Below are 52,597 nucleotides of genomic sequence, written 5' to 3' on the forward strand. Positions count from 1 at the left end.
CCGCCGGCTGCCGGGGCCCATGCGCACGCGCCCGCCCATCGGGCCACTGGGGTGCGCGCGGCGTCCGGAACCTCGGGCGCGACGGCCTCCGCCGACACCGCCGAGCGGCCCGCGCTACCCCGCCTCGTGGCGATCGCCACGCCGGAAAACGACGACGGCATTCCGCGTTTCGCCCTGTTTGCCGCGCGCGATATCGAACAGTTGGGTTTGCAGTTTCCGGCACAAGACGGCGTCGCCCCCGCAGATGTCGAGGTTGTCATCACGATGAGCCTGCGCGACAGCGCCACCGAACGAATGCGTGATTTCTCGCGCCAGCATATGAACGAACCGATGACGCTGATCGTCGACGGCGTGGAAATGCTTACCGCCACGATCCGCTCGGAGCTGGGCGGCAAGTTCCAACTGCAGATGCCAAAAGAAAAAGCCCGGCTTCTGTTCCAGCGTGTGCTGGCAAAAGCCGGGCCTGCGACCTGAGCGTCGTGTGCCTGCGAGCGGTTTGCCTCGCCGGCGCCACGCCGCCCCAGCCGGGCAGCAAGCCATGCGGGACAAACCCGGCATGGCCGTGATACGGGTGTTTACTTCACGATCTGCGAGAGATCGCCGCTCTTGTACTTCTCGGCCATCTTCTCGAGCGCGACCGGCTTGATCTTGCCGGCCTGACCTTCGCAACCGAACGACAGATAGCGCGCCTTGCACACCAGCTTGGCGGCTTCGCGAGCCGGCTTGAGGTAGTCGCGCGGGTCGAACTTGCTCGGGTTTTCGAACAGATAGCGGCGGATCGCGCCGGTCATCGCCAAACGGATGTCGGTATCGATGTTGATCTTGCGCACGCCGTGCTTGATACCTTCGACGATCTCTTCGACCGGCACGCCGTACGTTTCCTTCATGTCGCCACCGAATTCACGGATCTCGGCGAGCAGTTCCTGCGGCACCGACGACGAGCCGTGCATCACGAGGTGGGTGTTCGGAATGCGGCGATGGATTTCCTTGATGCGGTCGATGGCGAGAATGTCGCCCGTCGGCTTGCGGCTGAACTTGTAGGCGCCGTGCGAGGTGCCGATGGCGATGGCCAACGCGTCGCATTGCGTCTGGTTCACGAAGTCGGCGGCCTGATCGGGGTCGGTCAGCAGTTGCTCGCGGGTCATCGTGCCGTCGGCGCCGTGGCCGTCTTCCTTGTCGCCCTTCATCGTTTCGAGCGAACCCAGCACGCCCAGCTCGGCTTCCACCGTCACGCCGATGTAGTGCGAGAACTCGACCACCTTCTTCGACACTTCGACGTTGTACTCGTAGCTGGCAACCGATTTGCCGTCGGCTTCGAGCGAGCCGTCCATCATCACGCTCGAGAAGCCGCTCTTGATTGCGGCCATACACACGGCCGGCGACTGGCCGTGATCCTGGTGCATCACCACCGGGATGTGCGGATACGCTTCCACGGCCGCCGAGATCAGGTGACGCAGGAACGCTTCGCCAGCGTACTTGCGAGCACCTGCGGAGGCCTGCATGATGACCGGCGCACCGACTTCGTCGGCGGCGGCCATGATGGCGGAAACCTGCTCAAGGTTGTTGACGTTGAAGGCCGGCAGACCGTAGCCGTTTTCGGCGGCATGGTCGAGCAGCTGTCGCATAGAGACTAGGGGCATGATGTTCTCCTTGGAATCACAAAACTAAGCAAATCTTTCCTCGATCCAGAGGTGCCCCTCATGACGACGGCTCGCGGGCGGCGCGGCGTTGGCGCCTCGCCGCACTCGCGCGGCCCCCTTCGTCATGCCTGGCCCACCTGGACGATCTTCAACGTATTGGTACCGCCGGGTTGTCCCATCGGCTCACCCACGGTCAACACGATCGTGTCGCCGCGCTTGACCACGCCGCGCGAGAGCAGCAGTTGCTCGGCTTGCTTGAGCGCGTGATCGCGGTCGAGCGTGGCGTCGGCACGCATCGCGTAGACGTTGCGGTACAGCGCCAACTTGCGATGGCTGGCAAGCTGCGAAGTCAGCGCAAAAATCGGCACATGGATTTTGTGGCGAGACAGCCACAACGCGGTCGCGCCCGACTCGGTCAGCGCCACGATGGCTTTCGCGCCAAGATGATACGCGGTAAACAAGGCGCCGGCCGCAATCGTTTGGTCGATGCGCGTAAAAGTCTGATCGAGCCAGTCGCGATCGAGTTCCACCATCTCCGAGCGCTCCGCTTCAACGCAGATCGCCGCCATCGTCTCGATGGTCTCGACCGGATACTTGCCCGCGGCGCTCTCGGCCGAAAGCATCACGGCGTCGGTCCCATCGAGCACGGCGTTGGCGACGTCCGAGACTTCGGCACGGGTCGGCACCGGGTTGTGGATCATCGACTCCATCATCTGCGTGGCCGTGATGGTGGTCTTGTTCATCTCGCGCGCAAGCTTGATCATGCGCTTTTGCAACCCCGGCACTGCGGCGTTGCCCACTTCGATGGCCAGATCGCCGCGTGCAACCATGATGCAGTCCGACGCCGCGAGAATCTCTTCGAGCGCCGGAATGGCTTCTGCGCGCTCGATCTTGGCGATCATCAGCGGCTTGATGCCGTACGGCTCACCCGCCACGTTGGCCAGACGGCGCGCCATCTCCATGTCGGTAGCGTTCTTCGGGAAGGAGACCGCGACGTAATCGGCGCCCAGCGCCATCGCGGTCTTGATGTCTTCCATGTCCTTGGCCGTGAGCGCCGGCGCCGTCAGCCCGCCGCCCTGACGATTGATGCCCTTGTTGTTCGACAGGTCGCCACCGACCTTCACGGTCGTGTGGATCTCGTTGCCGAGCACGCGATCGACGATCAGCACGATCAGGCCGTCGTTGAGCAGCAGCACGTCGCCCGTGCGCACGTCGCGCGGCAGTTCCTTGTAGTCGAGCCCGACGCGCTCTTCGTTACCGACTTCGCAGTCGGCGTCCAGGATGAACTTCGCGCCCGCCTCAAGCATGGCCTTGCCGTTCTCGAACTTGCCGACGCGAATCTTCGGACCCTGGAGGTCGGCCATGATGGCCACTTCGCGGCCAGCCGCCTTGGCGGCCGCGCGCACCATCTCGGCACGCTCGATGTGGTCCTGCGCCTTGCCGTGCGAGAAATTCAGGCGAACGACATCGACGCCGGCGGCGATCATGCGCGAGAGCACTTCCGGCGTGCTCGATGCCGGACCGATGGTGGCGACGATCTTGGTGGAGCGGTTCATTACATCCATCTCTTCATCCTCTTTGGGTAGCAGCGCATTCGACATGTCTGGCGCTTAGCGATTTGTAGCGCATTTAGGCCGCCACAGGTTAACCAAAAAGTTCGTATTGTCCGTACGAAATCGTTTGATTCGATCTTAGATGTTCGCAATAAACCGATCAAAACCGCCCCATTCGTGCCCGTCTTCGACCGATGAACCGGCCTGCGAGCCCCGCCCCACCTGGCGCCGCGCGATCAGTTGACCTCGCTGGCGCGCTGTTGCAGCACGTCGACGGCCGGCAGCGTCTTGCCTTCGAGGAATTCGAGGAAAGCGCCGCCACCGGTCGAGATATAGCTGACCTGGTCGGCAATGCCGTACTTGGCGATGGCGGCAAGCGTGTCGCCGCCCCCGGCGATCGAGAAGCCCTTGGCGGCAGCAATCGCGCGCGCGAGCGTCTCGGTGCCGTGACCGAACTGATCGAATTCGAACACGCCCACCGGGCCGTTCCACACGATCGTGCCCGCGCCCGCCAGTTGCTCGGCCAGCGTGGCAGCCGTTTGCGGGCCGATGTCGAGAATCATGTCGTCGGCGGCCACGTCGCTGGCGGCCTTCACCGTCGCCTCAGCCGTCGCACTGAATTCCTTGGCGCATACGACGTCCGTCGGAATCGGCACCGAGGCGCCGCGCGCGGCCATCGCGTCGATGATCGAGCGGGCCTGGCCGACCAGATCGGCTTCGGCGAGCGACTTGCCGATCGGCAGGCCGGCGGCCAGCATGAACGTATTGGCAATGCCGCCGCCCACGATCAGGTGGTCGACCTTGTCGGCGAGCGACTGCAGAATGGTGAGCTTGGTCGAGACCTTGGAGCCGGCCACGATGGCCACGAGCGGGCGCGCCGGGGCGTTCAGCGCCTTGCCGAGCGCTTCGAGTTCGGCGGCGAGCAGCGGGCCGGCACAGGCGACCGGCGCATACTTGGCGATGCCGTGCGTCGTGGCTTCGGCGCGGTGGGCGGTGCCGAACGCGTCGTTCACGTACACGTCGCACAGCGCGGCCATCTTCCGCGCCAGTTCGTCGTTGTCCTTCTTCTCGCCCTTGTTGACGCGGCAGTTCTCCAGCAGCACGACCGTGCCCGGCGTCACCTCAAAGCCGCCGTCGACCCAATTGGCGATCAGCTTGACCTCGCGGCCCAGCAGTTCGGACAGGCGTCGCGCGACCGGCGCAAGTGAGTCGGCGGGCTTGAATTCACCTTCCGTCGGACGGCCCAGATGCGACGTGACCATGACGGCCGCACCGGCGTCGAGCGCCATCTGGATGGCCGGCACCGAGGCGCGGATACGCGTGTCTTCCGTGATGCGGCCCGCATCGTCTTGCGGCACGTTCATATCGGCGCGGATGAAGACACGTTTGCCTGCCAGGCGACCCTGGGCGATCAAATCGGAAAGACGTACGACGGAAGCCATGAGAATCCGGAATAAATGGTGGGAAAAACATGCATTTTAACTGATCCGCCCGTCCAGATGCCCATTTTGGCCGACGAGGGCTCCGCCTACAGGAACAGACGGCAGAGCGTGTAGACGGCCATGCCGACGACGATCATCTCGATCATGTTGCGTCGCCAGACGAACCAGCCGGTGGCGGCCACGGCGGCGGCCAGCTTGGGGTTGTGAAGATGCAGCGAGAACTGGTGATCGAGCAGTAGTACCTCGGGCACCACGATGACGGCGAGCGCCGCCGCCGGGGCGTAGCGCAGCGCGCGTTGCAGGCGCTGCGGCAGCGTCACGCGGTCTCCCGCGAGCAGGAAGAACGTGCGCGTGACGATGGTGATGGCCGTCATCGCCACGAAGGCGAACCAGATTTCGACAGTGCTCATGAGCGACGCTCTCCCGAATTACGGGGCTGGGCGCCGTCGCGCGTGGCCGCAGGTGGATTCGCCAACGCGAGCCGCTTCGCCTGACGCGCGGCGAGTTCGTCGCAAACCATGCCGGCCGCGAGCGCGCCGACCACCCCGAGCACGAGATTGAGCCGATACGGCAAATCGAAGGCGAGCAGGCCGAGGACCGATGCCAGGGTGACCGCCAGCATCGTCGAGCGACTGGTGATCGTGTGAACCATCATCGGAATGAGGGCGAGCGTTCCCGCGAAGGCGAGGCCCCAGCTATCCGGCACGAGCGCGCCGAGCAGGATGCCGAGAATCGACGACACGTGCCAGACCGCCCAATTGCTGAGCGTGATGCCGTAATAAGTCCCCTCCTTACCGGGAACATAGCCGCTTGCGAACTTCTGATTCATGAACATCACGAATCCCAGATCGCCGTTGACATAGCCAAGCACGATGCGCCGCGGCAGCGACAAATAAGAGAAATGCGGCTGCAGCGCGGCGCTGAAGATCACAAAGCGCAGATTGACGATGCCGACCGTGAGCAGAATCGTCCACAACGGCATGCCGGCGGCGAACAGCGGCAACGAGGCCAACTGGGCCGACCCGGCGTAGAGCATCAAGCTCATGCCGATGGCTTGGGGTACCGTCAGTATCGATTTGCCCATGGCGACCCCGGTCACGAGTCCCCACGAGAAGATGGCAGGCAACAGCGGCGAAATAATGCGGAAACCGGCCCTGAACCCGTCACGTTCAGCGGCTGGCAGACGAAGCATTGGCATGGTCGGCTGGGGGGCAAGCACCGAGGCGTTCGGCCCAGTGTCTGGCGTTGCGGGGCAAAGCGGTCCCGACGGCGCCCGGCACGCCCGTGATGACCGCAGGCGGTCACAGCGCCCGCCAGGGTTGCCGGAGTGTCTCCTGAATATCGTCATCGTTGGCGGCGAGCGTCCGGTCATTATAGCCAGGGTAAATATTTACTTACTACGTCGAAAACGCATATCCAGGCGTTTTTGCAGGTGCAACAGATGAGGTGTCGCGTACGCGCCACGCGGGGCTGCGAGGGTGCCAAGAACTGGCATGCGTCGCGGCTACGGGCGCTGCGAGCCATCCGCAAAGGGCCGTGGCTGCTTTACAATAGCGACTTTTGGTGAGCGTGCGGGCGGCGGCTTCGTCCTTTGCACCGGCCATGCAATCCCCAATAGTCCGAATACCCATCACGGTCCTAACCCCATGAGCGAAGTCAAACAAATGCCGGTCGTCGAAGTTGGCGCCGAAGATCTGCCGGTCCATTGCCCGAATCCGAAGATGGAAGCCTGGAGCGCCCATCCGCGCGTGTTCATCGATGTGACGCATGGCGAAGCGGCCTGTCCGTATTGCGGCACGCGTTATCGCGTGAAGGCCGGCGTCGTGCTCAAGGGTCACCACTGAGCCGACTGCCGTTGCCCCGACCCGGTGCAGCCGGCTGCTGTTGCGCCGTGCCGCCCGGTTGACAGTCCGTATCTTCGCAACGCTTAACGTTTAGAGTCTCCGCCACGATGCATAAAGCCTTGGTGATCGCCCCCAACTGGATTGGGGACGCGCTGATGGCGCAGCCGTTGTTCACCCTGCTCAAGCGCCTGCATCCGCGTCTGACCATCGACGCGATCGCGCCCAGCTGGGTCGCCCCGGTGCTGGAACGCATGCCGGAGATTTCGCGCGTCGTCGCCACCGACCTCGCGCACGGCAAGTTGCAGCCGCTGGAGCGCTACCGGCTCGCGAGCGTACTCGCCGACGAGGGGTACGACGCCGCCTATGTACTGCCGAATTCCCTGAAGTCGTCGCTGATTCCGTGGCTGGCGCGCATTCCGTTGCGCATTGGCTACAAGGGCGAGCAGCGCTACGGCCTGCTCAACGTGCGTCACGCCAATCCGCGCAAAGACGAGCGTCCGCCAATGGTGCGGCACTACGCGGCGCTCGCGTTCGCGCCTGGGGCCAAGTTGCCCGAGGCGCTGCCCACGCCGCGCATCGACGCCGACCTGAACGAGTCGGCACGTGTCTTCGCGCGCTTCGGGCTCGACCTGCGCGTACCGCTCGTGGTGTTCTGCCCGGGGGCTGAATTCGGACCGGCCAAGCGCTGGCCGCCGGGCCATTTCGCGCAACTGGCTCAGTTGGTTCGCCGCTCGTTCCCGTATGCGCAGATCATCGCGCTCGGCTCAGGCAAGGACGGTGCGCTCGCGCAGCAAATCGCTGCCGATGCGCCGTTCGTGCGCAACCTTTGTGGACAGACGTCGCTGGCCGAGGCGTGCGCGCTGCTGGCCCGCGCCAATGCGGTGGTGAGCAACGACTCGGGCCTGATGCATGTGACGGCCGCATTGCGCCGCCCGCAGATTGCTCTGTTCGGTTCGTCCGATCCGCGCCACACGCCGCCGCTGTCCGACCAGGCGCATGTCCTGTGGCTACAATTGGAGTGCAGCCCGTGTTTCGCGCGCGAATGCCCGTTGGGCCACACACGCTGCCTCAACGAGCTGATGCCCGAGCACGTGTTCGCGAATTTGCGCAACATCCTGCTCACGCAGCGCTGATATTGCCCATGGCGACGGCGCGCTCAGCTCGATTCCGGTAACACTCAACGGTAAATCCACATGCCACGTTTTGTCCGTCTGTTCGATGCCGCCAGTGAAACCATCACGGCCTTTTACGATGCGCTGCGCCGTGGGCAGACGGATCGCGCCATGTCGCTGTGGGCGAACGAGGATTTCGTCAGCTACATTCGCGCCGACGGCACCCGCTGGGACGGTCTCGAGCAGATCCGCAACGGTCTGGTCGCCCAGTTCACGCAAAGCGTGGTGCTCATCGACTCGCTGGATACGACTGAGTACGACACCGTTGGCACGGTCGTGCACACGGCGACCGAAGCGATGCGCGTCGGCAAGGAAGACGCCGGCCAGACGACCGCCCAGCTCATCCACACGACATACGTGCTGGTGCACGAGCAGGGCGACTGGCGCTTCGCCCATATCCACTCCAGCCCCTTGCCGCCGCATGCCGTCGAGCAGTTCAGCCTGATGATGCACGCGCGTCCGGACGGGCTGCACTGAGCGCGACGGTACGACGATGACGGCGCGCCCCGCCACGTTTCTTCCCCTGGATTACCGGCCGCCGCGGTGGCTGCCTGACGGGCATAGCCAGACGATCTACCCGGCGCTGCTGGGTCGACGCCCTTCCGTCGAATTCCGTCGCGAAACGTGGGACACGCCCGACGGCGACTTCGTCGATGTCGACTGGCTGGTTGCACCGCCTGCGGCGCAGAAAGCCCCGCCCGCGCCGGACGGACTTGTGGAGACACCGCTCGTCGTGCTGTTCCATGGTCTGGAGGGTGGGTCCGGCAGCCACTACGCCCGCACCCTGATGCGCGAAGTCGAGGCGCAAGGGTGGCGCGGCGTGATTCCCCACTTCCGCAGTTGCAGCGGCCGTATGAACCACGCGCCGCGCTTTTATCACTCCGGCGACAGTACCGAGGTGGACTGGATGCTGCGGCGGTTGCGTGCGAACACGTCCGGCCCGATCTTTGTGGCGGGCGTGTCGCTGGGCGGCAATGTGCTGCTGCGCTGGCTCGGCGAGCGCGAAGGGCATGCGGCGCAAGTGGTGAGCGCCGCGTGCGCGATTTCGGCGCCGCTCGATTTGCGCGCGGGCGGACTGGCGCTCTCGCACGGTTTCAACATGGTGTACACGCGCAATTTCCTGGGCACGCTCAAGAAGAAGGCGCTCGCCAAGCTCGACCAATACCCCGGACTGTACGACCGCGATACTATGATGGCCGCGCGCGATCTTGGCGAATTCGATCATGTGGTGACGGCCCCCTTGCACGGTTATCACAGCGCGTTCGACTATTACACGCGCGCGTCGAGCAAGCCGATTCTGCCGGCCATCGAAGTGCCGACGCTGGTCATCAATGCCCGCAACGACCCGTTCCAGCCGGCCAATGTGTTGCCGGGCGACGACGACGTGGGTCGCCACGTGCGGCTCCTGCAACCGGCGCACGGCGGGCATGTCGGCTTCATGAGCGGACCGTTTCCAGGCGGCATGACATGGATGCCGCACACGGTCATCGACTACTTCCGTCAATTTTTGCCGACTCCGGCCTGAAGGTGCGTTATGGATGAAATCGTTCGACAGGCGATGGCGAAGTGGCCCAACGTGCCGCATTGTTACGGCTGGCTCGCGCTCGACCGTCGCGGTCAGTGGCGCATGCGCGACGATGCAGCGCAGGCGGCCGGCACGGCCGGAGATCCAATTCGTCATGCGGCGCTGCTGGCGTTCATCGCGCGCAACTACGCCAGCGATGAAGCGGGGCGGTGGTACTTCCAGAATGGGCCGCAACGTGTGTATGTGGCGCTTGCGTACGCCCCGTTCGTGGTCCGGCTGACGTGGGATACCGCGGCGAACGACGGTGGCGGCGCACCGGTATTGACGGACCAACTGGGCCATGCTTTCGTGCCGCAGGCGTGTCTGCTCGACGAGGACGGCAACGTCGCGTTCGTGGGGGCGGTGTCTGGCGGCGAGGGGAATGGGAGTTCGACGCCGAGCGCGCCGCTCGCGTTGCTGCACGATCACGACATCGATCTGCTCACGCAGGTGTCCGATCTGGCGCAGGCCTTCGAGATTGCACAGACATCGGACGATACCGCCGACGCCAAGGGCGCCGTGCGTCTGCATTGGCGCAACGGCGACTCACTCCCCTTCGCGACGGTCCATGCGGGTACCCTGCCGCAAACTTATGGGTTCGAGCGCACCCCGCAGGCCGACGACCAATCGGCGTGAGTCAGTGCGCCCTTACGCCGCGACATCTTGTCGCACTGGCGCGGGCTCGCCAAATGCATCGGGATATCGGTTCGTATAGAAGCGCTCGACGCCATCGCCAGCGTCATTCTCGCTGAGCAATTTCCACGGTTCACGCGCGAGACACGACGCCAATCCGGCGATGCAGACCAGCCCGCCGTACAACCACCATCTCCCACTCATGCTGCCCAAGGCGTTCGAGGCGCCGTAAAGTGCAAATGACAGCATGCTCGCCATCTGCCCCGTCAGCAGCGTTGCGCTCGCGACTCTAACGCGCACGGAAGATGGCATCGCAATCACCCGCCGATCGATGCCGTTCATGGACAGACACGCCCCGAATACACCGGCCGACATCAAGCACCCACCCTGTGCGACAACGGAATAGACAGCCGTTGCCACGCCAAGACTAGCGCCCAGCGCCGCCCATATCGCAATGTAACCAAGCCTGTGTTGCAGTGCGCCGGAGAGGATGGGGTGAAAAACAACAACCCCCGCAATTGATCCGACGACGAATGCGGCAATCAACCAACCGACCTGCGCGTCCGGTAACGTCGCGTTTTGAACCAGTTGAGGAATCAGCATCGGAACGATCCCTGCCGTCGCGATAACCAGCAACATGTCGCAGAGCGTGAAGAAGCGTTCCGCCGGCAACCGGATTTTCAGTGTAAATCCAGCAAACGCACGACGAAACCATGTTCTCGCGGGGGCAGGTGCTGACGTCCCGATCCGGGACAACGAAGGCAGTACTGGAAGTCGTGACAGCAGGGGCAGTAAAGCGCCCCCGAACAATGCAACACACCACAAAGCGTATTGGTGAGTGCTGAGTAGTAAGGCGGCTCCGGCGAACAACGGCCCGATAATACGACCGAGATTGACCGCAACCCGCTTCAGGCGAAACGCGGATAACACATGCGCTTTCTCGACAAGCTCCGCCGGGTAGATGCTAAGTAGCGGTTGTAAGACCGCGAAGGCGGCGACTGCCGCCATGTCATTCACTATCCAAAAAGTGACGCTGTGCGTTGCGCTCGCAATCGCCAGCCGCGACATGCCGCATAGCACGATGATCACACATGCCCAGCGCAGGACCTTACTGCGAGACAACCGCTCAGTCCATGAAGCCGCCACGGGCAGCGCGATGAAGGCGCTCGTGGCGAGCGCTATCTCGTACGCCACGACGCCCGCGGTACCGAAGCGGCCGAGCAATACGATGGGAACCATTGCGTTCCACATGCCTAGGTAGGCCGCAAGGAGAAAATCCAACGACAGGTAAACGAGGAATGGGGACACGGTGCGAGGTGAGAGAGCAACCACGACCGAACATCGGCCGTGGCAGCCACTAGGCGAATGTTAGTGGGCGGCTACGGAATGCTCGACATTGGCGTCGACCCAATCGATACCAAATTGCTTCAGCAATCGCGTATGCATGTCGTTTAAATAGACATCCCGATGCTCGGAAAAATACTTGGCATCAAACCAGCGCACACCAAAGTACAAGGTATTCCCCCGAATTCCGACTGGATTTTGCCAATCGTATTGGACGTCCTCCTCTGGCCTCAAGCTCAGCCGAAGATCAGACTTACGAATCTCTTCAATACATTGGCGCAGGTTATCGCGGTCGTTAAACTTGATTCGGCATTTCGTTAAAGCAACAATCGGCTTGTTAATGGGTCGCTCGTTGTCTATCAGGACTTCGTACTGGCAATTCTCCATACTTCACCTCATTCAGTGAATATTGGTCGAAAAGTTCGCAGCGAAATCACACTGCGAAGCGAGCACGGTACCGTGTCGCCATACTCGCCAATCGAAGTGTTGTGTGCAATGGGAGTGCGTCAGAATCCCAAATGAGAAAAGTCCGATATTCCAGTTTCGCCGTGATCTCTTATGATCGACACTCGAAAAATTGCGAAAACGCCAAGATCTTCACGCTTCGCCAGTTTCACATGGCGGGCGCTTTCCGATAGATTAAAAGCAACGGCGCAACTCGCACGCAAATAAGTGTACGCAACTTCGCAGCACGCGCCGCTTATCCACTTATCCGGCCAGCTTGCCGAAGTCCTTCTCGTCTTCCTTGTCGTCCTTGTAGCGGCGCTGGAACTCGTGAAGTCGCGCGTCGATGACCGACATCTCGTAAAAGCTGGCGTCGCCGGCCTCGCGCGCGAGCTTCAACTGGCTGACGGCCGCCATCCACTGCCCTTGCAGCGCATATTGTTCCGCCAACGCTTCGTGCTGACGCGCCCGCTTGCCGGCCGCGGCCAATGCCCCTGCCAGCGCCCGCCACCAGATGGGCTCGCTCCGGTAGCGCTCGACCTGCGCTTGCAGGAACTTCGTCGCGTCGGGAATCCGTTGACTGGCGACCAAGGCGTCGGCATAAGCCATATCGGCGGCCTGCGAGAGTGGGAACGCGGCACGCGCCTGCGCGGCGACGCGCAAGGCTTCGTCCGGCTGGCCCGACAAGCGCGCGATATCCGACGCCAGCACGGCCAGACTCGGCGTGCCCGGCCCCGTGCCGCCGAAGGCCGCGCGCGACTTCTCCAGCGCCTCGCGCGCCGGCACCCAGCGACGCTGCTTGAACTCGGCCAGCGCCACCGCGTACCACGCCGCCGCCACATTCGATGTGGTCTGCGTGCGGATCGCGGTGCGTTGCGCGTCGGCGATCGCCGCGTAATCGCTCGCGGACTTCTGCTGCAAGACTAGCGAGCGCGCCCGCACAAACGCATATTCGGGCGACTGCACGGGCTGACGATAAGCGGCAGTGCGCGAGCGATTGAGCATGTCGGCGATGCGATCCGTCGTCAGCGGGTGAGTCCGGACATATTCCGGCACGCCGGCTTCGTTGATCGAATCCGCCCGTTGCAGACGCTCGAAGAAGGTCGGCATCGCGTACGTGTCGAAGCCTGCCGCCTGGAGCAACTGGAAGCCGACCCGATCGGCCTCGCGTTCCGCATCGCGCGAAAAACGCAGTTGCCGGTCGACGGCAAGGCCTTGCCCGCCCATCGCGATTCCCATGCCGAGATCCGGGCTACGTGCCCCGATGCCGGCGAGCAGACCGAGCAACATGCCGCCGAGGGCGATCCACGAGTTCTGCGACTGTTGCCCGAGCATGCGCGCAATGTGATGTTGCAGGACGTGCCCCGTCTCATGGCCGATCACCGAGGCGAGTTCCGACTCGGTACGAGTGGCAACGATCAGTCCCGTGTTGATGCCGATAAAGCCCCCCGGCAGCGAGAAGGCGTTGATGCCCGAATCACGCACCACGAAGAATTCGAAACTCTGACTGGCGTCGAGTCCCACTTTGCGGGTGGCCGCCACGAGCTTGCCGCCCAAGGCATTGACGTAATCGGAGAGCAGCAAATCCGACAGGTAATCGGGATCGGCGCGAATCTCCCGCATCACCCGCTCGCCCAGCTTGTGCTCCATCGCGGGAGACAAGTCGGCGGCGGAACTCTGGCCGAGCGACGGGAGCGACTGCGCGGCCGCCTGCGTGGGAACGACGACGGCCGCGAACGTCATCGCCGTCATCACCGGCAGCATGGCGAGCGCGAGCACACGCCGCCAGCGCGCAACATTGCGCTCGGGCGGAATCGGCAGAGGCAAGGGCTTCGACATGGCGGTCATGCGCACCGTGTGTCCGATCGGCAGCGTGGACAGGGCGACGGGAGCGGGCGACGCATGGGAATCCTGCCGGACGTGCCGATGGCGGCGCGGAACGAACGTAATGAGCGGAACGAACGCGTCATGGAAATGGGCGCCGCGGGGCGCTGATCATACGGGGCTGCTGCTATGATAGCAGCCAGACGTAGACGTTCCGCGGCATCGCCAGAACGTGTTCGATACCGTCAAAATACATCCGAAACACCGCCAAACTTTCGGTCGCGAAAGGCGCTCGCGTGTCCTGTGCCGGCACTTTTGCAACCTCATTTCAGCATCGACTCATGGCAGAACTCACCCATTTCGACACCGCCGGACAGGCCCACATGGTTGATGTCGGCAGCAAGGACAGCACGCATCGTATTGCCGTGGCGCGCGGCACCATTCAGATGAAGCCGGAAACGCTGGCGCTGATTCGCACCGGCACGGCCAAGAAGGGTGACGTACTGGGCATTGCTCGCATTGCGGCCATCCAAGGCGCCAAGCGAACCGCCGACCTGATCCCGCTGTGCCACCCGCTCGCGCTCACACGTGTGACGGTCGAGTTTCTGGTGGACGACGGCGCGAACGCCGTGCACTGCCGCACGCAGGTTGAAACCATCGGTCGCACGGGGGTGGAAATGGAAGCGCTCACAGCGGTTCAAGTCGGCCTGCTGACGATCTACGACATGTGCAAGGCCGTCGATCGCGGCATGACGATCACCGATGTGCGCGTGCTGGAGAAGCACGGCGGAAAGTCGGGCGATTGGGTGGCGCAGGACTAAGTCAGCGGCGGGGTCCTCGACACCCGACACCAAAGACGGCGGGCTCGCTATGCGAGCCGCCTCATCCAGTCAAGGCACGCCACGTCACGCGGCGGCGACCTTGCCCGCGCCCTGACGTTGGGGCCAGAAGTACCACACCGCCCCCAGCGCTTGCAGTGCGATCAGACCGGTCCAAGCGGAGAAATGCGCTTGCGCGCTGTGCGCCGCGTAAGTGCCGAGCACGGCCCCGACGCCCACCTGACACAAGAAGATCAACAGGAAGATGACGAGTGTGAGCGACGTATTCACGCGCCCGATCAATGTGCCGTGGAAATACTCCGCCAACACCGCATAGGACAGGATGCCCGTGCCACCGAAGATGCCATAGGCGGCCCAAAGCCAGACCGGTGGAATCGGCGCACGCATCAACAACAGCGACTGCACCACGACGAACAGCACCATTCCGGCGCCGGAAAATGCGAACACGCTCACGCCACGGCGTTCGAGCGAGCGCGCGGCTGCACCGAACACCACGCTCCCGGCCATCATCGCGAGCCCCACGACCGACACCAGCGAGGCAGCTTGCGACGCCGACAGCCCTTCAACGTCGCGCATGAACGGCGCCATCCATAGCGATTGCATTGCGTAGAACACGCCCTGCGTGATCCCCGAGAGCGAAGTCACTTTCCAGAACATTCCGCTTCCCAGCACCTGACGCACGCCCTTGAGCGCCTCGAACAACCCGCCTTGCGCGTGCGAACCCGGCTTCTCTGGCGCGCCGAACCACAGCGCGACCGACATGAAAACGGTCAACGCCGCCAGTCCGAACGACACGATGCGCCAGTCGGTCAGCCCGAGCAGCCAGTTGAGCGGTGTTCCCACCACGACCCCGCCCATGCCGCCCACGGCCATTACCAGGCCGTTGAGCAGCGGCAAACGTGCCACCGGAAACCATTGCGCCAATGCCTTGAAGGCGCTGCCCAGACACACCGACACGCCGACGCCGATCAGCAAGCGTCCCACCATCAGCGCGCCGACGCCTTGCGCCAGTCCGAACAGCGCGGCGCCCGCAGCCGCGAGCAGCAGCACCAGCGACGCCACCCGGCGCGGGCCGAACTTGTCGAGCAGCACGCCCGCGGGCAATTGCGCCCCGGCAAAGCCGAGGAAGTAGAGGCTCGTCAACAACCCGAGGTCGGCCGACGAGAGGCCGAGATCGCGCGTCATATACGGCGCAAACCCAATATTCACGCCGCGGTACACGTAGGAAACGAAGTATCCGCAGGCGAACAGGACGAAGATGCGAAGTGCCTTCGACATGAAGCCATACCTTAATTATTTGCTCAGGTATCGATTGTCGTTGCAGCGCCGCCCTGAAGCCAACGAAACCTTTGCACCCGTATTGTGAGTAGAATTTGACATCATGATTCCTCACCTCCCGCCCCTTCAATCGCTGCGCGCACTGGAAGCTGCTGCCCGCCACCGTAGTTTTACGCGGGCGGCCAACGAATTGAATTTGACGCACAGCGCCGTGAGTCATCACATGCGCTCGCTCGAACAGCAACTCGGCACGACGCTGTTTCGCCGCGTGGGGGCCCGCATGATCCCGACCAGTGTCGGGGCGCGTCTGGCCGAGCGAGTACGCATTGGGATGTCGGAACTCATTGAGGCGATGACTGAAGCCCGGGCGGGCACGGCGGCGGGCGCGTCGCCCGCCGTCGTTCGTCTGGAAATCAGCGTCATGACCGATCTGGCGGCCCAATGGTTGATTCCTCGGCTTGGCCGCTTTAGCGAGCAGCAGCCCCATATCGATCTGGTGGTGCGAATTCACGCGGATATTGCCGCGCCCGATCCGTATTCGGTCGACGTCGGCATCTGGCATCAACGGGTGGAAGCGACCGGGTTCGTCACGCGTAAGCTGCTCGATGACTATGTGATCGCCGTGTGCCACCCCGATTTGATGGCGCGTGTGCCCGGGTTCACGGTGGCCGATACGCACAAACTGCCGATGCTGCGCTTCGCCTATCGATCATGGCGCGATTGGCAGGTCGCCGCCGGACTGACGCCACATGAGCCGACGCGCGGGCCGATTTTCGACGATTCCGGGTTGCTCCTGCGTGCCGCCATGGCCGGACAAGGTGTCGCCACCACACGCAGCTTGCTCGTGCGCGATGCGCTCGCGTGCGGCGAGCTGGTGCAAATTGGCGATGTCCGCATTGCGCCGAGCCTCGAATATCACGTGAGCTGGCGGGAAAACCATCCGCGCGAGCGCGCGATTCACGCCTTCTGGCAGTGGATGCAGGATGAGATTGCGGCCACGACTCCGCTTGCCGTACCCAGTCTGCGGCGCGGCGACGGCAACGGCGACGTGCCGATCGTCCAGGCATAAAAAAACGGCAACGAATTCCGAAGAACTCGTTGCCGTTTCCGGTGCGGACTTGCGTCACCGAATCGAAGATTCCGTGACGAAGTCCGGCGACCGGGGTAGGTGGGGTGCCTTGCGGCCCCCGTCATGCCGTCTCTTGCGAGACTTACATGCCCATGCCCATGCCGCCCATACCGCCCATGTCACCCATGCCGCCAGCCATCGGAGCATCTTCCTTCGGCAGTTCGGCAACGGCGCAATCGGTCGTGAGCAGCAGGCCCGACACCGAAGCGGCGTTTTGCAGTGCCGTGCGGGTGACCTTCGTCGGATCCACAACGCCCATTTCCACCAGGTCGCCGTACTCGCCGCTCGAAGCGTTGTAGCCGTAGTTGCCCTTGCCGGCAATCACGTTGGCCACAACGACGCTGGCTTCTTCGCCGCCGTTGGCGACGATCTGGCGCAGCGGTTCTTCCATGGCGCGCAGAACGATCTTGATACCGGCGTCCTGGTCAGGGTTGGCACCCTTGATGTCGGCCACGGCCACGCGAGCACGCAGCAGCGCAACACCACCGCCCGGGACGATGCCTTCTTCCACGGCAGCGCGGGTAGCGTGCAGCGCGTCTTCGACGCGTGCCTTCTTTTCCTTCATTTCGACTTCGGTCGCAGCGCCGACCTTGATCACGGCAACACCGCCGGCCAGCTTGGCCACGCGTTCTTGCAGCTTTTCACGGTCGTAGTCGCTCGTGGCTTCTTCGATCTGGGCACGGATTTGCTTGACGCGGGCTTCGATGTTCACGCCTTCGCCGGCACCATCGATGATGATGGTGTTTTCCTTGCCGATTTCGATGCGCTTGGCTTGGCCCAGCTCTTGCAGCGTCGCCTTTTCCAGCGTCAGGCCGATTTCTTCGGCGATGACTTGGCCGCCCGTCAGGATGGCGATGTCTTCCAGCATGGCCTTGCGGCGATCGCCGAAGCCCGGGGCCTTGACGGCGCAGGTCTTCAGGATGCCACGGATGTTGTTGACCACCAGCGTTGCCAGGGCTTCGCCCTCGACGTCTTCGGCGATGATCAGCAGCGGACGGCCAGCCTTGGCGACTTGCTCGAGCACCGGCAGCAGGTCACGGATGTTCGAAACCTTCTTGTCGAACAGCAGGACGAACGGGTTCTCCAGGATCGCGACTTGCTTTTCCGGGGTGTTGATGAAGTACGGCGAGAGGTAGCCGCGGTCGAATTGCATACCTTCGACGACGTCCAGCTCGTCTTGCAGCGACTTGCCGTCTTCGACGGTGATCACGCCTTCCTTGCCGACCTTGTCCATCGCCTTGGCGATGTAGTCACCGATCGAGGTATCGCTGTTGGCCGAGATCGAGCCGACTTGAGCGATTTCCTTGTTCGTCGTGCAGGGCTTGCTGATCTTGCGCAGTTCTTCGATGGCGGCGGTAACGGCCTTGTCGATACCACGCTTCAGGTCCATCGGGTTCATGCCCGAGGCAACGTACTTCATGCCTTCGCGAACAATCGACTGGGCCAGCACCGTGGCGGTGGTGGTACCGTCACCGGCGTTGTCGCTGGTCTTGGAAGCCACTTCCTTGACCATTTGCGCGCCCATGTTCTGGAGCTTGTCCTTGAGTTCGATTTCCTTGGCGACCGACACACCGTCCTTGGTCACGGTCGGGCCGCCGAAGCTGCGCTCGAGCACGACGTTGCGGCCCTTCGGGCCCAGGGTCACCTTGACGGCGTTGGCGAGAATGTTGACGCCCTCGACCATCTTGGCACGAGCGGCATCGCCGAAAACGACTTCTTTAGCTGCCATTGCATTAACTCCTTGAATACTTTACGTAGATGTCTGGGGGGAGACAGTCTTAGGCGGCCACGACGGCCATGATGTCTTCTTCGCGCATGACCAGCAGTTCCTGGCCATCGACCTTCACGCTTTGGCCGGCGTACTTGCCGAACAGAACACGGTCGCCCACCTTCACATCGAGTGCGATCGACTTACCTTGATCGTCTTTCTTGCCCGGGCCGACGGCCAGGATCTCGCCCTGGTCCGGCTTTTCAGCGGCGGCTTCAGGGATCACGATGCCCGATGCGGTCTTCGTTTCGTTGTCCAGGCGCTTGACAATCACGCGGTCATGCAAGGGACGAAGGTTCATTACAAGCTCCTCTTTCTCTCTGTGAGATCGACAAAACCTAAATATGCAAACATTTGCATATCTGGTGAATTCATGGCGTTAGCACTCTGCGCCAACGAGTGCTAATTATAGGGACGGGGTTTGACGATTTCAAGACGCGGGGTTTTCCCGGAGGTGAATTTCGGGTGCCGAGAATCATGAAACGATGAGCCTGGCTCATGTCGCAGTGAACCTTTCACACCCTAGGTGCCGCACAAAGCACAAAAAAATCAACCACTTAACAATCAAAAGTGGGCCACCGAATCGCTGCCCATCGTTGCCGCGCCCTTCGGCCGGCTCAGGCCGAGAGCCGTCAATACATTTGCGCACCGGTGAGCGAGGTGTTCGGCTTACGGCCGCACGCCGGGACCGTTCAGGGCCGGCGTGTGCTGCGCCAAGACTGCGGCGGCATGGGTCTCTTCAATCCTGGGCCTCGGTGTTGTGAATAAAATTCTCCGGGACGTTCGGCCCCCACAGGTACAACGAATCCTCCGGCGCGAAATCCCCGGCGGGCCAGTCTCGTCCGGCCGAAACAAAATCAATGTCGGCCGAGTACTCGCAAAAGGATCCCCATGGATCCTCGACATAATGAAAGTAATTCGACCCCAACACATGTCGCCCTGTCCCCCACCCCTTCGCGTAGCCGGCGGCCAGCATCTGGGCGGCCCCCTCCCCAACCAGATCAACGCCTTCGACATCCCACGACGAATGATGCCAGCCACGCGCGCGACTTTTGGCAAACGCCACCAAATGATGATCGCAGCCATGCGGCGCGTGCGTGAACGCGATCAGATCCAGCGATTTATCGGACAAACGAAGACCCAGCGCGCGTTCGTAGAACGAGACCGCTCGCAGGACATCTGGCGAAAAAAGCAACACATGCGATAGCCGTCGCGGCTTCACCCGCACCACCTCCGCCCGAGTACAAGCGCCGCGTACGTCTGCCGGGACAACGACAGCCCGACTCGCCGTCTTGCTATTCGGGCTGGTCTTCGGCCCCACCCGCACTTGAATCAGATTACCGTCGGGATCTCGGAACTCAAAACCGGCACTGCCCCCTCCGGCCATCGAAGCGACAATGCTCGCGCCCGCCGCGACCGTCTGGGCACGCAGGTCCGCGAGATCGTCCTCGTAGCAGTTGAAGCTAAGGTATGCCATCTCCTTTCGCGCCCCCGCGATCACGCGTCCCCAACGATGGCCGTCAGTCGCCCTGATCTCGAGTTCGTCGCCCTGCCGTCCGGCGCGGTTGACCGTCAGACCGAAAGCCTCGAAGAAGCGATGGGCTTCGTCGATGGATGGGACATTCAGCGCGAAATGGTCGATGGAATGCACCGCTGCCCGCCGATGCGTCGATGAGAATTCGGTCATGACTCGCTCCTCGGAAATCATCGGCGACAACTCGTTGGTCGATCGTTCATGAAACACCTTAGCGGATGGCCTCGTCAACGACGGGATTGCGCAGCACACCGATGCCCTCCACGCTGACCTCACAAAGGTCGCCATGCTTCATCAGAAGTTTCGGTGTGCGTGCCCAGCCGATACCTGAAGGCGTACCGGTCACGATCACGTCGCCCGGTTCGAGCGTAATGGCCTGGCTGACGATGCTGATCAGTTGAGCGACGTCGAAGATCATGTCGTCGGTACTGGCGGACTGCACGACCTCACCATTCAGACGTGTCTCCAGCAGCAGCCCCTTGGCGCCGGGGGGCAACTCGTCGGCCGTCACGAGGTCGGGACCGAACGCGCCTGTGCCGTCGAAATTCTTCCCGACCGTCCATTGCGGCGACTTGAACTGGTACTCCCGAACCGACCCGTCGTTGAAGAGCGCGTAGCCCGCAACGCATTCGAGCGCATCCTCCTCGCGAATGTGGCGACCGCCCTTGCCGAGCACGGCCGCGATTTCGCCTTCGAAGTCAAGGCCCAGGCTATCGGATACTGCCGGGCGCACCAACGGTTGTTCATGCGCCACCAGGCTGGTTGCAACGCGAAAAAAAATCGTCGGGTAATCCGGTTGCTCGTAGGGGCTTTCCTCCGTGTGGTCAGCGTAGTTGAGGCCGACACAGATGAGCTTGGGGGGACGGGCAAGCGGCGGCAGGTACACGAGGCCTTCGGCGCTCACCTTTTCCTGCCCGGCTTGCGCGCGGCCATGAGCGACGAGATCGACCCCGCTCGCCAACAACGATTCCAGGGTGTCCTCGCCGAGCACGCGAATGGCGTCGCCATCGCGAACGCCCAGCGTCGCCTTTCCATTTTTTACGAACGATACATAGCGCATGGGTGTTCTCCAGAGACTTTAGGGTTGGCGCGCCCGCTCACAGATCGCGGGGCAGCGCATGTTGTTCGAGCCACGCTGAAAAAGCGCGGCAGATGGTGTCGTTGGCGCGACGCGCCGAACGTGAGGCTTCGAAGAAGCCGAAGAACGGATGAAACATGTCTTCGAAACACAGGAGTTGCACCGGCACACCAGCCGCCTCAAGACGCCGCGCGTAGGCAATACCTTCGTCGCGTAGCGGGTCATGGCCAGCGATCGCAATCAACGCGGCAGGCATGCCGCGCAGATCGGCAGCGCGCAGTGGCGACGGGGGGAACTCCCGCGCACGCGCCATAGCCGAGCCCATATAAAGCCGCGAGATGTCTCGCAGGTCGGATGGTGAAAGCATCGGGAAGTCGATACCCTTTGCCTCAATGCGCGCGACGTCGCGAGCCATGTCGACGCCGGGTACAACGAGCAGTTGCGCGGAGATACCGACGCCGCAACCGCGCAACGACAGTGCCGCCGACGTTGCCAGATTGGCGCCGGCACTCTCACCCGCCAGCACGACCCGCGACGGATCCCCGCCAAGTACCGCGACATGGCGGATCGCCCAGCGTGTCGCGGTCAACGCGTCGTGATGCGCGGCGGGAAACGGATGCTCCGGGGCCAGTCGATAGTCAACCGACACCGCCACCGCCCGCATGTCGCGGCAGAGCTTGCGCGCGATGTCATCCATCAGCTCGACACTGCCGAGAACAAATCCTCCGCCATGGAAAAACACCACCGTAGGCATCACCGCGCTCGTATCCAAGGGACGGTAGACGCGTACCGGGACATGCGCCCCCGCACACTCGGCGATCGCATCTTCAATCGCGCCGACCTTCGGCAACGGATTTCGTTCACGCGCCGCCATAATGCCGCGGCGCATACGTTCACGGGCTTGCTGCGGCGTTCCGGAAAATGGCGGAAGCGTTTGCGCTGCACGCATCGCCGACACGAGATCCGCCAGCTCGCGGTCCAACGGCTGAGGCAATTTAGCGTCACTCATTTCAATTCAAGAATGTATTGCTGGGACGCAACAGCACGCTGTCGCAGAACGTTCAGGTCGACACCGATCATTCGGCCCTGTCGCTTCACTGCGCGCCCGGCGACGAATACCGAGTCCACATTGCCCGGATGCGCGGCAAGCACGACAGCGCCCACGGCGTCCGATACCGGGGTGAGGTTGAGGTCCTCTCCACGAATCATGATGATGTCGGCCTGCTTGCCGGGCGTCAGCGAGCCGACTTTGTGATCCAGCCCGTTAGCGCGCGCCCCTGCCACCGTGGCAAACTCCAGCACCTCGCGCATCGAGAGCGTTGCGGGCGCGTTCTGAACCCGCGAGTGTTGCCCGCCCATCCACGAACGGTAGTACGCGAAGGCGTGACGCATCTGCGTGAACATATCGCCCGAGCATTTGGTCTCGGTATCGCCGCTCAAGCTAGGCCGAATGCCCACCGCCAGCAAGCGATCAAACGGGATATCGCCAATGCCTTGTGCGTTCAACTCGCAGTGCACGCCGAGCGAAGCGCTTACGCCGGCATCCGCCATCATCGCGATCTCGTCGGCGCCGGAAAAACAGCAGTGCACGAACGTCAAGTCGTCGCCCAACACGCCGGCGTCATGCATCTGCGCGATCGCTCGTACCGAGGCGTTTCGCGCATACGCCCCCATGTGAATGCTCGATCGAATTCCGAGGTCGCGCGCAAGGCGCAAATCTTCCAGCCAGACATCGCGCCGCGTCATCTCTGGGCCCCGTGCCGCCATGGCAAGCGTGAGCAGTTGATCGTCCGACGAAAAATACCGCGTTCGCAGCCGGCGAATATCCTCCGGATGCCCCCGCTGACTGTCGAACATCCACGACGCACCGTCCACTAGCGGCCATCCATGTGCAAACACGCCGCGAATGTTGGCCTCGCGCAGCCCCAGGATCGCGGCATCCGCGTGGTCGGGGCTGTTCTGGACATGAGACCAATCGAGCATCGTGGTGATGCCACCGTCAAGCGCGGACACTGCACCCAGCATCGTGGCAACGTGAACGTCTTCCGGGCGAAACGCGGCCCCCTTCGCACCCAGCATTTCGGCGAAGTAGATTTGCGGATCGATGTCCGCGTAGCGATGCCGCACGCAGCTCTGCCAAGTATGGCGGTGGGTATCGACGAACCCCGGCAGGACGATCATGCCGCTTGCGTCGACGCGTTCGGCATCCGCTGCGTCAATGTGTGGCGCCACCGCCAGGATGCGCTCCCCCTCGATCAGCACGTCACCCACGCGCAGATCGCCGATCGCCGGGTCCATGCTCAGCACCCAGCCGCCCGTCAGTAATCGTCGGTGTTCGCTCATGGGGTCACCGCTTCAGCCATTTGCCAAGTTGCACGTCGACGTCTTCTTCGCGAGCCAACGTCTCGCTTGCCCACGCGACATAGCCATCGGGACGCACCAGCAACCCCTTGACGCCTTCGAGCGCCGCAGGAATGCGTGCGACACGAGCCCTGAGCACACTCACCGGCCGACCGGTAATGTCGATCGACTCGAACTGACGTGCAAAGCCGTCCAGATCGATCAGCAAGAATTTCCGCTCGCGCAACGCCTGCGTGATCGCCACCGATCGGCCGTCAAGCAAGACCAGGTCGATATCTGGGCAACGCTGCCCGGTCAACGGATGGCTGCCTGGATCGCACGGATAGGCCGTCTCCAGACCATTGAGTTCGAGCACCAATTTGCGTTGCACCTCTGGCAGCGGAATCAGGTGCTCCTGCATCCGTCGCTTGAGCGCGACGGCCTCGGGGCCGAAGTTGAATTGCAACGCGCACTGTGCCTTTACGCTCTCGAGCAGCCGGTGCATGACCGGAAGGCGTTCCGAATCGTAGGTGTCGAGCGTCTTGGCGTCCGCCACGCCGTTGATGACATTGGCCAGCTTCCAGCCAAGGTTGAACGCGTCCTGCAAGCAGAAGTTCATGCCTACGCCACTGGCCGGATAGTGAATGCGGGCGGATTCCCCTACCAGAAACACACGCCCCTGTCGAAGTGTTGGCACCGCCCGCATCTGGTCATCGAAACGCGAAGCCCAGCGGTATCCCTTGATGCCGTAATCGGTGCCATGCACGTCACGAATGCACTGCAACACCTCCTCGAGCGTCACCGGCTCGTCCTTCGGTGCATGCCGGCGATCCCGATGCACGATGTTGAATCGCGTAATGCCTTCGCCGAATACGTAGCCGCGCACCCACCCCATCTCGTTGTCTACGTTGATACGCCCCCCCGGCCACGGCGCCTCGAGCTCAGCGTCGACAACAATGCCGCGAAACGTCCCCGAATGCCCGTCGAACGGAAGACCCAGCTTGGAACGCACGACGCTACGCCCGCCATCCGCGCCGACAACGTACTGGGCGCGCAGCGTCGAGAGGTTTCCGGTGGGATCGGATAGCGCAAGCTCCACGCCGTCATGCAACTCGCGCACGTCACGGACTTCCTCGCCTCGCCGGATCACGGCTCCCGATTCAGCGGCCCACTCCCACAATACTTCCTCGGTCTTGTTCTGCGGCAAACCCAGCGTGAAGCCGAAGCGCGTCTCGAGGTACTTCCATTCAATCGGATGGAATCCCGCCCAAATGTGTGATGGTCGATACGGATATTCCGCAATTTCACGCGTTTTTCGGATCAGTCGATCGGCGATGCCTCGGGTATCGAACAGCTCCAGAACCCGTGGCAAAATCGTGCCCGCGCGCGACTGCACGCCTTCGGTGCGTCGCTCAATCACAAGCGTCTTTACGCCGGCGCCGGCCAACTCGGCAGCCATCGTCAAACCCGACGGGCCACCGCCGACAACAATCACATCCCACTGCATTGCATTTTCTCCATCAGATACCGAGACTGAACCGGCCGACATGTTCACGTTGCCGGTTAAAAGAAGTGCGTGACACCGGCCTCAAGCACCGCCTGGTGCGATGCCGACGCCGGCGGTTGATTTCGAAGCACGGCAAACTGGCCTGATCCTGCGAACTGAAACACCCCGAGGAGATACAGACTGGTGCGTTTCGAAAGGGCATAGTCGATATGCCCGTGAAACTGATTCCACTTGTAAGACTCGAGTTTTGTGTACGAGTAGCCACCGCCAATTCGCGTCTGCGGCGTCACGTACTTGTAGGCGCCTACATCAATCGATTGCGCCGTGGCCGATGCGCCAGCAGCCGATAGGCGCGTGTAGCTGTAGTTACCCATCACGCGCCAGCCATCGTTCACGTATGCGACGCCCACCGTGCCTGTGTTCTGACTCTGGAATACCGAGGCCGTCGGTGTCTTCGTGAAATCAATGCCGTACAGGCTTGACACGCCCAACTTGAGTCCCGGCGCGTACGGAACGCCGTTGACGGACTCCCAGACGGCGACCGTTTGCCACGGCCCCGTCGCATAAGCGACTTCGGCACCGACGACGCGGCCCGTGTTGGTGGTCGAGCCCGCCTGCCCGATCCCGTACATCAGACCGAACTGAAATCCGCCATAGAGGGGTGACTTGTATTTGAACGAGTTGTTCAGGGCGTTGCCGACCGTTCTGTCAAGATTCCCCGGATGCGTCGCGAGAAGTGACGTAAACCGCTCGGACGTAAAGGGCACCAGATCGGCTAGCAAGTCGTACATCGAACCCATGGTCAACGTACCTTTGCTCGCGGAACTCAACCCGACGAAGCTCTCGAATGGCGCGTCGGTTCCGTTATTGAGAAAAGCGTAGCGGCTCAGGCGGAATACCGCGGAGGTGTCGCTGTCGATCACTTCCTTACCCGAAATCGCAAAGAACGGCACGGCGTGGGTATTGGTGGCTTGCCACAGTGCTCCGCTACCGATTGGGCTGGCGTTACTGGTGTACGAGACACCCATACCAAGCAGCCCAGAGAGCGTCACGCTCGATTGCGCATGAATGGATGCGCTTGCCGATAATAATATCGCAGTACTAATAAATTTTATTTTTACGAGCTTCATTGAAACGTCTCCTGGCTATTTTTCTGTGTTTCCCACTTCACGCATGTCGCAATGCGCGGTCGCACGCGGGTGCGTTGTTAAGCAAGATCAACGCCGAATCAAGGCGCACCCACTTGCGTCGCAACATTCGACATGACGCTTTCGGTACGCGACACACTCCGATACAGCGCTGCAGACGCCACCAGTGCGATCCCTCCTGACACGGCGAATACAACTGCCATTGCATTGGGCAAGGCATCTGCACTACCGGCGAACAGGAGTCGCCCGACGAGGGCGATGAGCGTGGGCGAAAGGCCCTGACCAAGCAACCCATTCAACACGAGCACGATCGCCATGACGATGCCGATCGACTGCGTGGGTACGACGCGCGCCACGATCGTCGAGGTGACGGACATGAAGGTCCAGGAGAAAAGAACAACCAGCGCATCGACGATCCAGAACGTCTGCAGCGTTCCCGTCAGCACCAGCGCCACCGTGAGTACCGCAACGGCAATACTCGTCACCATGCCCACCCGAGCTACGCTGGTCAGCGCCGCCGCTCTGCGCTCCATCGCCACTCCTGCCAACCAGAGCCCGAGCGGCCCCATGGTCAGCAGCACGGTCCCCTGAATCAGCCCAATCTCCCTCATGCCGAGATGGAAGCGTCGAACGATCACGGTTGGCAGCCACGCCGCCAGGCCGAACGTGATGATGGCGTTCGCCACGACAAAGAGGAACAACGGTCCGAAGATGGCACGATGCGCCCAGAGATAGGCGGCGACGTGGTGCGTGCGCCGCGGCAGGTTCGTCGCGCCGTCGCGTTGACGCCCCGGATCCTTGCTCAGGAAAATCATCACGCTCATCGGCACGCCAACCAACCCAATCAGGAACAGCGTCATCTGCCAGGCCGTCACATTTCCCAGGAACGGGATGGTGTTCATGCCGGACGACTGAATCACGCTCATCAACGGACCGCCAAGGACCAGCGACAATCCGGTGCCAAGCATCAACGCCATCGTATAGACGGAGAGCGCTCGCGCGCGGCGGTCCTCGTCCACACCGTCGCGAATCAGTGAATACGATGACGGGGGAATCAACGCCTCGGCCCCACCCACAATGACGCGCGCGGCCACCAGGACGGCAAAGGTGGTCGCTGCAGCGTTGGCCGCGACTGCCAGTGACCACACCAACACCCCGGCGGCAATGATCAGACGACGGTCGAATCGATCTGCCAGCCAGCCCGCAGGCAATCCCACCACGATATTGGCCACAGCAAATGCCGCTCCAATCAGAAAGCTGATTTGCACGTCGCTCACACCGAAATCACGCTGGATCGGCGCGACCATGAGTACCAGGATGTTCTTGTCGATCTGGGCCAGCATGGTCATCAGTGTCAAGGTGGCGACCAGCCCCCACTGGGCAAGCCGCGAGCCCGCCTTACGATACGCCTGCATAGGTTCATGTCTCCGTGATGCTTGTTGGTTTCCAGGCTATGGCTGCCTGTTGAGCCGATTATAGGTATCGCATGACATTTATATAATTTATTGTTTAAATACGGTGCATCTATCCTGTAAATATCAAACTGGTCATGCGATTCAATAAGCTCGATCTCAACCAACTCGTGGTACTCGATGCCCTTCTATCCACTCGCAGCGTCGGCAAAGCCGCCGAGCGTTTGTTCTTGAGCCAGCCCGCGACCAGTTGCTCGCTGTCCCGCCTGCGTGAGTATTTCGAGGACGAGTTGCTCGTGCCGGTAGGAAAAACGCAGGTCCTCACACCGCTAGCCGAGGAGTTGGCAAAACCCGTGAGGGACGTCCTGCTCCAAATCCAGACGATCACGCGCGCACGTCCCACGTTCGATCCTGCGACATCGACACGTCGCTTCACGATAGAGGCGTCCGACTACGTGATCAGTGTGTTCCTGTCGGAAGTGGTCAAGCGGGCGACAACGCTGGCGCCCCTGATGCAGTTCGACTTGCGCGCGATCAGTCCCCAGACGCCCGAGCATCTGGAGAACGGCGAGGCAGAACTGCTGATCGCACCAGAGTTCGCCAAGGTTGCCGGCCATCCGGCGGAGCCTTTGTTCGACGACACGTTTTCGTGTCTCGTGTGCGCCGAGTACCGAATGGCGGGCGACCGGTTGACGGAAGACGAGTACTTCGACGCCGCTCATGTGGGTGTCGAATGGGGGGGCGGGCGTCGCATTACTTTCGACGCCCGCTTACTGTCCACGAGCAAGCGCACACGGCGCCAGACGGTGATCGCGCCGACCTTCACGCTGGTGCCCGCATTGCTCGTGGGTACCTCGCGCATCGCCACGCTCCCCTCCCGGCTCGCGCATCAGATGGCGCAACGCTTCCCCCTTCGCGTGCTGGAATGCCCTGTCGGCATCCCGGCCTTTGTCGAAAACCTTCAATGGCACAAGTATCAAGAACGCGATCCGGCCATTGCCTGGCTACGGTCGCTGTTTCGCGAGACCGCCGAACACTTGCCCCCAATCTCGACGCCCGGCGAAGAGGTCGTCCGTAAATCAGGCGCTGGGCGCGGGACGCATCGGCGCGCCGAACCCAAAATCAAGCGATCGAAAACCGAAAATTAACTGCGCGCCAATCCATCGGCGTAGTACCGACAACACCGTGTTTCGACCGCAGGCTACGGAAACAAACAACATGAGTCTATATTTAGACTCATATATAACTTAATATACAAATTGAGTCTGATTTATTGACTCATATAAACATTTGAGTTAGATTACAGCTCATTGAGTAGCTTTTGCACGACAACGCCCTCAGGGTGGAGGAGACGGTGGATACAGTTCGACGGTACCGAAGCGGCGAGGCAGCCAAGCTCGTCGACATGCCTGCTGCAACGTTGCGTATCTGGGAGCAACGGTATGGCGTCGTGTCGCCGCCCACTAGCGCCTCGGGTCAGCGCCTGTATTCCGATGTCGACGTCCATCGCCTGAAGACGATCAAAGCACTGGTGAACCGAGGGCACGCCATTAGCTCGATTGCCCATCTGGATGGCGATCAGTTGAGACAATTGGCCAGCTCAGACGGCAACCCTGCGATGTCAGACGCCCCCGTGCGAGACACGAACCTCTTCATCGTCGGATTTGGCGAAAGCGTGACGCTTGACATCCCGAACGGCGTCAATGCCGTCCGGCTCGATACCGTTCAGGAGATCCCTTCCGCCGACGGCAACGATTCCGCCGAGAACTGTGCCGTCATTCGGGTCGAGGCGCTTCACGAAGACGTGGTCCTGGCGATCGTCTCGGCCGCGCAGCGGCTGATGTGCGATGACGTGCTCGTCGTATACGCCTTCGGCACGACGCGGGCGGCCGAACTCGCGCGATTGGAGGGCATCAACCTCAAACGCGCCCCCAACGCCCTACTGCACGCGAACGACCTCCTCTTCGATTACCTGCAAACGTTACGTCGCATCGATTCCCGCAGCGCAGGCCGGGAGCGAATCTGGCAAAGGACGCCGCGTCGGTTCGACAACGACACGCTGACGAGGGTCGTCTCCCGGTCGACGACCATCGCTTGCGAGTGCCCCAAGCATCTTGCCGAACTCGTGCTGCAAATCGCCGCGTTCGAGCGTTATAGCGATGAATGTGAGTCGCGCTCGCCGGCCGACGCGCTACTTCATAGACATCTCGGCGACGCGGCCAACAAAGCCGTTGCCATGTTCGAAGATGCCCTCGCCGCCGTGGCTGAGCACGAAGGCTGGTCTATGCCGGCGATCGCGCGTGGCGAGCGCTGAACGTCACCGCGCGTAAGCAACTTCCTTTTCCGGAGAACCTCATGGGCGCGATCATCGATTCACAACCGGCCATCACGAAGGGCGCCGCGGAAGGCGTCCCGTTGTCACAAGTCATCCGGCAACGCTTGCGAAACGCCCGTGTCCGGTTTCACGCCAACGACAACATCGCCGCCCACCTGCGCGAGGGGGATGTCGATACGCTGCAGAGCGAAGTGGCAATGCACATCGAGAACGCCCTTCGCGCACTTGTCATCGACGTCGACAACGATCACAACACGCGCGAGACAGCCAAGCGCGTCGCGAAAATGTTCGTCCGGGAAGTGTTCTCCGGACGGTACGAACCGCCGCCCGTGGTCACGGAATTCCCGAACATCGGGCAACTGAACGAACTCACGCTGATCGGGCCGCTTCGCGTGCGTAGCGCGTGCTCGCATCATCTCTGCCCGATCATGGGTCGCGCGTGGATTGGCGTATTGCCCGCGGCGAATTCGAATCTGCCAGGTCTTTCCAAATACGCCCGATTGCTCAATTGGGTCATGGCACGACCGCAAATTCAGGAAGAAGCCGTCAAGCAGATCGCCGACTTGCTCGAAGAAAAGATCGCCCCCGACGGACTCGCCGTCGTGATGGAGGCGGATCACTTCTGCATGCATTGGCGAGGCACCAAAGACGACGGCGCGCGCATGGTGAGCAGCGTCATGCGGGGACGCTTCCTCGAAGATCCCGCGTTGCGCCGCGAGTTTCTGGCGTTGATGCCCGACCGCTCGCAGTAAGGCACCGATCCCGCAGCATCCTTCCTGGAGACGCCGCGATGACAACCATCGACATCAGTCAATACGCTTGTCCGACGGGCACGGGCAGCGGCGGCGTCTCGTCGCAGAGTGCGCCCGCGAGTGCGAGTGCGTGCTCGAGCGCGGCCGGTGCCTGCGCGGGTACCGCCCGCATGTCGGCTCGTCCTTCCCTCGGCGATTGCACCGACCTGACGGGTCTGCTGACGCTTGCGCAGCTCGGCGACGAGGATGCGTTCTCGCAGCTTTACCGGCATACCTCGTCCGTGCTGTTCGGCGTCATCCTCCGCGTGATCCATCATCGCGCCGAAGCCGAAGATATTCTTCAGGACGTCTATATGGCGTTGTGGCAGCGTCGTCTGGTGTTCGATGCGCAACGCGGCGACGTGCTTCCGTGGATGTCGACCATCGCCCGGAACCGAGCCATCAGCTATTTGCGCAAACGACAACCGATTCCGCTGGACGAGACCCTCATGTCGTCAATCGCCGCGGATACCGCGCTTCCGCCAGAGCTCAGTGAGAAAGATCGCGAAAAGCGACGACTCTCGGTGGCAATGACCGCCCTCTCTGCGCAACAGCGACAGGCCATTACGATCGCCTACTTCGGCGGCTTCACCTATACGGAACTTGCCCGTACGCTGGGTGTACCGGAGGGCACTGCCAAAAGCTGGATTCGTCGAGGCCTCGCCAAGCTTCGGGATGTGCTCGAGTCCTGAAAATTCGCGCCGGCGGTCACGCTTGAGCATACCGAGAGTCGATGCCAACGTGCTTGATGGACGACGAACGCAAACACAGGCTTTCCATTCACCGACACAGGGCCCTCCATGACCAACGCTGTTCCCGCCAAACGAACCGTCGCGCTGCGGTGGCTGAGCGCGCTCTCGCTCTCGTTCGCGTTCCTCCTGCTCTCCGGGTGCGCCAACACGAGTCCGCCGCCAGGGGTCTCCCCCGTGTCGCCCTTCGATGTGAGTCGCTATCAGGGCCGCTGGTACGAACTGGCTCGCCTCGACCATGCGTTCGAGCGCGGCATGACGGACGTGTCCGCCACCTACACGCCGCAGTCAGATGGCAGTATTCGCGTGCTCAACCGCGGCTTCGATACGTCGAACGGTCGGTGGCAAGCGGTGACCGGCAAGGCGCTGTTTACCGGGTCGCCGTCTGTCGCATCGCTGAAGGTATCGTTTTTCGGGCCGTTCTACGGCGGTTACCACGTGGCCGCCATCGACCCCGACTATCGGTGGGCGCTGGTGGTGGGACCGAATACCGGTTACTGCTGGATTCTCGCGAGGGAGAAGCATCTCGGCGCGAGCGAGATGAAGCGCATTGTGGCGCGCGCGCAAGCGCTGGGCGTCGATACGGCGTCGCTTGTCTGGGTGACGCATGATCGTGTCGATCCCACCGAATGACCCAGCACGGTAAAGCGTTTCTGCCCAGCAAAGTCTGTCAAGCGTGCGGCCGGCCCTTCACCTGGCGCAAGAAATGGGCGCGCGTGTGGGACGACGTCAGGTACTGTTCCGAGCGATGCCGGCGGGTGCGTCGCCCGGAGCCGGTACAATCGGGACAAAATACCTTCGGCAAACCCTTCCGATGATGTCAGCTTCATCCATCCGCCTCATCCTTTCAGCCCCTTCCGCCCGCCCTGTCCGGGCAGCGCTTGCCCTGGCAGCACTGGCCGCCGCGCTGGCCGGCTGCGCGGGTCCCCGGCCACAGGCCACACTGGAGACCCCGCCGAGCGCCAGCACGTCGCCCCCTGCCCCGACGAGTCCATCGCCCGCCGCCGACGCGCCGCAGGCGTCCGCGCCGCTGCCGTGGTGCGTTCAGACTTCGCTACGCGAGGAGGACGACCTGATGCGCAACTTCGGCGGCATTCCCGCCGGGGTTCGCCGGATCGAAGAAACCCGCTTCATCGCCAGCTATGATCGCGTCACTGGCAAGGTCGGGCCGCTCGACAACGGCAATCGCTTCGTCATGGATTTCGACGCGCAAGGTCACCTGCTCGCGAGTACCGACCGCGGCCACTATTCGTATGACGCCAACGGCCGACTGAACAGCATCGACGGCGTCCCCGTCGACTGGCAAAGCGCCGACGCCTGGATCGTGCGCGGCCCCGGACGTCGCGCCACATGGAAGGAGCAGGTGCACCAGGAGAACAACGGGCAGTTGGAATGGACCCGCAGCCTCATCGCCGCCGCCAACGGCGCGCATCATCACCGTACGGGCACCCTGCAGGCGCGACGGTTCGACGACGAGTGCTTCGCGCTCTCGCGTCAGTGGTCGGCGCCCAACGAAGCGCGTCAGGTCGTCACGGCCGACGGGAAGGTGCGTCCAGCGCCGAAGCGGGTCTCATACCGGACGTTCGCCAGCGTGGAGCGCAAGCCGGACGGCGGGCGCATCGTCCGCGACAACGGCGCCGCCGCCTTCATCGACGGCCAATGGCTCGCGCTGGCGTGGGACAACGAGGTCGCGCAATACTCGCCGCGTCACGAACTCACGCGCGTGACCCGCACCGACGCCGCCACCGGCGAGCGTCATGTGTCCGAGTACCACTACAAGTACGACGCGCGCGGCAATATCGTGCGCGTCGTGATCACCTCCCCCGCGGCGCACGGCGAGAAGGTCGACCCGTTCGCCAATGTCTTCGTGCGCAAACTGACATACTTCGACGCGGCGCCGGCCGCCCAGGCGCCCAACCAACTCACGTCGGCAAAGTAAAGCGGAACGTCGCCCCCTGCCCGGCCTGCCCGGGCGTGTCGACCAGCGTGATACGCCGTCCGTGCAGTTGCAGAATGCGATGCACGATGCGCAAACCCAGCCCGCCCTCGCGGCGGGCGCCGCCGACCGTGAATGGCCGCTCGAACAGGCCTTCGCGCGCGGTCTCGGAAATGCCGGGACCGGTGTCGCTCACCAACACTTCGATGTCGGCGCCCACCGGCGCCACCGCCACCGTGATCTCACCACCCGACGGCGTGTAGCGCAGCGCGTTGTCGAGCAGGTTCGTGAACACGCGCTCGATCAGGCCGAGGTCGGCCCGCGCAACGGGAATTTGCGGCGCGAGTTGCGCGCGCAACGCGACGCCGCGCGACTCGGCACTCAGTTCGAATTTCTGAAAGACGTCCTGGATCAGATCCGTCACAGAGAACGGCTCGGCCTCGGGCTGCACGAAGCCATGTTCCAGACGAGCCAGTTCGAACAGCGACTGCGCCAGCGCGCCGACCTTGCGGCTCTGATCGAGGGCGATGCCCAGATAGCGCCGCCGCTCGGCGGGCGTGAGCGTGGCGTCCTTGAGCGAGAGCGTCTCGAGATAGCCGTGCAGCGACGAGAGCGGCGTGCGCAGATCGTGCGAGATGTTGGCAATGAGTTCGCGCCGCTCCTGATCCTGACGTGTGAGCGTGCGCCACTGCGTGCCCAGTCGCTCGACCATCTGCCGGAAAGTGCGCTCGAGCACCACGATCTCGTCGTTCGGCCGCGCCTGCTGCGACGCCAGTTCATCCGCGGAGACGGCAGGCAGCTGCACCGGGGCCGCGTCGATATCGAACTCGCGCACGGAATCCGTCAAGCGGCGCAGCGGACGCGTAATCAGCGCGAACGCCGCCAGACCGGCAATCAGGCACAGCGCCGCCACCAGGCCGATCGACCATAGCGCCGTATCGAGCGCCGCGCTCGTCGCCCCGCGCGCCGCGAAGCGGTCGTGCGCCTCGCCGACCAGCACGACGTAGACGTAGCCGACCTCGCGACCGTCCACCCGCAGCGGTGCGGCGCTGAATACCTTGCGAACATCGGCATTACGGGGATCGTCGCCATAGATCGGCAACGCCTCGCCATCGATCAGCCGATGCACGGGAGCCAGATCGACCTGCATGCGCCGCAGATGGCCTTCAGGCGCCGCGTGACCGGTGATGCGCCCCTGCATGTCGAGCAGATACACTTCGACGCTCGGATTCACCACCATGAGTTGCCCGAACAGACGCCTCACGGCGTCGGGCTTCATGCCGTTCGCGTCCATGAGCTGGGCATTCGCGGCGATATGCTCCGCCAGTCCGCGCGAGAGTCCCTGAATCACTTCGGCTTCGTGCATGCGATTGGCGCGCACCTGCATCCACGCCGACGTGCCGCAGCACACCAGCAGCAGTCCCGCGAATACCAGCGACAGGCGCTGCGTGAGGGTGAGATTCCAGCGACGCATCATGCGCCTCCTGCCTCGGCACCCGTGCCGTCGGGCCCGCTGTCGTTGGCGAACTTGTAGCCGCGCCCCCAGACCGTGAGGATACGCGCGGGCTGCGCCGGATCCGCTTCGATCTTGGCACGCAGGCGATTGATGTGGGTGTTGACGGTGTGCTCGTAACCCTCGTGCTGATAGCCCCACACCGCATTGAGCAGGTCCATGCGCGAGAACACCTTGCCGGGCTGACGGGCGAAGAAGTACAGCAGATCGAATTCGCGCGGCGTGAGATCGAGCCGCTTGCCGCCAAGCGATGCCTCCCGCGCAATCGGGTCGATGAACAACCCCGCCATCGCCAGGCTGCCGGCGTCCATGCGCGCGTTGCGCGCCAGCGCATCGACCCGCCGCATGAGCGCCTTGACCCGCGCCACCAGCTCCAGCACTGAAAACGGCTTGGCCAGATAGTCGTCGGCGCCCAATTCCAGCCCGAGAATACGATGCACTTCGCTCGCGCGCGCACTGATGATGATAATCGGCGTATAGCGGGTCATCGCCCGCGCGCGACGGCAGATCTCCAGCCCGTCGACGCCGGGCAGCATCAGGTCGAGGACCAGCGCGTCCCAGCCCCCCTCGGACAATCGACGAAGACCTTCGTCGCCGTCGGCGCAATGCACGACCTCGAACCGCTCGTCGCGCAGATGCAGCGCGAGCAGGTCGGCGATATGCACGTCGTCTTCGACGAGCAAAACACGGCGCGGCGATTCCATCGCAGGGACAGCTCCCGGGAAAGTGGATCTTGAAGGCCCCATTGTGCGCAGTTCACGCACCGCGAGGTATCACGAATTGTTTAATTTTACGTGAGGACTTTGCCATCGCCGGCGCACTACCCTTCAATTATCGATCCGGCGCGAACGCCTGCTGTGTCTGCTGCGCCGAACCACGGCCGTCGCGCTCCCCTGAACACGCGGCGGCGGGCCAGCCCCGCGCCGGATCGCCCTACTGACCGGAGGATGTCATGCGTTTGTCCGATAAGCCACCGCGCAAGCCGTCGCGTTCCGCCGCCGCCAAGGCTGCCCCGACGCCGTCGCGCCGCGCGTTCCTGCTAAGCGCCACTGCGGCAGCCGCCGCCGTCGCCGCCGGGCTGGTGCCGCGCCTCATGCGCCCCGCGCACGCCGACGATGCCCGTCGCGCCACGGATCCCGAGCACTTCGAGGTCGCCTACAGCGATGCCGAATGGCGCAAGCGTCTGACGCCCGCCCAGTACGAGATCTTGCGTCAGGCGGGCACCGAGCGTCCCTATTCCAGCCCGCTCAATGACGAACACCGCGCCGGAACGTTCGCCTGCGCCGGCTGTGCGCTGCCGCTTTTCTCGTCGCGCACGAAATTCGACAGTCACACGGGTTGGCCGAGCTTCTGGATGCCGCTGGATCATGCCGTGGGCACGCACACCGACTCGACCTTCGGCATGGTTCGCACCGAAGTCCATTGCCGACGTTGTGGCGGCCACCTCGGCCATGTGTTCGACGACGGTCCGAAGCCGACCGGCCTGCGCTATTGCATGAACGGCCTTGCGATGACGTTCCAGCCGCAACCCGCCTGAGCGCCATGCGTCTACCGTCGTCAAGTTACCCACCTCCGCTTCACCCCGCCAACGGGTGCGGCTCAAGGAGCGCTTCATGACTTTGCTCATCCTCGCCTACCTCGGCGGGATTCTGACGATCGTCAGTCCGTGCATCCTGCCGGTACTGCCGTTTGTTTTCTCGCGGGCTGGCCAATCGTTCTCGCGCAGCGTGTTGCCAATGCTTGCGGGCATGGTGCTGATGTTCGCGCTGGTGGCGACGCTCGCCGCCGTTGGCGGAAGCTGGGTCGTGCAGGCGAACCAATATGGCCGCTGGCTGGCGCTGGCCCTCGTCGCGTTGTTCGGCGCGACGCTGCTCTTTCCGAAACTCGGCGAACGGCTCACGCATCCGCTCGTGTCACTGGGGGATCGCCTGTCGCAGTCCGCGCAAGGGAGCGGCAGCATCTCGGGCAATGCGAACACGGGCCCCCGTCCGGGCGCGTCGTTCCTGCTTGGCATTGCCACGGGCCTGCTCTGGGCGCCCTGCGCCGGTCCGATCCTGGGGCTGGTGCTCACGGGCGCGGCACTGCAAGGCGCCAGCGTCGGCACCACGCTGCTGCTCGCCGCCTATGCGGCCGGCGCCGCCACGTCGCTCGGGCTGGCCCTTCTGGTCGGCGGACGCGTCTTCGCCGCCATGAAACGCTCGCTCGGCGCAGGCGAATGGATTCGTCGCGGGCTCGGCGGGCTGATGCTCGCGGGTGTCGCCGCCATCGCCCTCGGGCTCGACACCGGCGCGCTGGCGCAACTCTCGACGCCGTCGACAGGGGGTATCGAGCAGAGGCTCGTCGACGCGCTTGGTACACGCCGCGCCGCCGCTCAGGTCGACGCGAGCGTCGATAGCCACACCGCCGGCCCGACCATGATGCCCGTGCGCGATACGACGATGCGCGCCACCGCCGATGCCCCAGCACCGTTGCCGGTCGAAGGCCAGTTGCCCTCGCTGGACGGCGCCGTGCAATGGCTGAATTCGCCGCCACTCACGGCGCAGGCCCTTCGTGGCAAGGTCGTGCTTGTCGACTTCTGGACGTATTCCTGCATCAACTGCCTGCGCACGTTGCCATACGTCAAAGCCTGGGCGCAGAAGTATCGCGACCAGGGGCTCGTCGTCATCGGCGTGCACGCGCCCGAATTCGCGTTCGAGCGCGACATCGGCAACGTGAAAAAGGCCGTGCACGATCTGGGCGTTGACTACCCGGTGGCCATCGACAACGACTTCGCGATCTGGCGCGGCTTCCACAATCAATACTGGCCGGCACACTATTTCGTCGACGCCCAGGGGCGCGTGCGCTACCACCACTTCGGCGAAGGCAATTACGCCGAGTCGGAACGCGTGATCCAGCAACTGTTGCGCGAGGCCGGTGCGAAGCAGGTCGCGAGCGGCATTGCCGACGTGCAGGCCGGTGGCATTCAGCAAGCGGCCGACATGGGCGACGTTCGCTCGCCAGAGACTTATGTCGGCTACGAGCGCGCGGAGCACTTCGCCTCCCCCGGCGGCGCCGTGCGCGATCAGGCCAGCGACTACCGCGCGCCATCAACGCCGTCGCTCAACCAATGGGCGCTGGCCGGCGACTGGCGCGTGGGGCCGGAACAGGCCACCGCCATGCAAGCCGGGACGCGTATCGTCTATCGCTTCCACGCGCGTGACCTGCATCTCGTGCTCGGCCCGAAGGCCGGCGGCGAACCGGTGCGCTTTCGCGTAACGGTCGACGGCAAGCCGCCCGGCGACGCGCACGGCACCGACGTGGGCGCCGACGGTACCGGCACCGTCGCCTCCCAGCGCCTGTACCAGTTGGTGCGCCAGTCAGGCGACGTGCGCGACCGTACGTTCAGCATCGAGTTTCTCGATCCGGGCGTGTCGGCCTACGCCTTCACCTTCGGCTGAGTTCGATGGCGTTCGGCGAGTCACGCCGCGCCCCGTCCTCCAACCCAATGACCCGGCAGCGACTTCGCAAGACCGCTGCCATCGAGGCGTCTTCGGACGCCGGGAGTTTTCAGATGAACCCGTTCGATCCGCTTCACCCGTCGCAGGCCCGCGACGAGATGCCAGGCCAATCGCCCCGCCGCACGACACCCGCTTCGCGAGTGAGACGCCTGCTGCTTGGCACCGCCGCCGTCGGGGTACTCGTTTGGCAAGTTGGCGCGTACGCCTTCGGCGGTGCCGAGGCGGCCGTCGTCATCGCCGCCCCCAAGCTCGACGAGCCCGCCACGGGCGAGCACACCGAGACGGCCGTGTTCGCCGGCGGCTGCTTCTGGGGGGTGCAAGGGGTGTTCCAGCATGTGAAGGGCGTGACGAAAGCCGTGTCCGGCTACGCGGGCGGCACCGCGAAGACGGCCGATTACGAAACCGTCAGTAGCGGTGCGACGGGCCACGCAGAATCCGTGGAAGTGACGTTCGATCCGCAGCAAGTGTCCTACGGGACGCTGCTGCAGATCTACTTCTCTGTCGCGCACAATCCGACCGAACTCAATCGGCAGGGACCGGACACCGGCACGCAATATCGCTCGGCCGTGTTCCCGATGAGCGAAGCGCAACGCCGTGTCGCCGACGCGTATATCGCTCAGCTCAACGCCTCGCACGCCTATAGCAAGCCCATCGTCACCCGCCTGGAAAAGTACTCGGGCTTCTATCCGGCCGAGACCTATCATCAGGATTTCCTGACCGAGCACCCGACGTATCCGTACATCGTCATCAACGACCTGCCGAAGGTGAAAGACCTCAAGCGTCTGTTCCCCGCGCAGTATCGCGACGCGCCGGTGCTCGTGAAATCCGCCACCGCGATGTAAGGGGCGCCGTCACAACGAGGGACTCGGGCGTCCCTCGCCGAAGCGTTACGTCACTGCGGCGTATCGACGAGCTTGTACACGCGCACCCGGTGACCATCCGGGTCGGACGCCACGAACGTGCGACCGAAGTCCATCGTCGTCGGCGCCTGCAGGATCGTGATGCCTCTCGCGCTCCAGTCCTCCCACGTGGCGTCCACGTGCGCGTTGGACGCCACCGGCAGCACGATTTCGCTACCGCCGGGCGGCGCGATGGCCGTCGGCGCCACGCCATAGCGCGCCCACAGTCCCAACTTAAACCCCGAAGGGAATACGAACATCGCGAATCCGGGCGATGCTTCTACCGGCTCGAGGTCGAACAATTCGGCATAGAACGCCGCGCTTTCGGGGGGACTCGAAACATACAAAATAACCAAGTTCGGATGCAGCATGACTCGCTCCTGTCGATAGTGATGGATGACGTTTTGCTCGGCCGATCCCCGCAGCTGCGGGGCCGTCGTGCGCTGTCATGCATCACATCGTACGAAGCGATGCTGTCAATTTTTGTCAGCAGTCGAATGACGCCTGCGAAGCGTCGCGAACGCCGGCGGAGCTCACCGATTGCCCGTCGTTTCGCGCCACTTCGTGAGCAACGCGCGGCGCCCGCGCGGATAGCGCGTCTCGGTCACGGTCAGCGCCTCGATGCGATCGGCGCGGAAATGACGGAAGTCGTCGCGCAGCTCGCACCACGCGACGATCATGCGCATATGGTCGAAGAAGCCGAGCGCGAACGGCCAGATGACGCGCTCGGACAGGCGGCCCGCTTCGTCGCGATAGGACAATTGGAGTTTTCGTTCGGCGCGAATGGCTTCGCGAATGACCGTCATGTCGACGATCGTCGGCGGTAACGGTTCGCCCGGCGCGATGAGCAAGGTCGAGGCCTCGAGCGACGAGCGCAGATCCGACGGCAGCACCGCCGCGATCTTGGCCAGCGCGTTCGCGCCGGCTTCCGCCAGGGCGCCGTCCGTGCGTCTGGCCACCCACCGCGAACCCAGCACGATGGCCTCGATTTCCTCTTCGGAGAACATCAGCGGCGGGAGCAGAAAGCCCGGCTTCAGGACGTAGCCCAGCCCCGGCGCGCCCTCGATGTGCGCGCCCTGCGCCTGAAGCATGGCGATGTCTCGGTAGAGCGTGCGCAGGCTCACACCGAGCGAATCGGCCAGCGCCGCGCCCGCCACCGGGTAACGGTGGCGGCGCAGCAACTGCATCAACGAGAAGAGACGTTGTGTACGGGACATGGCGCAACATTATGCGCCATGCGGTTGCGCGTGGCAGTCCGTCGGATCACTTCTGGCGCAGTGCCTTGACGATCGCCGAATTCACATCGCCCGCCTGAGCGCCGTAGGCCACACGCAGGTAATTGCTCAGTTCGGCAATCTGCGCGTCGGTGAACTGGCGTGCGAAGCCCGGCATGTCCTGCATCGCCTCCAGCCCCGGGAACCGCTGCGGCTCGATGCCGTCGAGAATCGCGACGATCAGATTGCGTGGATCCTTCTGACGCACCGTCGAATTGCCCAGCATCGCCACCGCCACATGCGGCTTGCCGGTGCCGTCCGCCGCATGGCAGCCCGCACACACGGCGAGATAAAGGTTGCGGCCCGCCTTCAACTGGCTCGCGTCAGGACGCTCCGGGAGTGGGGTCGGCGCGGGGGGCGAGTCACCCAGCAAGTACGTCGAGACCGAGCGCAGATCGTCGGGCGTGAGATATTGCGTGCTCAGATGCACCACCGGATACATCTCGCCGAATGCCGACCCTTGCGGGGCGATTCCCGTGCCGAAGAACGATTGCAGATCCTTCACCGTCCAGCCCCGTGCCGCCAGGGCGTCGGGCGTCAGATCGGGCGCAGCAATCCGGGCGAGCGCCGCCCCGCCGAGCGGCTTCGCGCTGTCGAGCTGACCGAACGTGCCGCGCGGCGTGTGGCATTCGGCACAGTGTCCCAGGGCGTTCGCGAGATAGCGTCCACGCAGCCAGTCGGCGGACTGTCCCTTCGAGGCGTCGGGCAGTGCGTCCTTCAGGAACATCCAGTCCCACACGTGCATGCTCGAGCGCACGTTGTAGGGGAACGAGAGATCATGCTTTCGGTTGGGTATGGCGGCCGGCTTCACCGACATCAGGTAGGCGTAGATGGCGTCGCTGTCCGCGCGGGTCATCTGACGATAGGACGTGTACGGCATGGCCGGATACAGGGCCTTGTCCGGGGCCATCCCGTCATGCAGCGCGCGGTAGAAGTCGGCGGCGGTCCAGCCGCCGATGCCGTTCGTCTTGTCCGGCGTGATATTGGTGCCGTAGAACGTGCCATACGGCGACTTGAGCGGCACGCCGCCCGCAAACGGCGCGCCGTTCGCGCTCGTGTGGCAGGCGGCGCAATCGGCCGCTCGCGCCAGATATTGGCCGCGAGCGATCTGATCGGGCGATGCCGCCGCCCCACCGCCGGCTGCCGATGCCGAGGGACTTGGGGCATCCGCGGCCATCCCGTTCGTCACGAGCGCGGGCGCCGCCGTCGTCTTGGGCATTGGCGGCTGGGCGGGCTTGGGTGGCTTGGGCACTGTCGAGTCGTTGCAGGCGGCGACGAGCAGCAACGCGACAAGACACGCCGCGCGCGCACGCCAGCGGGTGGCTCGATTCAGGCGCATGGCGTCTCCCCTCATTTCGCATCCCTAATGCAGCCGGGCGTCTTGAGCAAGACGTCGCGCACGGCCGCGTAATAGCGCACATATCCCGTGCACCGACAGATATGGTCATTGAGTCCCTCGGTGATCGCCGCTTCGAGATCGGCACGCGCGACCGGGTGGCGCTTCAGACGTTCGATCAACACCGTTGCAGCATTCACAAAGCCGGGCGTGCAGTAGCCGCACTGGAAACTGAAGTGATCGAGAAACGCCTGCTGGATCGGTGCGAGCGTGAGCTTGCCGTCGGCATCGCGCACCGCGTGGCCTTCCACCGTGCGCACCGTCTTGCCGTCGAAATAATTCGTCCCGGTGATACAAGTGCGTACGGTTTCGCTACTGCCGTCGGCGTGATCGACGATCACCACGCAGGCGTGGCAGATGCCCTGCCCGCAGCCCAGGCGCGAGCCGGTCAGGCCCAGGGTCTCGTGCAGCCAGTCGATCATCATCAAACCGGCCGGCACGTCCATCGGGCCATGCGACACACCGTTCACCTTCACGGTGACGGGCAACGTCTCCCACGGTGCTTTGCCGTTTGCCGGGGCTGCCGAGGCTGCCGCCGCACTCGCCGTAAGCGGTGCCGCTGCCGCACTCGCCGCGCTCATCGGTTGTCCCGCGCCCGTCGACGCCGTGACGTCCGACGCGGCCTGCGGTGTGCTCGAAGCGTCCGTCATGCCAGTACCTCCTGGATCGTCTCCGGTGTCACCGGCAACGCCGTAAATCGATGGCCAATCGCATGCGCGAGACCGTTCACAATCGCACCGACCACGGGAATCATCACCACTTCCGCGATACCTTTCGGAACGTCGGTGTCGGAGATCGGTGGCAATACCTCACCGGTTTGCGTCCACACGGCGACGTCGACCGCACGCGGCAGGTGATACCGGTTGAAGTTCCATGTGCCATTGCCCGGGCCGTCTTCATAAAGCGGCAGATACTCGTGCAGCGCATGGCCGATCCCCATCGCGAGACCGCCCTGCAACTGGCCCGAGACGAGCTGCGGCGAAATCTGGTTGCCGCATTCGACGATGGAATGATGGGTGAGCAGTTCGACCTTGCCGGTTGCCTCGTGCACCGACAGCGCCACGAGCGTGCCGACGGCGCTGTAGTAAGTCACCGCTGCGTTGTTACGCTGCACCGGCGGGTAGTACACGCGCTTGCGATCGAGGGTGCGATAGCCGGTGGCCGACGTCGACGCAGTGGCGGTCGACGGCGTGGCCCCGCCCTTTCCGAAGCGCAATGCAATACCATCGACGGGCAGTCGCTGCATCGCGCCGTTGCCCAGATCCCAGTCCGCTTCGGCCCACTGCCAACGATTGAAGACGTGCACCGTCGCTCCGGTCACCAGGCCCAGTTCGTGCGCCGTCTTCGCGAGCATGGGTAACGGCAGCGCTTCGAGCCCGGCGGCCGTGAGCTTGCCGTCGACCCAGCGTGCGTCTTCCGCACGCACCACGAGCGGTGCGGCCTGGCCGCCGCCGAGGCCGCGACGCCAGATCGACAGCGCCGCCGGCCACAATCCGTGCATGAAGAGCAACCGCGCCGCTTCTCGCGTGCTGTGCGTGAAGTAGTAGGCGGAATTCGTCGCGCTCGACGGCGAGGCGTATCCCGGCGACCAACGCGGATTGGCAGCGAGCTTGTCCTGATCGGCCTGCGACATCAGATACGGATCGCCGCTCGTCACGACCGGCAACTCCGGCCAGTCCGTGATCGCGACATGCACCTCCGTGGCCGGCATGCCAAGCCATTTCGCCACGGCAACCGCCTGCGACGTCGACGTGCCGGTGCCGATCTCCACGGCCGTGTGATGCAACGAAATCTTGCCCATCTCGTCGATCTCGACACGCGCGAACGAGGTCTCGGCACCGGTGCCGAAGTCCTTTTGCACGCAGGCGAATCCGACCCCGTAACGGCGTCCCGGATGCGTCGCCTCGAACTCCGCTTTTTTCTTTTCGCGCTGCGTCCACAACGGATGCCGTTTCGCGCGAGCGAGCACCTCGTCCACGCGCACCGCGCCCGCCGGAATCGCCCCTTGCGTGTTCTTCATGCCCGAGCGCAGCGCGTTCTTGAGACGGAACTCGATGGCATCGACGCCAAGCTGCGCCGCCATCTCGTCGATCATCATTTCCGTGGCGGCCATCGACTGCAACGTGCCGTAACCGCGCGCCGAACCGGCATCAATGGCCCGCGACGCAATTGCCACGCTCGCCAGATCGCTTTGCGGGATGTAGTAGATCGACTGCGCTGCCGTCGCCCCGACCATCGCCACCGATGGCGAGAAATTCATCCGCCCGCCGCCGTTGCATTCCATGTCGGCCGCGAACGCCTGGAGCAGTCCGCTCTCCTTGTCGACGCCGAGGCGATAACGCAACGTGAACGCGTGACGCTTGAGCGAGGTCTGGAACTGCTCGTAGCGGTCATTGGCCAGGCGCACCGGCAGGCCGTCGCCGTACATCGCGGCGGCCAGGCCGTAAAACGGCATGTTGTAGTGATCCTTCGATCCGTAGCCCACCGTGTAGCACGGATAGACGATCAGGCGCTTGACCGGGAAGTGGCCCTTGGCCGCCATGGCTGCCGCGTTCTCCGCGACTTCCGACGGCGATTGGGTGGGCACCACCATGTGCAGCGTCTGCGTGGCGGCGTCGTACCAGCAGTTGGCGTTATCGGGTTCGAGCGCCGCCGTGTCGATCGACTGCGTGCGGTACTCGCGCGACATCACCAGCCAGTTCGCCGGCGGGTGCGAGAGCGATTCGCCGATCTTGGCCGCGTAGGCCATGCCTTGCTCGTCGAGCTTGCCGTGGTCGTTGCCGTCCGGCCACACGGGCAGATGCTTGCGCATCATGCTCGGGAAGATCGGCGCGTCCTTCAGACTCGAGTAGACGTCATCGTCATACGCCGTCTTGCCGCCCACGCGCACGAAGCGGAAGCTGCCCCACGGATCGCGCTCGAGCGGGCCCGTCACGTCGCCGTAGCGAATGATCTCGTCATGGAACTTGAGCTTGTCCTTGGCGAAGCGAAAGCGCGTGAAGTCGCGATAGATCAAGATCGCGACGGCGTGGCCGAGATAAGCCGGCGTCTTGCCGGCCGGCAGCAACATGTCGTCGCCATAGAACGCGGGGAACGCGATCCCGTCGCGCACGAGATCGTCGGCCGTGACCACGCGATCGGGTTGCAGGCCATCGTCCAGACGCGAGAGATCGAAACCAAGATACGCGCGGTCGGCATGCGTCGCGCGCAGCACGAAGGCATGGGCTTGCTGCACGGGCCAGCCCGGCATGTCGCGCGAGCGCACGTCGCGCGCGAAGATCTTTTCCCCGGTCACTTTGGCCGTGCCGTCGATACGGAACTTCGCTTGTCCCTTGACGGCGTCCCACGCGACCGGCGTGAGGTTCTTGTCTTCGAACAGCGCGGCGAACGCCCGGCTGCCCAACGGGGCGATATACACGGCGATACCCGCGATCACCGACGCCTTGAGAAATCCGCGACGCGTCACCGCGACACCGGGGGAGGCATCGGGACGCTGAGCGCTTCGGGAAGACGCGGGAGATTCGGCGGCGGTATCGTGACGAGCGTCGTCGCTCGACACAACCGCAGGGGGAGCGTGCTTTCTTGGCAGGCGCGGCATAAGCGTTCCGTCCGTCTTGTTTTGGGGGGATGTATCACGATCACCAAGCTCGCGCAGACACCAATGCGCACAAAACGGCACCGCGACGATCACAGGGGCGAGACATCGGACACTTGCCGACTCGACCCACGAAGCATGGTCACGATGCGTGACATTCACCTGCCGTGATGCGCTCGTGACGTTCGGCGGGAAGACGCTTCATGAGTGACACCGGACGTAGCAAGGCTACACGCCGAGTCCAGGAATGACAAGGTTGGCCATGACGCACCGCGAGAGCATGCGCATGTGCCGTTGACCAATGCACACCGTGCAGCGGGCGCGGGCGGTCGCTATTCGAAGAGGGTGATGTTGCCTATGCCCAATGAGAAATGCCGCTATATCTTTTCAGACATAGCGGCATAGAGCGGAGCGTGCGGCGCGCGTTTCAGCGCGTGACGTCAATACGCAATTCCATGCACGTGAGATCGAGCCAGCGACCGAACTTCGTGCCGACTTCACTGAACGTGCCGACCGTAAGGAAGCCTAGCTTTTCGTGCAGCCGAATCGACGGTGCGTTCTGCGCTTCGATACTTGCGATCATCACGTGAATGCCGATGGCGCGCGCACGGTCGATGAGCGCACGCATGAGCGTCTCGCCGACGCCGCCGCCGCGCGCGTTCTTGTCAACGTAAATGGAGTGCTCGACCGTGTGACGATAGCCGTCGAACGCGCGCCAGTCGCCAAACGACGCGTATCCCGCGACCTTGCCGTCGCGCTCGGCAACGATCACGGGATACCCGCGCGCCACGCGTGCCGCCAGCCACTCGCGCCGGTTGTCCACGTCGACGAGCACCTCGTTCCAGATCGCCGTCGTGTGCTCGACAGCGTCGTTATAGATGTCGCGAATAGCCGGGAGGTCGGCGTCGGTGGCGTCGCGCACGATGAGCGAGGAAGTCATTTGAGGGGTCCCGCAAACAAGAAGCCGTGGATGACGGCGTGAACAATGCCATCCATTTTACTGGAAATTAATTTCCAGTAAAATGGAAGTTATGGACATCAACGAACGTATCGCCCGCCGAGTGCGCGATCTGCGCAGCGAGCGCGGCTATTCGCTGGATACGCTGGCGGAGCGCAGCGGCGTGAGCCGCTCGAGCATCTCGCTCATCGAGCGGGCGCAGACCAGCCCGACGGCCAACGTGCTCGACAAGCTTGCCACCGCGCTCGACGTTACGCTCGCTTCGTTGTTCGATGACCGAGCGCGGGAAGACACGCTGCCATCGCCGCTCGCACGCCGTGCCGACCAGCCGGTCTGGACGGATCCGGACTCGGGCTACGTGCGACGCAACCTTTCGCCGGCGCAGCCGTCGCCGTTACAACTTGTTGAAGTCCGCTTCCCGCCGGGCGAGCGCGTCGCCTATGAGGCCGGCACGCGAGAGAACGAAGTCTGGCAGCAGATCTGGGTGATCGATGGCGCGATCGAGATCACATTGAACAACATCGCGTGGCGGCTCGATAGCGGCGATTGTCTCGCCATGCGGCTCGATCAACCGATTGGCTTCCACAACCCGACGTCGGCCACCGCGCGCTACCTCGTCGGGCTCGTCACGTTACCGTTCGTTGCAGCAAGGAGAACACCGTGATTCCCTTTGCTGCTGGTGTTCGGCGTGGCGAGCGCGCCTTGCTCGTCGGCCGCCGGCAAGAACCCGGTACGGCTCGCGACGGGGATATCGTCGGCCAGCCGCCGGCGGCCCCGCCAGCGCAGCCTCAGCGCACCAGGTAGCCCGCGACCCGCCAACGGCTGTCGAGGCCGAAGACCATCGTCACCATCTCATGGGCCTCGGCCTTGTGCTCGAAGACCGTGTTGTACTGAATCACCACATACTCGCCGTCCGGCTGCCCGGGCAGGGTGCGCGTAAACACCGCATCCGCGGTTTTGCGCGACTTCACCCGGCCCAGCGGCTCGCGCGCGGCTTGCAAACGCTGCGCCCAGTCGTCGGCCGTGATCGCGCGCTGGAACACCGGGGCGGCCTGCTCCCAACTCTGCTTTCCACGGTTGATGTCCGTGAGTCCCAGCCAAAGATTGGCGGCCTCGAGCGCGGGACGCACGTCGCGATTGACATCGGCCGCCGGTGCGCTTGCGCTGCTGGCTGGGCTGGAGAAAAGCGGCGGCTGGGCCGCGCGTCGCTGCAGCGGCTCTTGCTGCGCCTGCGCCGGGCGCGCGGCAAGACCGGCAATGGCCACGACGGTCAGCGCCAGCATGGGGAGCCGGCGAAAGCGAGGGGCGCGATGTGACGGATAGGATCGGGTCGTCGGCATTGACGCAAACTCCTTGATACAAAAAAGACGAATCCGACCATTCTACTGGCGTGTTGGGCATGTAACGCGCGTAGCGGCGTACATTACAATGCACAACACATGTCCGCTTCCCCCCGCTGGTCATCGCCATGTTGACGACGTCTTTGCTCGCGATCACCTCACTGCTCAGCTTCATGATGTTGCTGATCATGGGGTCTCTTCTACGCTCGCGCGTGGCGGGCGTTCGCGAGTGGTGCTTCGCCAACGTCGCGGTGCTCATCGCCCTGCCGCTGTTTGCCCTGCGCGGGGTCGTTCCCGACTTCCTGTCGATTGCCGTCGCCAACGTCACCCTCGCGGGCAGTCTGCTGCTTTACTTCGCGGGCTGCGCTCGCTTCCTCGGTCGGTCGCCGCATTGGCCGGCATTGGGTGCATCGCTCGGCGTGCTCGCTGCCGCCATCGTGTTCTGGCGTTACGGCACCGACGACCCACAGGCGCGCGTGGTCGTCGTCTCGGCGTTTCACGCGGCGTGGCTGCTGGCCACGGCCGTGCTCATTGCTCGACATATTCCCCCTCGCCGACATCCTTACAACTATTGGCTGACCACGGGCCTCGCGGCGGCGTTCGCCATCGGGCATGCCGTGCGCGGCGTGGTCTTCGGCTGGACACCGGCCCCCGGGCCCGAAGTGTTCGCACCCACGATGTTCAACGCGGTGATGCTCACCATCGGCACGATTGTCATGCCCGCCATGACGATGGGCGCGGTCATGATGATTCACGACGCCATGCTCGCCACCGCCGAAGAGGCCGCGAACCGCGACTATCTGACCGGCGCGTTGTCTCGCAAACACTTCGACCTCCTCGCGCGTCAGGAGATGGCACGGGCGGTGGCCCGCAGTTGGCCCCTCTCGATCGTGGTCATCGATCTCGATCATTTCAAGCAGATCAACGATACGCACGGCCATGCGGGCGGCGACACGGTGCTTCGCGAATTCGTGAAGCTCGTGCGCGATATCCTGCGCGAAGGCGATGTCTTCGGGCGACTGGGCGGAGAAGAATTTGCCGTGCTGCTGCCGGGCACGGATACGCCCGGCGCAATCCGCATTGCCGAGCGCCTGCGCAGCCAGGCGAGCCGACATCTGGTAGCCGGTCCGTTCGGCGTGTGTCAATACACGCTCAGTGGCGGCGTGGCGACGTGGCACGAGAATGAAAGCCTCGAGGCGCTGTGCATGCGCGCCGACCGCGCACTGTACGCCGCGAAGATTTCCGGGCGCAACCTCGTGCTCTCCGACGTGCTGCCGAGCGACGAGACAGCCTCCGAGGCGGGCTGATTCGGTCCGGCGTCGGCCCGTCGGCCCGTCGGCCCGTGGGCCCGTGGGCCTTCAGCGTCGATGTCAATTCGCGGCGTTGTGACGTCGTGAAATCGCGGATTTGCCGATTTGCCTATCGGACGTGACGCCTCAAGCGCTCGAGCCTTCGCCCGCGTCGCGAAAGAACTCGCGCTGCATGCGCGCGACATAGGCCATCAGATTCGGATGGTTTGCGATTTCGTCGCGCAGCGCCATGCGGAAATGCGGCGACGCGGCGCTACCGATGAACCCGAAAGCCGTAGCATCGGCGCCGCACGGCGCATCGCCGAAAAAGTAGGGTTTGTCGCCGAGCAATTCGGCCGCCGCCTGTGCGCCGCGCTTGAGCAGTTGCGTTTGCTCCTGCGGCGTATAGCGGCCGGTGCCCTGCGCGTGCAGCGTGCCGCGAATCTTGCGACGGATGACCGCTTGCGCAAGTGGGCGCACCGGCCAGGGAATCGACTTGAAGAACGAGGCCGGTCCCTTGGCGAAGTTGCCGTCGTCGCCCCAGCGCGCCTGCACGACGTGCCAATAGAAATGATCTTCCAGCGCCTTCTCGAACATCCACGCGGCGCCGCGTCGCTCGGGCGTGAGACCGGCATCGAAATCGAACCCGTACTTACGCTCGATGTGCAACCGGATCAACGTGGAGTCCGCGACGATCTCACCTTCATCATCGATATAGGGAAGCTTGCCCTTGGGTGCGCGGCGAAATCCACCGCGATCCGTCCGATAGGGCAGTCCGGCGAGCTTGAGCAGCATCTCCGCCTTGACGACAAACGGGCTGGCATCGGGCAGCCCGAAAGACGGGCCAAAGGTGTACAGGGTCAACATCGAGGTCGGGTTCCCGCAGGGTGAACATGGCGCAAAGTATTACATGCGGCGACGGCGGCGGCGACCCCGTCGGGTCGGTTGGGTCGCGTCACTCGCGCACTGTTGTTTTATACAGTATCATGTCCTCCAATCGAGGAATGTCTTATGGAAACCATCGACTGGGATCAACTGGCGCTGAGCGCTGCCGAACGTGACCTTGCTGGCATCGTGAGAGCGATTGCCGCGCGCTACGCGCAACAGCGCGCGGGCACCGCGAAAGCCATGTCGGCACGCACTGCCGCCGCTGCGACACCCCCTGACGAATCGAACGAAGCGAACAATCCGAACGAAGCGGCAGCGGCATTGACGCTCGACTGGCGCACGCTCCTTGCCATTGCCGACGAGGCAGAGGCGGATATTGGCCTGCATGCACGGCATGAGGCGTGGGCGCTGGCGCGGCTGCTGCGCCTGCCCGGCGACGAGGCTTTGCGTCGCGACGGCGCTTTGCCGCCGCTCGATGGCCTCGTCGATCTTCGCTGGCCGGATGCCCCGGCACCGGCGGTGTTCCGTGCCATCGTCGCGGTATTCGCCGGTGACGACCTGTCTGGCGACGATGCGGCGCCGCTCCCGTCTGACCGATCCGTCCGCCCGATCGCGTCGCACGCCCATGCGCCGGCGTGCCCGGCCTGAGCGCGGCCGAAGTGCGCAAGCGCAACGAGGCCGATGACATGCGTGACATCGCAATCGAGCACGCCGACGACGCCGCGATCCGCGATGCGATGGATCCCGACGCGCTCGCCCGCTCGCTGCCGGCACCGATGGTCTTCGTCGATCTGGAGACGACGGGCGGCAATGCGCTCGGCGACCGCATCACCGAGATCGGCGTTGTCGAAGTCGGCCCGCATGGCGTGGAACAGTGGAGCACCCTGCTCGATCCGGCCGAACCGATTCCGCCGTTCATCCAACAGTTGACCGGGATCACCAACGAGATGGTGCGCGGCCAGCCGTCGTTCGAGACGCTGGCGCACGGATTGGCGGAACGTCTGCAAGGCAAGCTGTTTGTCGCTCACAATGCGCGCTTCGATTACGGCTTTCTCAAGAATGAGTTCCGGCGTGCCGGCATCGCGTTTCAGGCCGATGTTTTGTGCACGGTACGTCTGTCGCGTCTGCTGTTTCCCTCGGCGGCACGGCATGGTCTGGATGCGCTGATCGCCCGTTTCGGCCTCGCGCCGCTGGGCCGTCACCGCGCGCTCGCCGACGCCGATCTGCTCTGGCAGTTCTGGCAAAAGCTTCACACGATTTACACGCCCGATCTGATCGAGCAGGCGGTGCAGCGCGTCACCAAGCGCTCGAGCCAGCCGCCGCAGTTGCCGGACGAAGCCATCGATGCCCTGCCGAACCGCCCTGGCGTCTACCTGTTCTATGGCGAAGGCGACACGCTGCTCTATGTGGGCAAGAGTGTCGACATCCGCGCACGCGTGCGCTCACATTTCTCCAGCGATCATCAGGTCGCCAAGGATCTGCGCATCTCCCAGGAGATCCGGCGCGTGGAAGCCCGCCGCACGGCGGGCGAGCTTGGCGCGTTGCTGCTGGAGGCGCAACTGGTCAAGCAGTTGCAGCCGGTACATAACCGTCAACTGCGCCGCGCTTCGCAACTCTATAGCTGGCAACTCACGCCGGATGCCGACACGCCGGCGCTCGTCAGTGCGAAGGCGGTCGATTTTGCCGGCGCCGAGGCCTTGTACGGCACCTTCTCGTCGCGCACGCGTGCGCAGAGCGCGCTGCGCACGCTGGCGGACGAACATCGTCTGTGCTGTGCGCAGCTCGGGTTGGAGACCGTGGGCGCCGGCCGGCCGTGCTTCGGATACCAGGTCAAGCGTTGCGATGGCGTATGCGTCGGCGATATGCCGCTCGCCGCGCACACCGAGCGGGTTCGCCAAGCGCTCTGCACGCTACGGTTGGAAACGTGGCCGTACGAAGGCCCTATTGCGGTTGAAGAACGCAGCGCCGATACCTCGGAGGTCGACTACCACGTGATCGACCGCTGGCAGTATCTTGGAACTGTGACGTCGCGTGACGCGTTGGACGCCTTCATCGACACATTGCCTGCCGTGACCGGCTTTGATCCTGACATTTACCGACTACTGGGCCGACGCCTCGCCGCCTTGCGTGAGGCGAGCGATACCGTCGTATTCGACGTCACCGGCGCTCAGTCGGCCACAGTGGAAGACAACATCCCGACATCGGTACGCGGTAAGGCAGCACTACTGGCCGTTCTGCCACTGAGCCGCCCGGCGTTTCGCCTCAGCCCGCCCGAACCGCCGGACGCCACGCCCGGCAAGCTCAGCGCGGCGCTGTTGCGTCGCCGTCAACCCCGCCCCGAAGATCCTGCACAATATCGGCTGCCGTTCGACGCTCAGTAGCGCAGGCGGTCGGCAACGGCCGCCTAATTGCGTCGTCCGCGGAGCGCCCTCAGCACCGTCGCCGTCACGCCCGCATTCAAGTTTGCAGCATGGGATCCGGACCGAATTCCGTCCCAATAGCCAAACAGATGCCAGTCGCGAGAAGCTGGGCTGGGCATTATCGCCGCGGAAAAGCAAAAACCCCTCGCTACACGAGTTAGCAAGGGGTTTTTAGGGGGAGCCTGACGATTACCTACTTTCACACGGGTATCCGCACTATCATC

The 52,597-nt window shown here is 63.6% G+C and carries 50 protein-coding genes; 22 read left to right on the forward strand and 28 right to left on the reverse strand.

What is annotated here, in order from left to right; genetic code table 11:
* Window positions 1-126: 126 nt before the first annotated feature.
* The gene (locus PSO31014_RS20325; protein WP_150553273.1) at window positions 127-474 is read left to right on the forward strand and encodes a SecDF P1 head subdomain-containing protein; all 348 of its coding nucleotides are present in this window, start codon (window positions 127-129) and stop codon (window positions 472-474) included.
* A gap of 101 nt (window positions 475-575) precedes the next feature.
* Here the strand turns inward: PSO31014_RS20325 and fba are convergent, their stop codons facing one another.
* The 5 genes from fba to PSO31014_RS20350 form a co-directional block, all read right to left on the reverse strand.
* The gene (fba, locus tag PSO31014_RS20330) at window positions 576-1,640 is read right to left on the reverse strand and encodes a class II fructose-bisphosphate aldolase (protein WP_026131529.1); all 1,065 of its coding nucleotides are present in this window, start codon (window positions 1,638-1,640) and stop codon (window positions 576-578) included.
* A 122-nt stretch (window positions 1,641-1,762) separates the two neighbouring features.
* Window positions 1,763-3,196 (reverse strand): pyruvate kinase, encoded by a 1,434-nt coding sequence (gene pyk / locus PSO31014_RS20335; protein WP_150553274.1) that lies wholly within the window; start codon window positions 3,194-3,196, stop codon window positions 1,763-1,765.
* A gap of 233 nt (window positions 3,197-3,429) precedes the next feature.
* Entirely contained in the window at window positions 3,430-4,635 is a 1,206-nt protein-coding gene (locus tag PSO31014_RS20340) for a phosphoglycerate kinase (RefSeq protein WP_150553275.1), read from the reverse strand.
* An 86-nt stretch (window positions 4,636-4,721) separates the two neighbouring features.
* Window positions 4,722-5,045 carry an AzlD domain-containing protein gene (locus PSO31014_RS20345; RefSeq protein WP_150553276.1) on the reverse strand — a complete coding sequence of 108 codons (324 nt, stop codon included), beginning with the start codon at window positions 5,043-5,045 and terminating at the stop codon, window positions 4,722-4,724.
* Entirely contained in the window at window positions 5,042-5,827 is a 786-nt protein-coding gene (locus PSO31014_RS20350) for an AzlC family ABC transporter permease (RefSeq protein ID WP_150553277.1), read from the reverse strand. Before PSO31014_RS20350 ends, PSO31014_RS20345 begins: the two co-directional genes overlap by 4 nt.
* 454 nt (window positions 5,828-6,281) lie before the next feature.
* Here PSO31014_RS20350 and PSO31014_RS20355 point away from each other — a divergent pair, with 454 nt between their 5' ends.
* The 5 genes from PSO31014_RS20355 (at window position 6,282) to PSO31014_RS20375 (ending at window position 9,851) form a co-directional block, all read left to right on the forward strand.
* Window positions 6,282-6,479, forward strand: coding sequence for a zinc-finger domain-containing protein (locus PSO31014_RS20355; RefSeq protein WP_010808463.1), 198 nt, complete (start codon window positions 6,282-6,284; stop codon window positions 6,477-6,479).
* A gap of 107 nt (window positions 6,480-6,586) precedes the next feature.
* Complete coding sequence (waaF, locus tag PSO31014_RS20360) at window positions 6,587-7,612, forward strand: lipopolysaccharide heptosyltransferase II (RefSeq protein ID WP_150553278.1); 1,026 nt, start codon at window positions 6,587-6,589, stop codon at window positions 7,610-7,612.
* Between the two features lie 60 nt (window positions 7,613-7,672).
* Window positions 7,673-8,128 (forward strand): nuclear transport factor 2 family protein, encoded by a 456-nt coding sequence (locus tag PSO31014_RS20365; RefSeq protein WP_017231603.1) that lies wholly within the window; start codon window positions 7,673-7,675, stop codon window positions 8,126-8,128.
* 16 nt (window positions 8,129-8,144) lie between these two features.
* The gene (locus tag PSO31014_RS20370; RefSeq protein ID WP_150553279.1) at window positions 8,145-9,176 is read left to right on the forward strand and encodes a YheT family hydrolase; all 1,032 of its coding nucleotides are present in this window, start codon (window positions 8,145-8,147) and stop codon (window positions 9,174-9,176) included.
* A 9-nt stretch (window positions 9,177-9,185) separates the two neighbouring features.
* Window positions 9,186-9,851: a DUF2946 family protein gene (locus tag PSO31014_RS20375; RefSeq protein WP_150553280.1), complete on the forward strand. Its 666-nt coding sequence runs from the start codon at window positions 9,186-9,188 to the stop codon at window positions 9,849-9,851.
* 12 nt (window positions 9,852-9,863) lie between these two features.
* Here the strand turns inward: PSO31014_RS20375 and PSO31014_RS20380 are convergent, their stop codons facing one another.
* The 3 genes from PSO31014_RS20380 to PSO31014_RS20390 form a co-directional block, all read right to left on the reverse strand.
* The gene (locus tag PSO31014_RS20380) at window positions 9,864-11,087 is read right to left on the reverse strand and encodes an MFS transporter (RefSeq protein ID WP_150553281.1); all 1,224 of its coding nucleotides are present in this window, start codon (window positions 11,085-11,087) and stop codon (window positions 9,864-9,866) included.
* A 129-nt stretch (window positions 11,088-11,216) separates the two neighbouring features.
* Window positions 11,217-11,579, reverse strand: coding sequence for a hypothetical protein (locus tag PSO31014_RS20385; RefSeq protein ID WP_150553282.1), 363 nt, complete (start codon window positions 11,577-11,579; stop codon window positions 11,217-11,219).
* A 321-nt stretch (window positions 11,580-11,900) separates the two neighbouring features.
* On the reverse strand, window positions 11,901-13,484 hold the full coding sequence (locus PSO31014_RS20390) for a M48 family metalloprotease (protein WP_246176898.1): 1,584 nt from the start codon (window positions 13,482-13,484) through the stop codon (window positions 11,901-11,903).
* Window positions 13,485-13,801: 317 nt separating this feature from the next.
* On the opposite strand from PSO31014_RS20390, the gene moaC reads away from it, so the two are divergent.
* Entirely contained in the window at window positions 13,802-14,281 is a 480-nt protein-coding gene (gene moaC, locus PSO31014_RS20395) for a cyclic pyranopterin monophosphate synthase MoaC (protein WP_150553283.1), read from the forward strand.
* Window positions 14,282-14,365: 84 nt separating this feature from the next.
* Here moaC and PSO31014_RS20400 read toward each other — a convergent pair whose 3' ends face one another.
* Entirely contained in the window at window positions 14,366-15,577 is a 1,212-nt protein-coding gene (locus PSO31014_RS20400; RefSeq protein ID WP_150553284.1) for an MFS transporter, read from the reverse strand.
* Between the two features lie 103 nt (window positions 15,578-15,680).
* Between PSO31014_RS20400 and PSO31014_RS20405 the strand changes: the two genes are divergently transcribed.
* On the forward strand, window positions 15,681-16,646 hold the full coding sequence (locus tag PSO31014_RS20405; protein WP_150553285.1) for a LysR substrate-binding domain-containing protein: 966 nt from the start codon (window positions 15,681-15,683) through the stop codon (window positions 16,644-16,646).
* A gap of 142 nt (window positions 16,647-16,788) precedes the next feature.
* Here PSO31014_RS20405 and groL read toward each other — a convergent pair whose 3' ends face one another.
* The 9 genes from groL to PSO31014_RS20450 all read right to left on the reverse strand — a co-directional run bounded on the left by groL (window position 16,789) and on the right by PSO31014_RS20450 (window position 27,496).
* On the reverse strand, window positions 16,789-18,435 hold the full coding sequence (gene groL, locus PSO31014_RS20410) for a chaperonin GroEL (protein ID WP_150553286.1): 1,647 nt from the start codon (window positions 18,433-18,435) through the stop codon (window positions 16,789-16,791).
* A gap of 49 nt (window positions 18,436-18,484) precedes the next feature.
* Entirely contained in the window at window positions 18,485-18,775 is a 291-nt protein-coding gene (groES, locus tag PSO31014_RS20415) for a co-chaperone GroES (RefSeq protein ID WP_017231613.1), read from the reverse strand.
* 438 nt (window positions 18,776-19,213) lie between these two features.
* Complete coding sequence (locus PSO31014_RS20420) at window positions 19,214-20,161, reverse strand: VOC family protein (RefSeq protein ID WP_150553313.1); 948 nt, start codon at window positions 20,159-20,161, stop codon at window positions 19,214-19,216.
* Window positions 20,162-20,219: 58 nt separating this feature from the next.
* Window positions 20,220-21,068 (reverse strand): fumarylacetoacetate hydrolase family protein, encoded by an 849-nt coding sequence (locus PSO31014_RS20425; RefSeq protein ID WP_150553287.1) that lies wholly within the window; start codon window positions 21,066-21,068, stop codon window positions 20,220-20,222.
* Between the two features lie 37 nt (window positions 21,069-21,105).
* The gene (locus tag PSO31014_RS20430) at window positions 21,106-22,095 is read right to left on the reverse strand and encodes an alpha/beta hydrolase (RefSeq protein WP_246176899.1); all 990 of its coding nucleotides are present in this window, start codon (window positions 22,093-22,095) and stop codon (window positions 21,106-21,108) included.
* Window positions 22,092-23,429 (reverse strand): amidohydrolase family protein, encoded by a 1,338-nt coding sequence (locus PSO31014_RS20435; protein WP_150553288.1) that lies wholly within the window; start codon window positions 23,427-23,429, stop codon window positions 22,092-22,094. The genes PSO31014_RS20430 and PSO31014_RS20435 overlap by 4 nt, the downstream gene beginning before the upstream one ends.
* Before the next feature lie 4 nt (window positions 23,430-23,433).
* Complete coding sequence (locus tag PSO31014_RS20440; RefSeq protein ID WP_150553289.1) at window positions 23,434-24,975, reverse strand: FAD-dependent monooxygenase; 1,542 nt, start codon at window positions 24,973-24,975, stop codon at window positions 23,434-23,436.
* A 14-nt stretch (window positions 24,976-24,989) separates the two neighbouring features.
* Complete coding sequence (locus tag PSO31014_RS20445; RefSeq protein ID WP_150553290.1) at window positions 24,990-26,063, reverse strand: porin; 1,074 nt, start codon at window positions 26,061-26,063, stop codon at window positions 24,990-24,992.
* 98 nt (window positions 26,064-26,161) lie between these two features.
* A complete protein-coding gene (locus tag PSO31014_RS20450; RefSeq protein WP_150553291.1) occupies window positions 26,162-27,496 on the reverse strand; it encodes an MFS transporter in 1,335 nt (444 codons plus the stop codon).
* A gap of 134 nt (window positions 27,497-27,630) precedes the next feature.
* Here PSO31014_RS20450 and PSO31014_RS20455 point away from each other — a divergent pair, with 134 nt between their 5' ends.
* The 7 genes from PSO31014_RS20455 to PSO31014_RS20485 all read left to right on the forward strand — a co-directional run bounded on the left by PSO31014_RS20455 (window position 27,631) and on the right by PSO31014_RS20485 (window position 33,307).
* Window positions 27,631-28,641, forward strand: coding sequence for a LysR family transcriptional regulator (locus PSO31014_RS20455; protein WP_150553292.1), 1,011 nt, complete (start codon window positions 27,631-27,633; stop codon window positions 28,639-28,641).
* A 206-nt stretch (window positions 28,642-28,847) separates the two neighbouring features.
* Complete coding sequence (locus tag PSO31014_RS20460; protein WP_150553293.1) at window positions 28,848-29,807, forward strand: MerR family transcriptional regulator; 960 nt, start codon at window positions 28,848-28,850, stop codon at window positions 29,805-29,807.
* Between the two features lie 41 nt (window positions 29,808-29,848).
* Window positions 29,849-30,580, forward strand: a complete 732-nt coding sequence (gene folE / locus PSO31014_RS20465) for a GTP cyclohydrolase I (RefSeq protein ID WP_150553294.1) — start codon at window positions 29,849-29,851, stop codon at window positions 30,578-30,580.
* A gap of 38 nt (window positions 30,581-30,618) precedes the next feature.
* A complete protein-coding gene (locus PSO31014_RS20470) occupies window positions 30,619-31,311 on the forward strand; it encodes a sigma-70 family RNA polymerase sigma factor (protein WP_150553295.1) in 693 nt (230 codons plus the stop codon).
* Between the two features lie 108 nt (window positions 31,312-31,419).
* Window positions 31,420-32,001 carry a lipocalin family protein gene (locus PSO31014_RS20475; RefSeq protein ID WP_150553296.1) on the forward strand — a complete coding sequence of 194 codons (582 nt, stop codon included), beginning with the start codon at window positions 31,420-31,422 and terminating at the stop codon, window positions 31,999-32,001.
* A complete protein-coding gene (locus PSO31014_RS20480) occupies window positions 31,998-32,186 on the forward strand; it encodes a DUF2256 domain-containing protein (protein WP_150553297.1) in 189 nt (62 codons plus the stop codon). Before PSO31014_RS20475 ends, PSO31014_RS20480 begins: the two co-directional genes overlap by 4 nt.
* Window positions 32,183-33,307, forward strand: coding sequence for an RHS repeat protein (locus PSO31014_RS20485; protein ID WP_174976599.1), 1,125 nt, complete (start codon window positions 32,183-32,185; stop codon window positions 33,305-33,307). The genes PSO31014_RS20480 and PSO31014_RS20485 overlap by 4 nt, the downstream gene beginning before the upstream one ends.
* Here the strand turns inward: PSO31014_RS20485 and PSO31014_RS20490 are convergent.
* Together PSO31014_RS20490 and PSO31014_RS20495 are read right to left on the reverse strand one after the other, a co-directional pair.
* Window positions 33,291-34,781: a sensor histidine kinase gene (locus PSO31014_RS20490; protein ID WP_150553299.1), complete on the reverse strand. Its 1,491-nt coding sequence runs from the start codon at window positions 34,779-34,781 to the stop codon at window positions 33,291-33,293. The genes PSO31014_RS20485 and PSO31014_RS20490 overlap by 17 nt on opposite strands.
* Window positions 34,778-35,521 carry a response regulator transcription factor gene (locus PSO31014_RS20495; protein ID WP_150553300.1) on the reverse strand — a complete coding sequence of 248 codons (744 nt, stop codon included), beginning with the start codon at window positions 35,519-35,521 and terminating at the stop codon, window positions 34,778-34,780. The genes PSO31014_RS20490 and PSO31014_RS20495 overlap by 4 nt, the downstream gene beginning before the upstream one ends.
* A gap of 389 nt (window positions 35,522-35,910) precedes the next feature.
* On the opposite strand from PSO31014_RS20495, the gene msrB reads away from it, so the two are divergent.
* From msrB to msrA, 3 genes are all read left to right on the forward strand, one after another.
* Window positions 35,911-36,354: a peptide-methionine (R)-S-oxide reductase MsrB gene (gene msrB, locus PSO31014_RS20500; RefSeq protein ID WP_370364011.1), complete on the forward strand. Its 444-nt coding sequence runs from the start codon at window positions 35,911-35,913 to the stop codon at window positions 36,352-36,354.
* A gap of 76 nt (window positions 36,355-36,430) precedes the next feature.
* Complete coding sequence (locus PSO31014_RS20505; protein ID WP_150553301.1) at window positions 36,431-38,254, forward strand: cytochrome c biogenesis protein DipZ; 1,824 nt, start codon at window positions 36,431-36,433, stop codon at window positions 38,252-38,254.
* A gap of 158 nt (window positions 38,255-38,412) precedes the next feature.
* The gene (msrA, locus tag PSO31014_RS20510) at window positions 38,413-39,156 is read left to right on the forward strand and encodes a peptide-methionine (S)-S-oxide reductase MsrA (RefSeq protein ID WP_150553315.1); all 744 of its coding nucleotides are present in this window, start codon (window positions 38,413-38,415) and stop codon (window positions 39,154-39,156) included.
* Window positions 39,157-39,206: 50 nt separating this feature from the next.
* Here the strand turns inward: msrA and PSO31014_RS20515 are convergent, their stop codons facing one another.
* From PSO31014_RS20515 to PSO31014_RS20540, 6 genes are all read right to left on the reverse strand, one after another.
* The gene (locus tag PSO31014_RS20515; RefSeq protein WP_150553302.1) at window positions 39,207-39,584 is read right to left on the reverse strand and encodes a VOC family protein; all 378 of its coding nucleotides are present in this window, start codon (window positions 39,582-39,584) and stop codon (window positions 39,207-39,209) included.
* 162 nt (window positions 39,585-39,746) lie between these two features.
* Complete coding sequence (locus PSO31014_RS20520; RefSeq protein WP_150553303.1) at window positions 39,747-40,430, reverse strand: helix-turn-helix transcriptional regulator; 684 nt, start codon at window positions 40,428-40,430, stop codon at window positions 39,747-39,749.
* Between the two features lie 46 nt (window positions 40,431-40,476).
* A complete protein-coding gene (locus PSO31014_RS20525; RefSeq protein WP_150553316.1) occupies window positions 40,477-41,706 on the reverse strand; it encodes a cytochrome c in 1,230 nt (409 codons plus the stop codon).
* Between the two features lie 131 nt (window positions 41,707-41,837).
* Window positions 41,838-42,533, reverse strand: a complete 696-nt coding sequence (locus tag PSO31014_RS20530; protein WP_150553304.1) for a (2Fe-2S)-binding protein — start codon at window positions 42,531-42,533, stop codon at window positions 41,838-41,840.
* Window positions 42,530-45,481, reverse strand: coding sequence for a xanthine dehydrogenase family protein molybdopterin-binding subunit (locus tag PSO31014_RS20535; protein WP_246176922.1), 2,952 nt, complete (start codon window positions 45,479-45,481; stop codon window positions 42,530-42,532). Before PSO31014_RS20535 ends, PSO31014_RS20530 begins: the two co-directional genes overlap by 4 nt.
* 424 nt (window positions 45,482-45,905) lie before the next feature.
* Entirely contained in the window at window positions 45,906-46,418 is a 513-nt protein-coding gene (locus tag PSO31014_RS20540) for a GNAT family N-acetyltransferase (protein ID WP_150553305.1), read from the reverse strand.
* A gap of 91 nt (window positions 46,419-46,509) precedes the next feature.
* Here PSO31014_RS20540 and PSO31014_RS20545 point away from each other — a divergent pair, with 91 nt between their 5' ends.
* A complete protein-coding gene (locus PSO31014_RS20545) occupies window positions 46,510-47,100 on the forward strand; it encodes a helix-turn-helix domain-containing protein (RefSeq protein ID WP_150553306.1) in 591 nt (196 codons plus the stop codon).
* A 124-nt stretch (window positions 47,101-47,224) separates the two neighbouring features.
* Here the strand turns inward: PSO31014_RS20545 and PSO31014_RS20550 are convergent, their stop codons facing one another.
* Window positions 47,225-47,776, reverse strand: coding sequence for a DUF4019 domain-containing protein (locus PSO31014_RS20550; protein WP_150553307.1), 552 nt, complete (start codon window positions 47,774-47,776; stop codon window positions 47,225-47,227).
* A gap of 128 nt (window positions 47,777-47,904) precedes the next feature.
* On the opposite strand from PSO31014_RS20550, the gene PSO31014_RS20555 reads away from it, so the two are divergent.
* Window positions 47,905-49,083, forward strand: a complete 1,179-nt coding sequence (locus tag PSO31014_RS20555; protein ID WP_150553308.1) for a GGDEF domain-containing protein — start codon at window positions 47,905-47,907, stop codon at window positions 49,081-49,083.
* 129 nt (window positions 49,084-49,212) lie between these two features.
* Here PSO31014_RS20555 and PSO31014_RS20560 read toward each other — a convergent pair whose 3' ends face one another.
* Window positions 49,213-49,932: a glutathione S-transferase C-terminal domain-containing protein gene (locus PSO31014_RS20560; RefSeq protein ID WP_150553309.1), complete on the reverse strand. Its 720-nt coding sequence runs from the start codon at window positions 49,930-49,932 to the stop codon at window positions 49,213-49,215.
* Between the two features lie 144 nt (window positions 49,933-50,076).
* Here PSO31014_RS20560 and PSO31014_RS20565 point away from each other — a divergent pair, with 144 nt between their 5' ends.
* Window positions 50,077-50,601 (forward strand): DUF2471 family protein, encoded by a 525-nt coding sequence (locus PSO31014_RS20565; protein ID WP_150553310.1) that lies wholly within the window; start codon window positions 50,077-50,079, stop codon window positions 50,599-50,601.
* Between the two features lie 38 nt (window positions 50,602-50,639).
* Window positions 50,640-52,334 carry an exonuclease domain-containing protein gene (locus tag PSO31014_RS20570; protein ID WP_246176923.1) on the forward strand — a complete coding sequence of 565 codons (1,695 nt, stop codon included), beginning with the start codon at window positions 50,640-50,642 and terminating at the stop codon, window positions 52,332-52,334.
* Window positions 52,335-52,597: the final 263 nt, after the last annotated feature.

This window comes from Pandoraea soli (assembly GCF_902459595.1).
Lineage (GTDB): Bacteria > Pseudomonadota > Gammaproteobacteria > Burkholderiales > Burkholderiaceae > Pandoraea > Pandoraea cepalis.

Bases quoted from the DNA above. Each gene is read 5' to 3' on its own strand.
- folE (WP_150553294.1), top strand. From the start codon at position 29,849: ATGGGCGCGATCATCGATTCACAACCGGCCATCACGAAGGGCGCCGCG.
- PSO31014_RS20525 (WP_150553316.1), bottom strand. From the start codon at position 41,706: ATGCCCAAGACGACGGCGGCGCCCGCGCTCGTGACGAACGGGATGGCC.
- PSO31014_RS20550 (WP_150553307.1), bottom strand. From the start codon at position 47,776: ATGCCGACGACCCGATCCTATCCGTCACATCGCGCCCCTCGCTTTCGC.
- waaF (WP_150553278.1), top strand. From the start codon at position 6,587: ATGCATAAAGCCTTGGTGATCGCCCCCAACTGGATTGGGGACGCGCTG.
- PSO31014_RS20485 (WP_174976599.1), top strand. From the start codon at position 32,183: ATGATGTCAGCTTCATCCATCCGCCTCATCCTTTCAGCCCCTTCCGCC.
- moaC (WP_150553283.1), top strand. From the start codon at position 13,802: ATGGCAGAACTCACCCATTTCGACACCGCCGGACAGGCCCACATGGTT.
- PSO31014_RS20450 (WP_150553291.1), bottom strand. From the start codon at position 27,496: ATGCAGGCGTATCGTAAGGCGGGCTCGCGGCTTGCCCAGTGGGGGCTG.
- PSO31014_RS20435 (WP_150553288.1), bottom strand. From the start codon at position 23,429: ATGAGCGAACACCGACGATTACTGACGGGCGGCTGGGTGCTGAGCATG.
- PSO31014_RS20560 (WP_150553309.1), bottom strand. From the start codon at position 49,932: ATGTTGACCCTGTACACCTTTGGCCCGTCTTTCGGGCTGCCCGATGCC.
- PSO31014_RS20540 (WP_150553305.1), bottom strand. From the start codon at position 46,418: ATGACTTCCTCGCTCATCGTGCGCGACGCCACCGACGCCGACCTCCCG.
- fba (WP_026131529.1), bottom strand. From the start codon at position 1,640: ATGCCCCTAGTCTCTATGCGACAGCTGCTCGACCATGCCGCCGAAAAC.
- groES (WP_017231613.1), bottom strand. From the start codon at position 18,775: ATGAACCTTCGTCCCTTGCATGACCGCGTGATTGTCAAGCGCCTGGAC.
- PSO31014_RS20490 (WP_150553299.1), bottom strand. From the start codon at position 34,781: ATGATGCGTCGCTGGAATCTCACCCTCACGCAGCGCCTGTCGCTGGTA.
- PSO31014_RS20370 (WP_150553279.1), top strand. From the start codon at position 8,145: ATGACGGCGCGCCCCGCCACGTTTCTTCCCCTGGATTACCGGCCGCCG.
- PSO31014_RS20455 (WP_150553292.1), top strand. From the start codon at position 27,631: ATGCGATTCAATAAGCTCGATCTCAACCAACTCGTGGTACTCGATGCC.
- PSO31014_RS20480 (WP_150553297.1), top strand. From the start codon at position 31,998: ATGACCCAGCACGGTAAAGCGTTTCTGCCCAGCAAAGTCTGTCAAGCG.
- PSO31014_RS20565 (WP_150553310.1), top strand. From the start codon at position 50,077: ATGGAAACCATCGACTGGGATCAACTGGCGCTGAGCGCTGCCGAACGT.
- msrB (WP_370364011.1), top strand. From the start codon at position 35,911: ATGCGCCCCGCGCACGCCGACGATGCCCGTCGCGCCACGGATCCCGAG.
- PSO31014_RS20505 (WP_150553301.1), top strand. From the start codon at position 36,431: ATGACTTTGCTCATCCTCGCCTACCTCGGCGGGATTCTGACGATCGTC.
- PSO31014_RS20530 (WP_150553304.1), bottom strand. From the start codon at position 42,533: ATGACGGACGCTTCGAGCACACCGCAGGCCGCGTCGGACGTCACGGCG.
- PSO31014_RS20570 (WP_246176923.1), top strand. From the start codon at position 50,640: ATGCGTGACATCGCAATCGAGCACGCCGACGACGCCGCGATCCGCGAT.
- PSO31014_RS20475 (WP_150553296.1), top strand. From the start codon at position 31,420: ATGACCAACGCTGTTCCCGCCAAACGAACCGTCGCGCTGCGGTGGCTG.
- PSO31014_RS20420 (WP_150553313.1), bottom strand. From the start codon at position 20,161: ATGACCGAATTCTCATCGACGCATCGGCGGGCAGCGGTGCATTCCATC.
- PSO31014_RS20365 (WP_017231603.1), top strand. From the start codon at position 7,673: ATGCCACGTTTTGTCCGTCTGTTCGATGCCGCCAGTGAAACCATCACG.
- PSO31014_RS20520 (WP_150553303.1), bottom strand. From the start codon at position 40,430: ATGTCCCGTACACAACGTCTCTTCTCGTTGATGCAGTTGCTGCGCCGC.
- PSO31014_RS20340 (WP_150553275.1), bottom strand. From the start codon at position 4,635: ATGGCTTCCGTCGTACGTCTTTCCGATTTGATCGCCCAGGGTCGCCTG.
- PSO31014_RS20495 (WP_150553300.1), bottom strand. From the start codon at position 35,521: ATGGAATCGCCGCGCCGTGTTTTGCTCGTCGAAGACGACGTGCATATC.
- PSO31014_RS20425 (WP_150553287.1), bottom strand. From the start codon at position 21,068: ATGCGCTATGTATCGTTCGTAAAAAATGGAAAGGCGACGCTGGGCGTT.
- pyk (WP_150553274.1), bottom strand. From the start codon at position 3,196: ATGAACCGCTCCACCAAGATCGTCGCCACCATCGGTCCGGCATCGAGC.
- PSO31014_RS20405 (WP_150553285.1), top strand. From the start codon at position 15,681: ATGATTCCTCACCTCCCGCCCCTTCAATCGCTGCGCGCACTGGAAGCT.
- PSO31014_RS20380 (WP_150553281.1), bottom strand. From the start codon at position 11,087: ATGGTTCCCATCGTATTGCTCGGCCGCTTCGGTACCGCGGGCGTCGTG.
- PSO31014_RS20470 (WP_150553295.1), top strand. From the start codon at position 30,619: ATGACAACCATCGACATCAGTCAATACGCTTGTCCGACGGGCACGGGC.
- PSO31014_RS20400 (WP_150553284.1), bottom strand. From the start codon at position 15,577: ATGTCGAAGGCACTTCGCATCTTCGTCCTGTTCGCCTGCGGATACTTC.
- PSO31014_RS20440 (WP_150553289.1), bottom strand. From the start codon at position 24,975: ATGTCGGCCGGTTCAGTCTCGGTATCTGATGGAGAAAATGCAATGCAG.
- PSO31014_RS20355 (WP_010808463.1), top strand. From the start codon at position 6,282: ATGAGCGAAGTCAAACAAATGCCGGTCGTCGAAGTTGGCGCCGAAGAT.
- PSO31014_RS20555 (WP_150553308.1), top strand. From the start codon at position 47,905: ATGTTGACGACGTCTTTGCTCGCGATCACCTCACTGCTCAGCTTCATG.
- groL (WP_150553286.1), bottom strand. From the start codon at position 18,435: ATGGCAGCTAAAGAAGTCGTTTTCGGCGATGCCGCTCGTGCCAAGATG.
- msrA (WP_150553315.1), top strand. From the start codon at position 38,413: ATGCCAGGCCAATCGCCCCGCCGCACGACACCCGCTTCGCGAGTGAGA.
- PSO31014_RS20545 (WP_150553306.1), top strand. From the start codon at position 46,510: ATGGACATCAACGAACGTATCGCCCGCCGAGTGCGCGATCTGCGCAGC.
- PSO31014_RS20445 (WP_150553290.1), bottom strand. From the start codon at position 26,063: ATGAAGCTCGTAAAAATAAAATTTATTAGTACTGCGATATTATTATCG.
- PSO31014_RS20385 (WP_150553282.1), bottom strand. From the start codon at position 11,579: ATGGAGAATTGCCAGTACGAAGTCCTGATAGACAACGAGCGACCCATT.
- PSO31014_RS20390 (WP_246176898.1), bottom strand. From the start codon at position 13,484: ATGACCGCCATGTCGAAGCCCTTGCCTCTGCCGATTCCGCCCGAGCGC.
- PSO31014_RS20430 (WP_246176899.1), bottom strand. From the start codon at position 22,095: ATGAGTGACGCTAAATTGCCTCAGCCGTTGGACCGCGAGCTGGCGGAT.
- PSO31014_RS20345 (WP_150553276.1), bottom strand. From the start codon at position 5,045: ATGAGCACTGTCGAAATCTGGTTCGCCTTCGTGGCGATGACGGCCATC.
- PSO31014_RS20350 (WP_150553277.1), bottom strand. From the start codon at position 5,827: ATGCTTCGTCTGCCAGCCGCTGAACGTGACGGGTTCAGGGCCGGTTTC.
- PSO31014_RS20375 (WP_150553280.1), top strand. From the start codon at position 9,186: ATGGATGAAATCGTTCGACAGGCGATGGCGAAGTGGCCCAACGTGCCG.
- PSO31014_RS20515 (WP_150553302.1), bottom strand. From the start codon at position 39,584: ATGCTGCATCCGAACTTGGTTATTTTGTATGTTTCGAGTCCCCCCGAA.
- PSO31014_RS20535 (WP_246176922.1), bottom strand. From the start codon at position 45,481: ATGCCGCGCCTGCCAAGAAAGCACGCTCCCCCTGCGGTTGTGTCGAGC.